The organism is Cohnella panacarvi Gsoil 349, assembly GCF_000515335.1.
GTDB lineage: Bacteria > Bacillota > Bacilli > Paenibacillales > Paenibacillaceae > Cohnella > Cohnella panacarvi.
In genome coordinates this window covers 578,348-635,057 of record NZ_KI911563.1, presented here as the reverse complement: position 1 = coordinate 635,057, position 56,710 = coordinate 578,348, and the positions used below count along the sequence as shown (strand labels likewise).

Here is a 56,710-nt window from a genome sequence, read left to right as displayed (position 1 = left end):
AGAGCTTGCGGGCGGAGCGCTTCTGGACTTGGGCGTATATCCGATTTCATTCGTGCAGTATTTGCTAGGCAACGCGACGAGAATACTCGCTGCCGCCTCCGCATCGCCAACAGGGGTAGACTCCAACGGTGCCGCCATTTTCGAATACGGCAATGGTACGGGCGCGCTCGCGTTGTTGTCTTTCGGCTCGCTGGCGTCGTCTCCCGTCACCGCCGCCATCTGCGGAACCAAAGGAAGAATCGAAATCAGAAGGCCGTTCTACAGACCGTCGGACTTCACGGTTTACTATAATGACGGTTCAACGTTCGAGTACGTCTCAAAGACGCATGAGCGTTATGACGATGGGCGCGACGGGCTCTTCGGCTTGCATTACGAAGCCGCCGAGGTGCAAAGGTGTCTATTGGAAGGAAAGGTCCAATCTTCGGTTATGTCTTGGGAAGACACCTTATCCGTGATGAGCATGATGGATGAGATTAGACGGCAACTTGATTTTAAGTACGACGGGGAAACAGGATAGGAGGATTGTCGAATGAGTAAAGGTTTGGATAAACAATTGGTCGTTGTCACCGGCGCGGCGGACGGGATCGGCAGAGCGATCGCGGAACGGTTCATCAGCGAAGGCGCCGACGTGATCGTGGCCGGTCGCGATATTGAAACCTTAAAGAAACGATTCGAAGGAAACAGTCAGGTCGTTGATATTCTAAAAGTCGATGCCACCAACGTGAATGAATTGGAAAAAATAGCGGAAGCCGTCAAAAAAACGGGGCGTAAATTAAAGGCCGTTCTGCCGATCGTGGGTAACGGACTGCAAAGCCCGATTCCGGAAGTCACGCCCGAGCAGTTTCATTTGACGATGAACCTTAACGTTTTTTCGGCTTTTTTCACGGTGCAGAAGCTGCTTCCCTATATGTCCGATAAATCTTCCATTGTTCTGATCTCGTCGATTGCAGGTTTCCAAGGCGGGAAAAACGCCATTGTCTATAACGCGGCGAAAGCCGCGGTCAGGTCCATGGCGCGTTCGTTCACGGGAGAGCTTGCGGAAAAGGGGATTCGAGCGAATGCGATAAGCCCTGGACCAACGGATACGAAGGCGTTCACGGAATTCGTAAGCGGCGATGACGAGCTGCGCAACAATATCATCTCGCAAATCCCCGTAGGACATATCGGAAAGCCTAGCGAGATCGCGGCGGTAGCCTTGTTCTTGGCGTCCGACGAATCTTCGTACGTGTCGGGCGCGGAAATTATCGCCGACGGCGGATTCACCAATAGATAAATAGATCAGATCACCATAAGGGAGAGAACAATATGACGCTATCATCTACGAAAGTCATTAAGGTTATCGTCGTTACGGACGATTTAGACAAAACGGTTTCCGCCTATAAATCTTTGTTAGGCACCGGGAAAGAGCCAACTGAGCATCATACGGAGCATACTCAGGTAAGAAAGCCTTATATGAAGTATAAAGGCGCCGACATCACGGATACCCCAATGAAGGTAGAGAGCGTATTCAGCGAGAATTTCTGGTTTGAGATTATCCAGCCTTTAGGCAACAATGACCCATGGGCGGCATGGTTGCAAGAACACGGCACGTCCATTTGCTCTATTTGTTTGTTGTCGGACGGACCTCTGGAAAATGACGAACAGACGATGAAGAACGCAGGGTTTGATTCGCTTTTCAAACACGAAAAGGGCTATGAGGCGTATGAATATTTCGACACATCGAATGCGCTTGGCGTATTAGTCGAGGTGAAAGAGAAATATAAATAAGGGAAAGAGCGGCGAATACGTCGCCGGACGGCGCTTGGGATATCCAAGCGTCTTTTCGTTTCCGTATGCGAAATGCTCCTTCATCAGACGATCTTTCGAATGGTATGCTAGAAGCAAGAAGCGAGGTGATGCGGGTGAAAATCGTCGTCATTTCCGATACGCATATGCCCAGGATGAACAAGAAACTTCCCGATCGGCTAATCGCGGAGCTTGCGGACGCGGACGCGATTCTTCATGCGGGCGATTGGACAAGTGCGGAAGTCTACCTGATGTTGTCCGCTTATGCGCCGACATACGGCGTCTCCGGTAACAACGATGGGCTCGAGCTGCGCAAGAAGTTCGGTTTGAAGAAGCTGCTTAAGCTCGGAGGGTGCATGATCGGCCTTATTCACGGTCACGGTACGAACAAGTCGATCGCGACCGAGACGAGGGCGGTGGAAGCTTTCCGGGGACAGCGGCTCGACATGATCGTCTACGGGCATTCCCATACGCCGGTGTTGAAGCGAATCGGCAAGACGCTCGTTCTTAACCCCGGGTCTCCGACGGACAAACGAAGACAGCCGCAGTACTCTTTTGCGATCGTGCGAATCGATGGCGGGAAGCTCGATGCGCGGCTGGTCGCCTACGATGACAAGTCTTAACAGCCGGCGCCGCGATTCCTAATCCGAACCAGGCTTGGTATAATGGGAATATCGCAACTCACGCAAGTCCGATAGGAGCATATGCCTTGAAAAGATTCAAAAAATTTTACGTCGAAATTACGAGCGTCTGCAATCTCTCTTGCACGTTCTGTCCTCCGACGGAGCGTAAAGCTACTTTTATACAAGTAGACAAGTTCACGCATATCGTAGACGAGGTTAAGCCTTATACCGACCATATTTATTTTCATGTCAAAGGCGAGCCGCTGCTGCATCCGAGAATCGACGAGCTGCTCGACATCAGTCATGACCGAGGTCTCAAGGTGAACCTGACGACGAACGGAACGCTGCTGCATAAAGCGAGCCATAAGATTCTGGGCAAACCCGCGCTGCGGCAAATCAACTTCTCGCTCCATAGCTGGGATGGACATCCGGGCTCCCAAGACAAGGAAGGATACGTCTTAAGCGTGCTTCGGTTCGCCAAGGAAGCGGTCGCGCAGTCGAACGTTCTTATTTCGTTGCGTTTATGGAACCTAGCGTCCGACAACGAGACGAATTTGGCGCGCGACCGGAACCGCGAAGTACTGGCTATCATCGAGCGCGAGTTCGGGCTTGATTATAAGATCGAAGACGATTTCAAACGCGGCAGCGGCATCCGGATCGCGGATCGGATCTACGTCAATCACGAGACGGAGTTCGTATGGCCTGCGCTGACGGAGGAAGAAGACTTGAACAGAGGCTTCTGCCACGGACTTCGCAATCAAGCGGGCATCCTGTCGAACGGGACGGTCATTCCGTGCTGTCTGGACGGAGAAGGCGTCATTAACCTGGGCAACGTGCACGAGAAGCCGTTCGCCGAAATCATCGAAGGCGATCGGGCGAAACGGATGTACGACGGATTCTCGAGACGCGAAGTCGTCGAGGAGCTTTGCCGCAGATGCGATTATCGCCGAAGATTCGGCACTTGATCGATACGCCTTCGGGCGTATTTTTGCGTTCTTTCAGGCGATGCTGAGCAAGGAGGAGTTCGCGCGATGATTACGTTGGACAAGCTGGATGACCGGTACTGGCCGGGGGCGCTCGGCCTTTATCGGCAAGCGTTCCCCGAAGGTAAACCGGAGTCTATTCTAATCTCGATGTTTCGCAAGCGAATCGCTTATTTACACGTTACATGCGACGAACGGGGCGTAGCTGCGATGGCGATTACCGGCCAGGTCGCGCAAGGCAAGCTGCTGCTCATCGATTATTTGGCCGTACGCGAAGACAGCAGGGGCCAAGGCATCGGGCAGGCGTTGCTCGGCGAGATCAAGAACTGGGCGGCGGGCGAGCTGTCTGCCGACGGCTTGCTGATCGAAGTCGAATACGGCAAGACGCCGGAAGACGTAAGCCGGCTGCGATTCTGGCAACGGTGCGGATTCGTGCTGACGGAATACGTTCACAAGTACATATGGGTGCCGGAGCCTTATCAGGCGATGTACTTTCCTTTGGCGCCCGACCCTGATATTCCGTCCGACGGCCGCAAGCTGTTCAAGTACATTAGCGATTATCACGGCAAATCGTTCCGCGGCGAAAGTTAATCAAGCTCGTCCGCATCATAACGCGAAGGTTTGCGGGAGCGGGCGGAAGATTTCGACTTCTTGGCATCCTGCTTGCTAAGCGCTTTGTTTTCCTTGCTCGCTTGGCGGGCAAGCTCTCGGGCCGTTTTCTTGTAGTTGGCGAGTCTGCCGGCTTCGAGCTCGCCGCTGGCGATCGCTTCGGAAACGGCGCAGCCGGCTTCGGATTCGTGCCGGCAATCGCGGAACCGGCATTTGGCGGCCAGGGCCTCTATGTCCGAGAACGCTTGTTGCCAGCCGTCTTGGGAATCCCACAGCTGCAGCTCGCGAATGCCGGGCGTATCCATGACGAGCGCGCCGCAAGCCAGCGGGAACAGCTCGCGGTGCGTCGTCGTGTGGCGCCCTCGGGCGTCGCTCTCGCGTATGCCGGACGTCGCCATTCGCGATTGTCCGGACAGCCAGTTGAGCAGCGTGGACTTGCCTACGCCGGAGGAACCGGTTACGGCGATCGTCGCTCCCTTGCGCAGGTACGGTTGCAACTGTCCCAATCCTTGATCGTGCAAGGCGCTCACGAAATACACCGGTACGCCGGGCGCCGCTTGTTCGACTTGAGCGAGGTAAGCCTCGGGATTCGGGCACAGATCGGCTTTCGTCAGCATGACGATCGGCGTCGCGCCGCTTTCCCATGCCGCAATCAAGTAGCGTTCGATTTTGCGGATGTTGAAATCTTGATTGAGCGCCGAGGTCATGAACAGGAAGTCGATATTCGCGCCGATCACTTGCTCCGCTTCGACGTTGCCTGCCGCTCGGCGAGTCATCGCGGACCGGCGGGGGAGAAGGGCATGAATGACGGAGCGGGATTCGCCCGGCATCGGTTCGGTCATGACCCAGTCGCCGACGGCCGGAAAGTCGCTGGGCTGAACGGCCGTATACGCGTATTTGCCGGAAACGGCGGCGGTATGCTCGCCGTCCTGCGTCATCACCTGGTACGAATGCGAATGCTGCGCGATGACTCTGGCGGGACGCAAGCCGCGGATTTTATCGTTCGTCTCGGTTAAACATGCATCCCAATGCTCGTTCCAGCCGTATTGTTCTAGAAGTTGATTCGATCGTGGTTTCAAATGGGTTGCTCCTTTTGGGCTTCGATTGGGTTAAAATGCAGAAAAAACCGCAGGAAATATTCCCGCGGCTGGCAAGTCAATAAAAAACCGCATGGAACCGTCACCGGTTCCATGCGGCAGCATCGATCGACGAACGGTCGATCAGAAAGCGATCCGTAGAGGCCGGGAACTATGAAGTTGTGCAGCGGAAGAAACAATCGATACGCGGCTCAACATATGACATCGACCTCCTCAAGTAAGATGTGACTATTATATGGACCGTTACCGCAAAATGTCAACAGGGGGATTCGGAATGCAATCGAACGCACAACCGGAACTGGACAGAACTTACATGATGGATACGCTGCGATGGCTTCTGGAGACGCCGAGTCCGAGCGGTTACTGCATGAAGATCATGTCGCTCGTCAAAGCCGAGGCGGAGAAGCTAGGCTACGAGATGCGCATGACTCCGAAAGGCAACGGCATCGTAACGATCGAGGGCGACGATTCCGATGAAGTCGTCGGCCTGACGGCGCACGTGGACACGCTCGGCGCGATGGTGCGTTCGATCAAGCCCAACGGCATGCTGCGGTTTACGCCGATCGGCGGCTACGCGATGCATACGGTGGAGGGAGAGTACTGCCTGATCCATACGAGGGACGGGAGAGCGTACGAAGGAACGGTGTTGTCCACGAAACCTTCCGTTCACGTGTATTCCGACGCCAGGGACTGGAAACGCGAGGAAGCGAACATGGAAATCCGCATCGACGAGCCGACGTCGACGAAGGAGGAAACCGAACGGCTAGGGATCTCCGTCGGAGATATCGTCTCGTGGGACCCGAGAGCCCGCTTGCTTGACAACGGTTGGGTGAAATCCCGCCATCTCGACGATAAAGCGAGCGTCGCAGCGTTGTTCGGATTGATGGAGTGGCTGGCGAGAGAAAGCGTACGACCGGCCAAAACCGTGAAAATCATATTTTCGACGTACGAAGAAGTCGGTCATGGCTCCTCGCACATTCCAGGCGATATTACGGAGATGATCGCCGTCGATATGGGAGCGATAGGGGACGATCTGTCCGCGACGGAGCGAGACGTATCGATCTGCGCCAAAGATTCCTCCGGTCCGTACGATTACGGGATGACCTCCGGATTGATCGCGCTTGCCAAGGAGTCGGGTATCCCGCACGCCGTCGATATTTACCCGTACTACGGGTCGGACGCGTCCGCCGCGTTAAGGGGAGGCAGCAACGTACGGGCCGCGTTGATCGGCCCGGGCGTGCACGCTTCGCACGGCATGGAACGCACGCACGCGGACGCTATCGCGAACACCGCGGCATTGCTGCTTGCCTATGTCACCGCACAATAACGGGCCGTTCGGCAACGGGGAGGCATTCTCATGAGATCCAAATTCATTGCCGGCACCTCGCTGGCGGTCATGGCCGCAGGGTTCGCCGCGACGCTGTTCATGCCGGACGGCACGGCGCAATTGATCCTGCAAGGCGGCTTCGAAGCCGGATTGGTCGGGGGCGTCGCGGACTGGTTCGCGGTGACGGCGCTATTCCGGCATCCGCTCGGATTGCCGATTCCGCATACGTCGCTGCTGCTCAAGAACAAAGACCGGATCGTGCAATCGCTCGTCTCGTCGATGGAGAACGAGCTGCTGAACAAGACAAGCATTACGAACAAGCTTCGGCAATGGCGGGTGTTGCGCATGGCGGCGATGGGCGCGGCTAAGCTGCTCCGCAGACGCCGCAACCGAGTCGCCTTGCTGGAAGCGGCGACGGAGTTCGTTCGCGGACTGCCTGCCGAGAATGCCGTGCCGGCGGTTCAGAGAGTGCTGGCAGGCTTCGCGCGGGATATGAACGTAAAGCCGGTTGCGGAGTCGGCTTTAGCGTATGCGCTCCAAGAACGGATGGACGAGAAGGCGCTTGATTTCGCGCTCGATAAAGCGGCGGATTGGGTAGAGAAGCCCGAGACCGCTTATCGGCTTGGACAGTTGGCAAGCGAGAAGCTGTCGGCGGTGAACGTGCGGGGATTCATGGGCTTCGCCGTGCAGGCGATATCCGGCTTTATGAGCGAGGAGAAGCTTGGCGCGATTTTGCAGGGGATGCTGACATCCGCGATTCATGATTTGCGGCAGCCGCGCAACGGGAATCGGGAGATGATCGTGCGCGAGCTTCGCGAGCAACTGCACAAGCTAGCGAGCGACGAAGATAAATTAACGAGGTTAAGTAACGGTTTGAGCGGAACGATCGAAGGCGAGAATGGAGGACGAATGATTGCCGCTTTGCTCGATCAAACGCGCGCGGCGATCGTGTCAAGGCTTGAAGAAGAGAAGGAGCGCGGCGGCAAAGCCGTGTTCTCCGCTTATCGTGCGATCGTTCGTGCGGCAGGCGGCAACGCGGAGGCGGTCGCTCGCTGGGAGGACCGCCTCTTGGGATTCATCGTTCATATCGTCGAGTCCAACCATTATCGGATCGGCGCGCTCGTGAAGGAGAACGTCGACAGAATGGACGACAAAGAGCTTGTTGCCATGCTGGAGGAGAAAGTCGGCAAAGACCTGCAATGGATTCGGGTCAACGGCGCGTTATGCGGGTTCGCGATCGGCGTCGTCTTGTCGCTGTTTCAGCTTTGATCTTCGGCCGGCAGCAAGATCGTCAGGCTGACGAACGTCACGAAGATCGTTGCGCCCATATCCGACAGGATGGCGACCCATAACGTCAGCCAGCCTGGAATCGTAAGCAGGAGGGCGAGAAGTTTGAGTCCGATGGATACCGAGATGTTAAATTTCACGATACGATTCACGCGTCTGGCGATGCGAATGGCGGCGGGCAGCTTGCCGAGATGATCCTGCAGCAGCACGATATCCGCCGTCTCGATCGCGCTGTCCGCGCCTTTGCCCATCGCGATGCCGAGCTGGGCGGTCGCGAGCGCCGGCGTATCGTTGATGCCGTCGCCGATCATGCCGACGGTACCGCTCTCCGCCAGCTTCTTCACGAGCTTAACTTTATCTTCGGGCAGCAAACCGCCATGAACTTCTTTGACTCCGACGGTCTCGGCCACTTGTTTCGCGATTTGCGGATGATCGCCCGTTAACATGACCGTCTTGCGAATGCCGCTGCGATGCAGCTCGGCGACGACGTCGCGACTCTCCTCGCGAAGCTCGTCGGCGATGCCGAACAGGCCGAACACGCGCGATTCGTCCGCTACGGCGACGATCGTGAGCGCATCCTCTTTCATTCCGGCAAGGGCGGCGGACGCTTCATCCGTTAGCGATACGTGCCCGATGCCGCGCTCATTGCCCAGCCAATACCGTTGCCCTTCGAACACGGCCGTCATTCCGCGTCCCGCCACGGCCTGTATATCCTCGGCTTCTTTCGCCTCAATGCCTAACGATTCCAGATGCTTCATCACCGCTTTGGCGATCGGGTGCGTTGAGCTCCGCTCGATCGCGCCCGCTGCCGCATAGAACCGTTCCTCGTCGTAGACGACCGTACGCGCGACGCGAGGCTCGCCTTTCGTCAACGTGCCGGTTTTATCGAAGGCGAGGGAATCGAGCTTGCCAAGCGTCTCTAAGTAGGCTCCGCCTTTGACGAGGACGCCGAGTCTCGCGCTGCGCGTAATGCCCGATAGGATGGCGATCGGAGACGACAAGATTAGCGCGCAAGGGCATCCGACGATCAATACGGCGAGCGCCTCGTACAGCGACTTCAACCAATCCGTCCCGAGCGCCAGCGGAGGGAAGAGGAAGACGACCGCGGATATCGCCATGATAAGCGGCGTATACACTTTCGCGAAGCGGTTGATGAACAGCTCCGTCGGCGTACGCTGCTTCTGCGCGTCTTGCACCAGCTTCATGATCGTCGCCAGCGCGGATTGCGCGTAAGCTTTCGTGACGGTAAGCCTAAGCACGCCTTCGTTGTTGATGCTGCCGCCGAGTACCGAATCGCCTGCGGACTTGTCGACGGGAAGCGATTCGCCGGTAATGGCGGCTTCGTTCACCGAGCTGCTGCCGGATAAGACGATCCCGTCCGATGGGATTTTGTCGCCGGGCTTGACCATGACCGTATCGCCGACGCGAAGCTGCGCGATCGGAACGATCGTCTCTACGCCGTCTTCGAGTTTCCATGCTTGCACGGGGGCGATCGCCAGCAGCTTGCCCATTGCGTTGCGGGCTTTGTCCATCCCGATCCCTTCGAGCAGCTCGTTCAACCCGAACAAGATCGCGACGAGGGAAGCTTCTTTCCATTCGCCGATGGAGACGGCGCCGATCAGCGCGATCGTCATGAGCGTATCGATGTTGAAACGAAGCTTCGCGAGGTTGCGCAAGCCGCGGAGGAACGTGCCGTAACCGCTAAGCACGATAGCCGCGATATAAAGGGGGAGTACGATAGCTGAGCTCGACTGGCCGTCTAGGCCCAGCGCCGCGAAATATCCGATAGTGGATGCAATGAGAAGATAAAGCATGCGGTTCCCGCCGCCGTGTTCGTGTTCGTGGTCGTGTCCGTCATGGTTGCGATCGTGCGAATGATCGTGTTCGTGCTCGTGACGATGGTTATGTCGGGCATTTGAATCATTCTTGCTGCAGCAAGAATCGTCCCCTACAGTCGTTTGTTTGGTCATCTTGGTCACCTCGTAAACATATGAATGTTTGCTCATATATTATTCCAAAACCGTTCAGATTGTCAACAACGAATGAACAAATATTCATATGTTAAGACAAAGATAGGGGTGAAGCCTTTTATAGCCGCTCTCGAACGGCTATAATGAAGGGCAAGAGAGCGAGCGTAAGGTGGTATCGAAATGGTAGACAAACAAGCCGTCGAGCTATGCGAAGATAGCTGCGCGGGCACGGATACGGATTTATCGACAGTCAAAAACCGAATGGTAGACGAAGCTTCCGCCGCCGAGCTGGCCGAGATGTTCAAGGCGCTCGGCGATCCGACGAGGGTGAAGCTGATCGGCGCTTTGCTGATTAACGAGCTATGCGTCCACGATCTGTGCGTGCTGCTCGACATGGGGCAGTCGGCCGTGTCGCATCAGTTGCGTTATTTGCGCAACCTTAGAATCGTCAAACGGCGCAAAGCGGGGAAGACGGTCTATTATTCGCTGGACGACGCGCACATCGAACAGATTTTCTCGCTGACGCTGCAGCACCTTAAGCATTCCCATTAAGACGCGAAAACCCGCGAAGCCGCGGGTTTTTGCGCATGTGCCGTATGATGCCGTTACGCCTCGGTCCGTTGCTCCGAGCGCAGGTAGAACAGCAAGCCGGCAATGACGAGCGCTCCGCCCGCCAACTGAAAACCGGTAATCATTTCTCCGAAAATGAACATCCCGAGGATGCTGGCGCCTACCGGCTCCGCAAGCACGGACATGGATACCGTCGTCGTTTTCAAATATTGGAGCAGCCAATTGAAGATCAAATGCCCGAATACGGTAGGTACGATGGCGAGAAGCAGGAATACGAGCCATTCTTCGGGAGGATATTCGGTAAAGGAGATGCCCAAGGCTACGTTATAGATCGCGAATAGGACGGCCGATACCCCGAATACGACGATACTATAGACGAAGGACGGCACCCGGGTCAATATTCTTTTGGCGATCAGCATGTTGAAGACGACCGCAAGCGTACCGAAGAACGATAGCAAGTCGCCGGTGAACGCGGTCTCCGATAGAACGAGGTCGCCGGAGCTGACGAAGCAGGTGCCGACCAAGGCGACGAATAAGCCGAATAAGGCCAGCTTTCGGATGCGGTCTTTGAACAAGAAATACGCGCCGACCATGACGAACACAGGCTCTAACGCGAGGATGATCGTCGAGCTGGCGATGGACGTATAATCGAGCGATGCCATCCATAATAGAAAATGCAAAGCCAAGAATACGCCGGCAAGCGCCAGCAAAGCCCAGTCTTTGCCTGAAATCGAGCTTGCCGACTTCAATTGCTTCCGGCCGAAGGGCAGCATAAACAAGACGGTGAACAGCATGCGGTACATCGCTTGGACGGATACTTCGGCATCCGACAAGCGTACGAGTATCGGCGCGAATGATATGGCGATCATCCCGACGATTAACGGAATTAGCGGAGGGACAGGGGGATTTCTGTGCGGCGTCATCATGATGTAAGTCGTGCAAGCCTCCTGCGATCATATACGAATAGGTGAACAATCTATCGATTATAGCACATACCGCCATTGATAGATCTGTAATTAAATTAGCAAATGTTGCGCGAATTGGCGCGGGAAGGAACAGCATGAGAAACTTCGCCGCTTATTATCGTTTCGTTAAACCTTATTGGAAGTCGATCGCGCTGACGCTTGTCATCGGAATGATCAAGTTCGGCATTCCGCTTACGCTGCCGATCATCATGAAATACATCGTGGACGACGTGCTGCTAGGCGATCTGCCGACCGACGTAAAGGTAGAGCGGCTCGTCTACACGATGCTGGGCGCGTTCGCTCTGTTCGTCGTCGTACGCGCGCCGGTCGAATATTTACGCCAATATTTCGCTCAGCTAACGACTAGCCGCATTTTGTACGATTTGCGCAATTACTTGTACGCCCACGTTCAGAAGCTGTCGCTCGGCTACTACCAGAACCGCAAGACGGGGGAAATCATCTCCCGCATGATCAATGACGCGGAACAGACGAAGAGCATCGTCGAGACGGGCCTCATGAACGTGTGGCTCGACATGTTCACGCTCGTCATCGCCCTTGGCTTCATGTTCTATATGGACTTCGATCTGACGCTGGTCGCGATCGCGGTGCTGCCATTCTACGGGCTCGCCGTGAAGAAGCTGTACAAGCGGCTCAAAGGCCATGCAAAGGCGAGATCGCAGGCGCTGGCGGACATGCAAAGCTACCTCGTCGAGCGGGTGAACGGAATCGCGGTAACGAAGAGCTTCACGCTGGAGAGCGAGGAAGCGGCGAGATTCGCCGATCGAAACCGGAACTTTCTTAGCAAGGCGCTCGCGCTGACGCGGTGGAACGCCAGAACGAACTCCGTCATCAACACGCTGACGGACTTGGCGCCGCTTGCCGTGCTGACTTACGGCGGTTACCAGGTCATTCACGATAACCTCACGATCGGGGCGTTCATGGCGTTCTTCGCTTATCTGGATCGCTTATATACGCCGCTCCGCAGGCTCGTTAACGCTTCGACGGAGCTGACGCAAGCAAGCGCTTCGCTCGAGCGCGTCGTCGAATTCATGCATGAGCCGTACGACATCGTGGACGAGGCGGAAGCGCAGCCGATCGAACATGTCCGGGGAAAGATCGAGTTCGAGGACGTTAGCTTTAAATATAAGGACTCCGGAGGCTGGGTATTGAATCGGATTCGCTTGACGATCGAGCCCGGGCAGACGGTCGCTTTCGTCGGCATGAGCGGAGGCGGCAAATCGTCGCTCATCAGCTTGCTGCCGCGCTTTTACGATATACAGCAGGGTTCGATCCGGCTGGACGGCATACCGATACGCGACATTACGCTTAAGAGCTTGCGGAGCCAAATCGGCATGGTGCTGCAGGACAACATCCTGTTCAGCGGCAGCGTGCGCGACAACATCCTGTTCGGCGACCCGGACGCGGACGACGAGGCGATCGTGCAAGCGGCTATCGCGGCGAACGCGCACGATTTCGTTACTGCGCTTCCGAACGGTTACGACACGGAGATCGGGGAGCGGGGCGTCAAGCTGTCCGGCGGGCAAAAGCAGCGCATCGCGATCGCGCGCGTGTTCTTGAAAAATCCGCGCATTCTCGTGTTGGACGAAGCAACGTCGGCGCTCGATCTCGAATCCGAGCATTCGATCCAAGAGTCGCTCGACAAGCTTGCCAAAGACCGCACGACTTTGATCGTCGCCCACCGTCTGTCCACGATCACGCACGCCGACCAAATCGTGCTGATCGAGGACGGAGAGGTTAAGGAAAAAGGGACCCACGAGCAGTTAATGCGACTCGGCGGAGGGTATGCGAGGCTGTTCAACGTGCAGAACTTGCGGGATTTGCAGTCGACGGGGTTATAGGGTGAAGGCGGGGAGGAAGTTCGCTACGCATCAAGCCTCGATTGACTGCGTGGAATACAGTTATTCGGCGTTTCGGTTAGCAACTAACCAGTCTACAGCATGAAGTGCAGTTGTTTTGGAGAATAGGGAGGATCCCCGTGGATTGACGGTCAATACTTGCATTCGGTGCAGGTATTGAGCTGGAAAATGCAGTTTCCGGTTGATTAACTGTACTTCATACTGTTGAGGAACGGATGTAGTAGAAGGCAGTGTGTCCCCCCGCGACGAAATCGCGGGGGCTATTCATGTTGCGCGGTTTTTGGGTAACACTACGGGGAGATAAGGATGGAAAGCGAGGATAATAATGTCTCAATCGACATTGCTGAAGGAGCCGAAGCAGCGAAAGCTTCTGTTCAGCGCGGGCATCAGCTGGCTGTTCGACGCGATGGATATCGGCATGATCTCGTTCATCGTGGCGGCGCTGGCCGTCGAATGGAAGCTGGCTCCGCATCAGGTCGGGTTAGTCGCGGCTATCAACTCGATCGGGATGGCCGTCGGCGCTTTTGCCGCAGGCGCGCTCGCGGACAAGTTCGGCCGCAAGGCGGTGCTGCTGTGGACGCTTGTCATTTTCTCGATCGCGAGCGGGCTTTCGGCATTAGCGACCAGCTTCGTCGTTCTGTGCTTGCTGCGGTTCGTGGCGGGCTTCGGCTTAGGCGGGGAGCTGCCGGTCGCGTCTACGCTCGTCTCCGAATCGGTTCCGACTGCGGATCGGGGGAGGGCGGTCGTGCTGCTCGAAAGCTTCTGGGCGATCGGATGGATCTTGTCGGCGATCATCGCCTATTTCGTCATTCCGGACTACGGTTGGCGGATTGCGTTCGTCATCGGGGCGATCCCGTGCTTGTACGCGTACGTGCTTAGACGAACGATCGACGATTCGCCGCGGTTTCTAGCGAGACAACGTACGCGGAAGCTTCGGTTCGGCGAACGGATGTCCGCCGTATGGTCCTCTCCCCACCGGCGGTCGACCGTCATGCTGTGGGTCCTATGGTTCTGCGTCGTTTTTTCCTATTACGGCATGTTCCTGTGGTTGCCATCCGTCATGCTGCTTAAAGGCTTCGGGCTCGTCAAAAGCTTCGAGTACGTGCTCATCATTACGCTCGCGCAGCTTCCGGGATACTTCACGGCGGCCTATCTCATCGAAAAGCTGGGCAGGAAGTTCGTGCTAGCCACTTATTTGCTGCTAACGGGAGCTAGCGCGATTTGGTTCGGCGTCGCGACGACGGAAGGGATGCTCATCGCGGCGGGAATCTGCTTGTCGTTCTTCAATCTCGGCGCATGGGGGGCGATGTACGCATACACGCCTGAGCTGTATCCGACCTCGGTGCGTTCGACGGGAGTTGGCCTTGCCGCGTCGATCGGCCGCATCGGCGGCGTGATCGGACCTTATCTGGTCGGGATGCTGATCTCCGGCGGAACGGCCGTAACCGCGGTGTTTATCGTATTCTTCGTCGCGATCGTCATCGGATCGATGGCGGTGATGCTGCTCGGGAAGGAGACGAAAGGTTCGGATCCGGATTATATGGATTACGGTTTAAGACCGGTTTAAGTAGGGAAAACGGGGGGCTATACCGAATACTTCATCCTAACGAAATCCTTCTATACAAGGAGAAGATCCGGTGGATAGATCGCAAGGAAAATTACCGTTCCATCCCGTCCTGTCCGAATGGTTCGCGCGTACGTTCGGGGAGCCTACCGACGTGCAGTCGGAAGCTTGGCAAGCGATTCGGTCGGGCAACCATACGCTGATCGCCGCGCCTACCGGCTCGGGCAAGACGTTAGCTGCGCTGCTGCCGTGCCTGGACCGCCTCGCAAACGCGAGCACGGATGAATCTGCGCCGCGCGGCGTTCGCGTCTTGTACGTAACGCCGCTTAAAGCGCTCAATAACGACATTCACCACCACGTCGTCGGCTTCGTGGAGCAGTTGGATTCGCGAGCGGCGGAACGGCAAGCGGATTGGCCGGGCATCCGGTGCGAAGTGCGCACGGGCGACACGCCGCAGAGCAAGAGAGCCGCAATGCTGCGCCATCCGCCGGAGGTTCTCATCACGACTCCCGAATCGCTCTTTTTGCTGCTGATCTCGGATAAAGGCCGGGCGATGCTGCGAACGGTCGAGCAGGTGATCGTAGATGAAATTCACGATCTCGCCGCCTCGAAGCGCGGAGCCCATCTGTCGTTATCATTAGAGAGGCTTGCGCATCTATGCGGGAGATCGCCGCAACGGATCGGCGTATCCGCCACGCAGCAGCCGATCGAGCGAGTCGCGGCGTTCCTCGGCGGATGGGAAGAAGAGGACCATTCCTCGCCGAAGCCGCGCCCCGTCGCGATCGTCCGCAGCGAAATGCGCAAACGGATGCAGATCGCCGTATCGATGCCCGATACGAGCCGAAGCGCGGCAACCCGGGAGGGAGTATGGCTCCCGCTCCTGGACCGGATCATGCAGGCAATGGAAGGCTGCCGTTCCGTGCTGTTATTCGTGAACAGCAGGCGTCTTTGCGAAAGGCTTTGCCTTCGATTGAACGATCACGTCGGTTACGAGATGGCGCGTTCGCATCATGGAAGCATCTCGAAGGAACGCCGATTGGAAGTCGAACGGATGCTCAAAGCGGGCGAGCTGCGATGCATCGTCGCCACTTCCTCGCTTGAACTCGGCATCGATGTCGGGCATATCGATCTCGTCATTCAGATCGACTCTCCGCAAGAAGCCGCTCGCGGCATTCAGCGCATCGGGCGGGCAGGCCACGGCGTCGGCGAAGCGAGCCGAGGCTTGCTCATTGCCCGGCAGAAGACGGCGCTGCCCGAGATCGCCGTGCTCAGCAAGCTGATTGCCAGCCGCGAGATCGAAGACATCCGCATTCCCGAACAGCCGCTAGACGTCCTATCGCAGCATATCGTCGCGGCTGTCGCCTCAGGCGATTGGCAAGCCGGACAATTGTATCGTCTCATCCGAGGAAGCGATAGCTACCATCGATTCCCTAGGACGGAATTCGAGCGCGCTCTTAGCGTGCTGGCGGGTTTCTATCCGTTCGTAAGGCCGCTAGTCGAATGGAACCGAGATACCGGCGTCATCGGCAAACGAAGCAATACGCTTATGGCGGCGGTGACGGGAGCGGGCACGATTCCGCAAAGCGGCGCGTACCCCGTGCATCATATGGATAGCCGCGTCCATCTGGGCGAATTGGATGAAGAATTCATCCACGAGAGCCGAGTCGGCGACGTCTTCCTGCTCGGGACGAGCGCTTGGATGATCCGCGAAATCGGCAACGATCGCGTGTACGTATCCGAGGCAGGCAATCGGTTCAGCGAAGTGCCGTTCTGGCGCAACGAATCGGGCAGCCGGTCGTACGAGATGGGCGAACGGATCGGCGCGTTCATTCGAGAGACGGCAAGCCGGCTAGGTTTATCGGACGATCCTGCCGAGTACGGCGAGAATTCGAGTCAAGACGAAGCGATCTGCGACTGGTTGGCCGCCGAATACGGCTTGGATAGACTTTCGGCCGAATCTCTCGTCTCCGTCATACGCGCCCAACATCACGCGTGCGGGCTGCCGACGGACCGGACGCTCGTGATCGAGCATTACCGCGATGTCATGAACCAGACGCACATCATCCTGCACAATCATTGCGGACGCAAAGTGAATCGGGCGTGGCTGCTGGCCATCGAACGGCAATTCGAGAAGCTGCTTCCTTATCGCGTCTACGGCAACGCCAAAGATAACGGCATCGAGTTCGTGCTGCCGGAGTGGGACGCGTCTTGGATGCAGGCGCTCTACCTCGTGACGCCGTCGAACGTCGAGGAACTGCTCGCCGAAGCGATTACCGGGTCGCCTCTGCTGGCGATCTCGTTCCGCCGCATCGCCGAGACGTCGCTGCTGTTGTCCCGCGGTTTTACGCGCACGCCGATGTGGCAGAAGCGGCTGCGCGGCGAAGAGCTTCTGCGCAATTCGTTGCCCTACGCAACGGAATTCCCGTACTTGCGAGAAGCGATGGCGGAGTGCCTTCATGACTATTTAGGATTGACGGAGCTCAAGCAGTTGCTGGAATCGCTAACGGAAGGCCGCGTTCAGTGGATCGTGAGGGAGACGCCGTACCCGTCGCCGCTGGCGGCGCAATTTCTTGCGGATTACGTGAACATGCGGCTATATGAAGGCGACGGCGTCGACGAGACGATCAGGCTTCAGCTCTTGAACGCGAGCAAGGAACTGGCCGGGCAATTATTCGGCGCCGAAGCGATGCAGGAAGCGATCGGGCGGGAAGCGCTCGCGGAAGAGTCGCGCCGCATGGGCGAACCGGACCGGAAGCCGAACGATGCCGACGAGCTCGCCGACCTCATGAAGCGGCGCGGCGACTTGACCGCAGGCGAGTTGACGAACCTGGCGGGCGATCGGACGTCGACTTGGCTATCGGAATTGCATCAATCGGGCAAAGCGATTCCGATCGAACCGACGGGCGACGGCGAATATCGCTGGATTCGCTCGGACGAACGAGAAGTATACGCGCGATTCCCGCGCGATCCGTCGTCGCTCACGTTCGTGCTCGGACGTTACGCCCGGCATGTCATCTCCTTTACGGAAAAGGAACTATGCGAACGTTATCCGGACCTGACGCCGGAGGAAGCTAGACGCGCCGTAGACGCGATGCTGGAGCATCGCATGATCGAACGCGCGCCGCATGCCGCGAGCGACGAGGAAAGAATATGGTCCAGCGTCGATGTCGCGTCGCGAATCGTGCGGTTGTCGATCAAGCATGCGCGCGACCGGGCCGAACCCGTCGATCCGGCGCGCTGGTTCGGGCGAATCGCGTTCATGCAGCACGCGCTGCAAGGGGCGCAGAAACAGGGCAGCGAAGGGGTTCGCGCCGTCATCGAGCGGCTGCAAGGGCTGTATTTGCCGCTTAGCCTATGGGAAACCGTCGTTTTCCCGGCTCGAGTTGCCCCCTATCGCAAAGATGACCTTGATCTATTATGCGCTTCGGGCGAAGTGCTGTGGCTCGGACGCAAGGACGCGGAAGAGAAGGAAGGTAAAATCGCGTTTTTCCTGACGGATTCCAAACCGCTGTACTCGCCATTCCTGCGGCAGTCTTCGGAGACGAACACGAATCCGTCCAAACATCCGGAGCTGTTGCGGCGGCTGGAGGAGGGCGGAGCCAGCTTCTTGACGAAGCTAAGCCGCGAGATGGATAAACCTCCGACCGAGCTGCTGCAAGACTTGCTCGAGCTCGTCTGGGAAGGCCGCGTCTCTAACGACCAGTTCGCGCCTTTGCGCCTGCAAGCAAGCACGAAGCACGCGAAGTGGGCGCGAACGGGTTCCGGACTCGGACGCTGGTACGCGACGGGCTCCTTGGCCGAGCCTCGGACGTCCAAGGATACGGCTTCATCGCCGCTGCTTTCTTGGGCGCATCATTTATTGAACGTGTACGGACTGATCAACAAAGAATTGGTTGCCCGAACGGCGCCGTTCGGTTGGGACGAGCTGTACCCCGCGCTCAAGCGGCTGGAGGAGTGGGGCGTACTGACGCGAGGCACGTTCATCGGCGGAATGTCTTCGCTGCAGTTCACGACGAGAGAGATGAGCGAAGCCGTCAGGCTGCCGGTTCCCGAGCTGCAGCAGCAGGGAGCGACGGTGCTGAGCGCCGCCGATCCCGCGAATCCGTACGGCTGGATGATCGATTGGCCGAAGCACGTTAAGCACGCGGCATTTGCCCGCAACGCAGGCAACTATATCCTGCTGCAGGGAGACCGATGGTTGTATTGGATCGAAGGACGAGGCAAAAAAGTGTTCTCTATGGCGACGGAAGAGGGAGTCGAATCCGGCCTTTCGACCGAGAATCAGGCGGTCATGCTGCTGCATGCGTTCCGGACGATCATTCGCAGACAGAAGCTCGTCAAGATGACGATCGAGCGTTGGAACGGGAAACCCGTCATGGAAACCGAACTCGGGCAAGCGCTCGTTCATCAAGGCGCGGAAAGGCAGCAGCAGACGATCGTCGTATGGTCCCAATAACCCGAGCATAGAGCGATTACGCAACAGGAGGCGGGCGGCAGCATGAAAAAGGAGAGAACGTGGCGGAGGATCAAGCTCGTTGCTGCATATGTAGGAATTCTCTTGTTCGGTTTTTCGTTGTCCGGTCAGCCTTTCGTCGCGTCCAGCCATATGGCGATTGAAGATCAGCCGATCTTAACGATCGCGCATCGCGGTGCTTCGGGCTATGCGCCGGAGAACACGCTATCGGCATTTCGCATGGCTGTCCGGATGGAAGCCGACTTCATAGAGATCGATTTGCAACTGACGAAGGACGGAGAAATCGTCATTATGCACGACGGATCGGTCAACCGGACGACGAACGGCAGAGGCGAAATCCGACGTATGACGTTAGCTGACGTGAAAGCGCTCGATGCCGGCTCCTGGTTCAATTCGGAAAACCCGATGTACGCGCGTGAAGAGTACGCGGGCGAGAAGGTACCGACGCTTCGCGAATTGTTCGAGACGTTCGGAAACCGCACGAACTATTTGCTCGAGACGAAGTCGCCCTCGGACAATCCGGGACTGGAGGAGAAAATGTGGGCTCTGGTGGAGCAATACGGACTTGCCGATCGCGTCGCCGTCCAATCGTTCAGCAGGAAAAGCTTGAAAAAGCTGCGCAAGCTTGCACCGGGCGTTACACGCTATCAACTGATTTGGTACAATCATTCGTCGACGATTACGCGGGAGAAGCTTAACGAAATTAAAAAATATGCAAACGGGATCGGCGTCACGTACAATAATATCAACGAAGATTACGTGCGGAAGACGAAGGCGGCAGGCCTGTCCGTTATCCCGTACACGATCAACGATCCAAGCCGCATGGACAGAGCCGTGCGTTGGGAAGTCGACGGGATCCATACCGACTATCCCGACCGTTTGCGGAAACTATTATCGAACGATCGAATAAGGAGAGAACGCCTCGATGAGCAACAAGAAGAAACCGTCCGGCCGACGGACGAACGCGAATACGACTCCATCCACGACTATGGATACGGTCGATAAACCGGCCACCCTGCGCGACCTGTTGGGTGCCGATACGATCGCCAAGCTTAAGCAGCAGGCGGAGTTGCTTAAGCAAGAGGAAGCCGAGAAGCAAGCGGCGAAGCGAGCCGAAGCGGAGGCGGCGCGTCTCGCGGAGCAGAAACGGAGAGAGAACGACTTCGCTTATTTGCTCGAGCACTCGAATGTCAAAGGGACGAAATATATTTAGGGATATGCCGCGCTCGCAGCCTCATGTACAATAGAAGGGAGTTGATCCATTCCTAGGGAGCGATGCGAATAATGCAGGCCGAGAACAAGTTATGGGAAGGCAAGCCGTTCAACTATGGGATTCCTACCTTTACCAAGTATCAGCTAACGGATCGCCGACTGATCGTCGAGAGGGGCATCTTCACGAAGCGCCGCGAGGAAATCCAGCTCTATCGCATTCGGGACATCTCGCTTAAACGGAATCTCCTCGAACGATTGCTTAAGTTCGGCGATATTACGATTTTGTCCACGGACACGAGCACGCCGACCTATACGCTTAGGAACATACGCGACAGCGTCGCCATATCGGACTTGATCAGCCAGACCGCCGAAACTTCACGGTTGAAGAACCGCGCCTTAGAGCTGACCGAAGTGCAATCTTAGTCTCTAATCTTTCTAATCTGCGAAACCGACGACAAAATCGCACAATCATTTTACGTCCAATCCGCGCTCTGCGCGGTTTTTTTATGGCAATATGACAAATTAACAGATGTTCGCCTCAGACCGTTTGACAAGCTTTTCATTCGCTTCTAGGTACAATCTTTGTAACCTTAAAGCGAAGAGGTGGTTGAATTGCATCGTGAACATCGACAATGGCTCGCCTATTTTTTAAGCGGGATCGTGCTTTTATGTCTAGGCTTTTATCTGGTATCCTCTATCTTTAATCACGCAAGCGCCGCTTCAGGGCCTCAACCGAAGGCTTCCGCGATTACCGGCGCTATCGATCGGACAAGCATTCCTAACGCGTATATGAGCTTGCCGAACGTCCATCTCCCGAGCGCGGTCGCGGAATCATCCCCGATTACGATTCCCCCGCAGCCCCCGCAGTCGCCAGCGCCGACGGCATCAACAGCGGTAAGCCAACCGCCAAGCCAACCGGCCATCCGGGAAGATGTCAAAATGCATACATACGAAATAACCGCTTACTATCTTAACGTAAGAGATCAACCTGATCCGAAAGCGAAAATATTGAACGTGTTGGCCCAAGGAACGATTATCGAGGCGTTGCTTCAAACCGACAACAGATGGTTGAAGCTGAAGGACGGCGGGTACGTGCACGGCGGTTATGCGAAACCGCTGAAAGACGATATCGTCAAAATCGCTTCTCTATCGTCCGAGAACAACGCAGTCATCGAGAGCGAAGAGAACGATCTGGAGGAGCGCGTCAGCGAGCCGAGCAAACCTACTTCTTCCGTGAAGTCCGAATCGGGCCTTTCGGAAGACGATATAAGCGAAATTCTGGAAGGAACGGATTTAGCGGATCATGGGTTGGAGGAAGCGATCTTGGACATCGAGGAGGAATACGGGATTAACGCCTATTTCACGATCGCGGTCATGAAGCTGGAGAGCGGCAACGGCGAGAGCAGAATCGCGAAGATCAAGAACAACCTCTTCGGACTTAACGCGATCGCGGGGGATGCGTTCAATAAAGCGCTTAGCTTCGAGACGAAGGCGGATTGCGTCCGAATGTTCGGACAACTTATCGCGGAGAAGTACGTGGATAAAGGGTACACGACAGTGGAGCGAATCAATAAAAAGTATTGCCCTGCCAATTCGAAGTGGTCCAGCCACGTGAAAAACATTATGGCGCGGGATTATCGGTCGCTATGATACAATGATCGCATCACATGAACCTTAAGGGGGACATGCCTTGCGATTGCCGGCCAACTGGCGCGAGGAAACGATCTACACGGCGATGGACGGGAGAACCGTCTCGCGGATTCGAAGCGACGATGGGCGAAGCTATATCCGCAAGCCCGTCTCGCCAAATTCCCGCGAGCTGTGGATTTACGAGAACGTTCTAGGCGAGTTGCCTCTCGTCTATCCGAGGATACTGGTCAATCCACTTTCGGAAGGCGGGATGATTGAAGAGCATTCACGATGGATCTGGTTCGAGGATTTAGGCCCCTTGAAGCATGAATACGACTTGAAGACCGCCCGCGCGCTCGTCCGAACGGTAGCCCGTTGGCACAACGCCGACATGGAGAGTGAGAGCCGCGTTCCGAAGCAAGGGTTAAAACCTTCGTACCGAGAGGCGGCCGTCGAACTTGTCTCGAAGCGCGAGCATTATGCCGCGGTCGCTTCCGAATACGGCATGGATCCTCGGAAGCTAGCCGGGATCTACTCGGAACTCGAACGGTCGCGCCCGTCGGACGAGCTCGTCTTCAGCCATGGCGACTTGCATGTCGGCAATTACGCGTTCGCGAACGGACGGCTGTGCGTCATGGATTGGGAGCATGCGCATCTGAGCTCGCGCCATTGGGATTTGTTCCATCTTATCGATCTTACCCACCCGTTATACCCTCGTAAGATCGAGCTTGAGTGGCGGGACGCTTTGCTGCACGATTATTTTACGGAAACCGATAAACTAGGCATGAGGCTCGATCGGCGAACCTTCCTCGCGGAATATATGCTGTTCGCAGCCGTGTACTCGCTATGGATGTTAAGACTCATCCGCAGCGATCTGGAAAAGCCGGATTGCGTATGGACGCATGCGCAGCTTCGGCGTCAAGCCGACGAGACGGCGCGCATTCTCCATCAGCTTTTACAACGATAGCAAGCAGGCCGATGCAGCGCCTGTTTTTTGTCGTTGATCTATACATAACAGAGAGGACGTTAGGGCATGCGCAGAGTGAAGGTTGGCGTCATCGGAACGGGAATGATCAGCGGGGTATACTTGACCAACTTGACCGGCACGTTCGACGCGATCGTCGAAGTGACCGCCGTTGCGGACATGATGCCGCAATCGGCTCAGCTTAAAGCGGAGCAGTTCCGCATTCCGAACGTGTATACGGTAGAACAGCTGCTTGCCGATCCCGAAATCGAGATCGTCGTGAACTTGACTGCTCCCGCGGTACACGCATCGCTCAATCTTCGCGCGCTTCAAGCCGGCAAGCACGTCTATACCGAGAAGCCGTTCGCGCTGAACCGCGATGAGGCCGACGAGGTGCTTGCGCTCGCGGAAACGAAGGGATTGCTCGTCGGCTGCGCGCCGGATACGTTCCTTGGCGCAGGTATTCAGACATGCGTTAAGCTGATCGACGACGGGTGGATCGGCACGCCTTACGCAGCCAGCGCCAACATTATCATGGGTAATGCCGCCAGCGGCATGCATCCGAACTTCCAGAACTTCCTCAAGCTCGGCGGGGATCCGATCATGGATATGGGGCCGTACTATTTAACGGCATTAATCGCCATGCTCGGTCCGGTTCGCAGAGTATCCGGATCCGCTTCGCAGCTGCATCGGGAGATCGTCGTCACGAATCCTAAATCCCATGCTTACGGACACAAAGTACCGGTGGAAGCGCCGACGAACGTCTCCGCGGTGCTGGATTTCCACTGCGGCGTCGTGGCGACGGTGCAGGCGGCTAAAGAAGCGTTCGGCTATTTTCCTCGTATGGAAGTGTACGGCACGGAGGGTATTCTGTACGTTCCCGACGCTAATTTCTTCGGAAGCCAAGTGTTCATTCATACCGCTCACGGAGAGAAGAAGGAAGTTCCGCTCGCTTATCCTCATGCGGAAGAAGGCAGAGGCACCGGCGTCGCGGACATGGCGTACGCCATTCGGCTAGGCAGGAACAACCGCGCAAGCGGACGGTTGGCGCGGCACGTGCTCGATATATCCCTTGCCATCTTCGAAGCGTCCGAAACCGGACGCCACGCCCTCCTGCAATCGACGATCGAACGTCCGGAGCGGCTGCCGCAAGGTTTGAAATACAATACGCTGGACGCGTAAGGACGGAGGTTAACGATGACGAAACGAATTCCTATCGGCGTTCAGCCTTATACCGTTCGCGAGGCGCTCGCCGAAGACTATGCCGGCACTTTGGAGAAATTGGCGGCAATCGGCTATCAAGGAATCGAATTGGGCCGTCCGCCCGAAGGCATGACGGTGGGCGAACAGAAGGCGATCCTGGGACGGCTCGGCTTGCAAGTGATCGGCACGCATGCCGGTTTTAATACGTTTGATTTCGATCCGGACGGGATCGCCGATTACTTGGAGGAAGTCGGAGGAGAGAGACACGTCGCGATCTCCCTGATGTTCGATTCTTTAACCGACGTTCGCGATAAGGCCGCGAAGCTGAACGAAATCGGGCAACGCTTCAATCGTCGCGGCATTAAGTTTCTGTACCATAACCACGACTGGGAGTTCGAGCGTTACGAAGGCGAATGCGTGATCGATCATCTCATGCGACTGACCGATCCGAATTTCGTCCAGCTAGAGCTTGATACGTACTGGATTCGCCGGGGCGGAGAAGATCCAGCGGCTTATGTCGGGAAATACGCCGGCCGTTGTCCGCTGCTCCATATTAAGGACGTCGGCCATGGCCCCGGCCAACCGTTCGCGGAGATCGGCGAGGGCACGCTCGATTTCAGGGAGATCGCAAGTGCGGCGGCGGCCGCGGGCACGCAATGGCTTGTCGTCGAGCAAGACGAATGCGGGCGCGATCCGTTCGAAAGCTTGGCGATCAGCTATCGTAACTTAACGGGCTTGGGACTGGCCTAAAAGCTTTCCCCAATCGCGAACCTTGGCGTATAATGGGGAGAATGGGTGCGCGGCTGCCCCAAGTCCGATGTTGTTGACGGTAATGCGCCTATTAAGGACGATGGATTACCCGGCGAACTGGAAGCGATCTGCCTTGCTTAATCGGATTGGCTCGCGTTATGCTGGCGTAACCATCACTACTAACGATAAGGAATCGATAGCTATGACGATCGGATTTTTCGACTCCGGACTAGGCGGACTCACGGTCCTTTCCGAAGCGCTGCGCAAGCTGCCGCACGAGGACTATATATACATGGCGGATACGCTGCACGTTCCTTACGGTCCGAAATCCAAGGATGACGTACAGTCGTATATTCTGGAAGCGATCGAGATGCTGATGCAGTATCATATCGACGCTCTCGTCATCGCCTGCAATACGGCGACAAGCATCGCGGTCGCGGAGCTGCGGGACATGTACGCGATTCCGATCATCGGCATGGAGCCGGCGGTGAAGCCGGCCGTGGAGATGAACCGGGCTACCGGCAAGCGAGTGCTTGTACTAGCTACGCAACTTACGTTGCAGCAAGAGAAATATTACGCGCTCGTCTCCCGCGTGGATGAGCAGGGCATCGTCGATTCGTTGCCGTTGCCCGAGCTTGTCCAGTTCTGCGAAGCGCTCCAATTCGATAAACGCATGATTACCGAATATTTCCGTTCGAAGCTGGCGCCGTATAACCTTAACGATTACGGCATCGTCGTGCTAGGCTGCACGCACTACCCTTTCTATGCGGACCTTCTGCGCGAAATGCTGCCGCCGCACATCGGCATCGTCGACGGAAGCGCAGGCACCGTGCGCCGTCTAGCCGCCATGCTGCATCGTTACGGCATCGCGGAAAGCCAAGGCAACGGCTCCGTTAAGCTGCTGTGCACGAGCGGCGACCAGGCATACGTCAACAAAATGCGCACGGCGCTTGATCTGCTGGCCGGCAATACGATCTATACGTAGAGGTGTCCCGTGAGCGATACGCAACAGAGCAGGTGCCGCATCCTTCGAACCGGAGTCGTGAACTCGGTCGATTGTTCGTTCGTTCACGCAGAGGTGGAAGGCAAGCGTATCGCGATTCCTATCGGCAAATGCGAGCCTTCCGTTCGAACAGGCGATACGATCGCCTGGAACGGCAAGCAATGGACCGTTAGCGATTCGGACGTTTCATCGTAGGCAGGAGGAAGGCCATTGAACGCTAGACGATTCACGCCAGACGAAGCGAATGCGCTGCTGCCTGAGCTGCGCGAACAGTTGGCCAAGCTTCGCGAGCTGGTTCAATTCATTCAAACGCAAGAACAAGAGCTTCATGGCATGAAAAGCCACCCGGTCGCCATCGCGAGCGACCCTTTTTTTCTCTTGGAAGGGCGGATCGACTTCATGCGCATGGAAGCCCAGCTCGTCATCGACAACTTTGCCCGCGCAGGCGTGCTGCTGAAGAGAATAGAGCCCGGTCTGCTTGATTTTCCGGCGGTCATCGACGGGGAAGACGTGCTCATCTGCTGGAAGGAAGGCGAAGAGCGGGTCGCGCATTACCATGGCTGGAACGACGGATTTGCCGGGCGAAGACGTCTGCCGGAATGATGGCGCGTAATCTCTCTTGACATTCCGGTCCGGCTCGCGTAATATTTCTTCTGTTGCTTAACGAATCGAATACTTGAATTCGTATAACCTCACAAGATAGGGTGGGGGTTTCTACGGGAAGCCTTAACTTCCTAACTACGATGCCTCGTTCATTTGCGGATGACCGGACATCGCGTTAGGAAGTTTTTTGTCGTCCGGGCAACTTAGAATCAGAGAGAAGGTGACTTAAACCTATGAAATATAGCGTATCCGTACTGCTGGGCGCGATCAGCTACGGGATTCTATCTACGATCGTCGTCAAAGCGTACGATCACGGCTATTCCCTTGGCGAAGTCGTCGGCAGTCAACTGCTGACGGGATGTCTGCTGGCTTGGGCGCTCGTAGGCGCACTGAGGCTGATGAAGCGACGCCGCTCGAATCGGCACGTTCGCGGCGAAACCGCCGTGCCCGCCGAGACGCGCGGCCTGACCTGGAAACAGCGCGTTACGCTGCTTCTGGCAGGCATGCCGACGGCGATAACCGGGCTGCTTTATTACGAGTCGCTCAGAACGATCTCGAATTCGCTAGCGATCTTGCTTCTATTCCAATTCACGTGGATGGGCGTCGTCATTCAAGCGATCCATACCCGCAAGCGGCCAAGCGGCACAACGCTGCTCACTCTCGCCGTCCTATTCGGAGGAACGTTGCTTGCGGCAGGCATCACGGAAGGCGCGGGCCATCTGAACGGTAAAGGCGTTGTGTACGGTTTATTATCCGCGGCTAGCTACACGATATTCATTATCGTTAGCGGCAAAGCGGTCCCGCACGCCAAAGCGACGACCCGCAGCGCTTGGATGATAACGGGAGGATTGCTCCTCGTATTCGTTCTGTTCCCGCCGCACTTCCTGACCGATGGAACGATCGTCGGCCCGCTGCTTCTGTTCGGCGCGCTGCTCGGCTTCTTCGGCGCGTTCCTGCCGCCGCTGCTCTTCACGTACGGCGTTCCGCATATCGGCGGCGGAATGGCCGGCATACTCGGAGCGGCGGAGCTGCCGGTCGCGGTATCGCTGTCGGCGATCGTGCTGGGGGAAGACGTAAGCGCGATAAGATGGCTAGGCATAGCGTTAGTGCTTGCGGGTGTGGCGATTCCCGAAGCAGCGAAGTCGTCGCGCAAGTCAACGCCCCGATATGATCCGCGGTCGGTATCCGCTTCATAACCGATCGTGCCGGCCCGCTCGCGAGAGCGGGTTTTTCGTTTGCGGCTTCTGCGTGGCCTGACGATTAAATTTCTCTTGACTTGACATCCGTGCCATATGGTAGGGTATAGGGAAATTCAAACCGAGAAGAAGACGTGGAGAAGAGGGATGGAAGTGTCGGAACCCGTACTGCAACAAGCGGTCGACCGCCGTCGGCCGACGGTTCAAGATTACGTCGACAATCCGGAGTTGCTGCGCAAGCTGAGACGCCGTACGTTAATGATTGTCGTGCTGTCGCAAATATTCGGAGGCGCGGGTCTTGCCGCCGGAATTACGGTAGGCGCCTTGCTCGCGCAAGATATGCTCGGGACGGACAGTTATGCCGGCGTGCCTACGGCCTTGTTCACGATAGGGTCTGCCGCAGCCGCGTTGCTGGTCGGCAGGCTATCGCAGCGGTTAGGCAGAAGGGTCGGGCTCGCCGCCGGCTTCTTGTCCGGCTGCTTCGGCGCGTTAGGCATCGTTCTTGCCGCCGTCATCGACAGCGTTCCGTTGCTGTTCGTCTCGCTTCTCGTCTATGGCGCGGGAACCGCGACCAACTTGCTCGCCCGGTATGCGGGAGCGGACTTGGCGAAGCCGACCGAACGAGCAAGAGACATCAGCGTCATCATGGTATCCACGACGTTCGGAGCGGTAGCCGGTCCGAATCTCGTCGATACGATGGGACGATTCGCCGAATCGATCGACGTTCCCGCGCTTGCCGGACCGTTCTTATTAGCCGCTGCTGCGTTCGCGCTTGCCGGACTCGTACTGTTTATATGGCTTCGTCCCGATCCGATCAAGGTCGCGTTCGCGATCGCGGAAGCGCAAAGAAAGAGCGCAACGTCGACGCGGGAAGAAAGCTCCGTCTCCGCGGCGGACAAACGCGGGGTCATCGTCGGAACGACGGTCATGGTACTGACGCAAATCGTGATGGTCGCCATCATGACGATGACGCCCGTACATATGAAGCATCACGGTCATTCGATCGGGGATGTCGGACTCGTGATCAGCATTCACGTGTGCGCGATGTTTCTTCCGTCTCTTGTAACGGGGTTGCTCGTCGATAAATTCGGCCGCAAGGCGATGACTTACGCAGCCGGCGTGACGCTGTTGTCCGCCGGCATCGTCGCCGCCTCGGTTCCCGCGGATTCGATGCCGCTGCTCATCGTGGCGCTCGGGCTGCTGGGGCTTGGATGGAACTTCGGCTTAATAAGCGGGACCGCGCAGATCGTGGATGCGACGACCGTCGCCACGCGAGCCAAGTTGCAAGGGGCGATTGACGTATTGATCGCGATATCCGGAGCTTCCGGAGGCATGATGTCCGGCGTAATCGTCGATCATGCGAGTTATGCAGCGCTTTCCTTAGGCGGCGGCTTGCTGTCGCTGCTGTTGATTCCCGTCGTGCTGTGGACGCGAAACCGACTACAGTAATGCCGACCGCCCAAGTATGTTAAAATCATTCTATTACGCATCCAGCTAGCATTCGATGATCGCGATAAGGAGGATTCGCATGAAGCCAATCGACAAGACCGACATTCAGATCAGGATCGATCGTCTAAGCGGTCGGGAATTGTACATTCATCTCGAGATGACGACCGGGGCGTACGCATCCCATTGGGATAGCTCCAAGCATCCGGCGGCTACGTTCATCAAGAACGCGATCGTCCGTTACGCGCACGGATCGATATCGGGAGAAGGGCCGTACCGCGTGGGCTTGAAGCTCCCGCACGGCTGGGTATACTCGGAGGGACTCACCCATTACGAGGAGACGGAGAGCGAAAGGCTGATCCTTGCCGGACACGATAACCACGGGAAGCTAGTCGTCGCGTTGCAGCTAAGTCCCGAGCCATTCTAAACGAACCCGTCATCGTACCGGGGTCAAAGGAGAAGTGAGAGATGGAACGACACATTCTGGTCGTATTGCCGCATCCGGACGACGAAGCATTCGGACTCGCCGGCACGCTTGCCAAGCATATCGAACAAGGGTCGCAAGTGACATACGCCTGCTTAACGCTCGGGGAAATGGGACGCAATATGGGGTACCCGCCATTCGCCAGCCGCGTGACGCTGCCCGGCATCCGCAAAGCGGAGCTCGAAGCGTCTTGCAAGGCGATCGGCATTCAAGATTTAAGAATGTTCGGGTTGCACGATAAGACGGTCGAATTCGAAGACCAAGACGCGCTCGACGGACGGATCGATGCGCTTATCAAGGAGATCGACCCTTCTCTGGTCGTTACGTTCTATCCGGGGTATGCGGTGCATCCCGATCATGACGCAACCGGCGCCGCCGTCATCCGCGCGATCGGAAGGCTGCCGAAGGAACAACGCCCGACCGTGCATGGCATCGCGTTCTCGAACGGGCACGAAGAAAAGATCGGCAAACCCGACATCGTTAATGACATTAATAAATATATGCCGCAGAAACTGGCTTCCCTTCGCGCGCATAAGTCCCAGTTCCAAGGGATGGAGAGCGGCGAAAGCATGCCCGAACAGCAGATCCTTGATCGGCTGGCAACCGAAAGATTCTGGACGTATCGGTTCGAGGCATGATTCTGGACGTCGGCGTACGTGACGAATGGTTGGCCGCGCTGCCGGAAGAGCAGCGGCACTTTCTATCCGAGAGACTGACGCGTTCGAGACGGACGGCGTTCGCTAATGCGATGGCCGCGGATAAAGGGTTCTATGTACCCGAGCATGCGGAGCCCGAAGAGATCGAACGGCTGCTGTCCGATTGGATCTATGCCGGTTATACGGACGCAGGATGCGTGTCGACCGAGCTGCGGTGCGAATGCGGCCGCGCGCTGCGCTATCAGCATCGGGTGGAACATCAGACGACGAAAGAGACGAAACGTTTCGGCATCGAGCACCTTAAGGAGCACTTAGGGATCGGTGCCGTCGTCGTTTCCGCGATTAAGAAAGGCTTCGACGCCATCGATTACGAGCTGGACGAAATGCTTCTGAAAATCCATAATGGCTGGGAGCCGAATCCCGATTGGGCGAAGCTTCCGAATCTCCCTGACGACATCGCCGCGCATTTGCAGCAAGGATTGCCTTTGTTGGAGCGGCAAATTCAGCGGCTTAACGCTTTGCTTGCTCCGAAGCCGCGCAACGCCTATCCCCATCCGTCGGCTACGAAATCCGCAGCACGGATTTCGGAACAAGAGCCGATCGATCTATTTACGTGGAACGAGCCGGTTGCCGTCTTCGATCCGATGGAAGACGCCGGGCCAGAACTCCCTCATTCGCTGCAATCGCCGGTCGACGCGTACATTCAAGCAGACGTTCGAAGCGCCAGGGTGATCTGCGAGCTGCTCATTAAAGATCATGGCGCGTCTAGCGCCCGATTCCTTACGAATAAACCGCACATCTATTACGCGGTATGCCGGTACATCGAAAGCCGATTTCCGGAGCTGTCGGTTCAACCGGACCGATCCGAGGATCGAATGTATGCGAAATGGGGCAATCTACAACGGATTTAGATTCACGGGGGAGCTGGCGCATCGTATGCGATTGACATTTCTCGGGACGGGGGCCGGAAGACCGTCCAAAGCGCGCAACGTGACCGCGATCGCACTGTCGGTCGCGGAACCGACGAACGGCTTCTGGCTGTTCGACGTCGGGGAAGCGACGCAGCATCGATTGATGGCAAGCACACTGAAGCTGAACAAGCTCGATAAGATTTTCATCACGCATATGCATGGAGACCATCTGTACGGCTTGCCGGGCTTGCTTAGCAGCCGTACTTACTTCGAAGGCGCCGGCAAGCTGCAACTCTATGGACCGCCGGGTATCCAAGCATTCGTCGAATGCGTGTTCGGGTATAGCGGCGCGCACTTGAACTACGAGCTCGAGATTATAGAGATCGGCGAAGGCGTTCTATTCGAGAATTCCAAATACCGCGTGACGTGCGCAGAGCTTACGCATCGGGTTCCGTGCTTCGGCTATCGGATCGTCGAGCAGCCGCAGCCCGGCGCGCTGGATCTCCAGAAGCTCATTCAGTTAGGCGTACCGCTAGGTCCGTTGTATGGCAAGCTGAAGCGGGGGGAGGACATTACGTTGCCGAGCGGGCAGTCGATCCGTTCGATCGACGTCGTCGGTCCGTCGGCCGTCGGCAGGGTCGTGACGATTCTTGGCGATACTTCTCCCAGCGAGAAATCGGTTGCGCTTGCGGAGGATGCGGACGTCCTCGTTCACGAGGCGACTTTTGCAACTGGAATGGAGGATAAAGCGGCTGCGTACGGACATTCGACGTTCGCGCAAGCCGCGCAAATCGCGGTTAAGGCCAAAGCGAAGCGCCTTGTGCTTACGCATTTCAGCTCGCGTTACGACGCGGAGGATGTAGCGAGCATGGTAGAAGAAGTCAAATCCGCCTTCGGGAACACAGAGGCGGCGCACGACGATTGGACGATCGACATTCCGAGACCGTAATCGGGTATATACAGCTTTCCCGACATATAACGAGCAAAGACCCGTAACGAACGCCTCTTGCAGGCATCGTTGCGGGTCTTCCGTTATAAGCGTTATTGCATCGAGCGATACGTCGAATTCGTGTTGTTGATGCCGGAGCCGCTCATACCGGAACCGCTCATACCGGAGCTGCCGATGCCGGAGTTGTTATAACCGGAGCTGCCGATGCCGGATGAACCGAAGCTGCTTTGCCCATAGGATTGGGATTGGGAATAGACCGGATTGTATCCCGTTTGGCTTTGGTTCGATTGTGAGATGATCGAATTGGATTGGATTTGAACGGCATGTTCGATCTGTCTGCAGAGATTGGATACTTGGTGAAGCTGTTGGATCGCCGTTTGGTGGCCTTGCAGGGCCGTTTGGATGATTTGGGCTGCGCGCTGTTCGCGCTGCGCCAGTTCTTCGAGACGCTGCGCGTTCTGCTGCTCTTGCTGCAGCAGCATTTGATAGTTATGGCTGGCTTGCTGCGTTTGTTGTACGAGCTGTTGAATGATTTGCTCGCATTGGTGCAGAGACTGGCTGAATTGATTGTTGATCATAGGGTGGATTCCTCCTTTGTGGTCGTCGCAAAAACGACCTCACTTATAATCCCTAAACCTTATCGGTTTATTCGTTATACCTGAATGATGATGGGGAGGATCATCGGTCTTCTTTTCGTTGTGGCGTAGACGAATTTACCGACTCCTTCCTTGATCGCCTGCTTGTATATGCCCCAGTTATTGCTTAACTTCGTCATGTCCTGCTGAAGCTGTTCGACCTCGTTCAACGTGATCCGGTGCAGTTCTTCCATCAGCCCTTCGGACTCTCGGACGAAGACGAATCCCCGCGAGACGATATCGGGACCGGAGATCACTTTGTTATCCGATTTGGCTAGCGTAAGCACGATTATAAGGATGCCGTCCTCGGAAAGCACCTTGCGGTCTCGCAACACGACGTTGCCGACATCTCCTATCCCGAGACCGTCAACGAACGTATTGCCGCTAGGCACTTTACGCTCCTGAATCGCTTCCGACCCGATAATATCGACGACGTCGCCGTTATTCACGATGAAGATGTTGCTGGGCTTCACTCCGATCGCTTCCGCGAGCAAACGGTGAAGATACAGCATGCGGTACTCGCCGTGAATGGGAATGAAGTACTGCGGTTTCATGAGCGTCAGCATAAGCTTAAGTTCTTCTTGGTTGGCATGTCCCGATACGTGCATGCCGGTCTGCACGCCCGATCCGTATATGACTTTCGCTTTGCGGACGAACAGATTATCGACGATGCGGGCCACGTTGCGTTCGTTGCCCGGTATCGGGGAAGAGGCGAAGATGACCGTGTCGCCCGGATGCACCTCGACCTGCCGATGGTTGCCGCTCGCGATTCGCCCTAAAGCCGCCATCGGCTCGCCTTGGCTGCCCGTGCACATAATGACGAGTTCATGGCGCTTGTATTGGTTAATTTCACCGATATCAAGCAGCAAATTCGGCGGAATATTAAGATAGCCGAGGGAGGAGGCGACTTCGATGACGTTGACCATGCTTCTGCCTAGCGCGACGATTTTGCGTTTCGTGTGAATCGTTGCGTCGACGATCTGTTGCAGCCGATGCACGTTGGAAGCGAAAGTCGTAATGAAGATTTTCCCGTCCGCGTTCGTAAACGCCTCCTGGATATGCTCGCCGACCAGCCGTTCGGAAGGCGTGAAGCCCGGACGCTCCGCGTTCGTGCTCTCGGACAGCAGGGCAAGCACGCCGTTCTTTCCGATCTCGGCCATCTTGTGAATGTCCGCGAACTGCTCATTGACGGGAGTCAAGTCGAATTTGAAGTCGCCGGTATGGACGACCGCTCCTTGCGGGGTATGGAATACGATGCCGAGGCAGTCAGGAATGCTATGGTTCGTACTGAAGAACGACAGCGGTATAGAACCGAGCGCAAGCTTGGATTCCGCGTCGATCTGATGCAGTTCCGTCGTGCCGAGCAGGCCGTGTTCCTTGAGCTTTAGCTTGATTAAACCTAGCGTCAGCCTCGTGGCGTAAATCGGCATATTCAGCTGTTTGATCACGTAAGGGATTCCGCCGATATGATCCTCATGTCCGTGGGTAACGACGAGCCCCCGAACTCGGTCCTTGTTCTCGAGCAGGTAGGTAATATCGGGGATGATCACGTCGATGCCGAGCAAGCTTTCGTCGGGAAATTTCGAACCGCAATCGATGACGACGATATCGTCGTCGTATTGAACGACGTACATGTTTTTGCCGATTTCGTTCACGCCGCCCAGGGCTATGATGGATAGTTTGTTTCTGACCGTCTTCATGCTGGTGCTCCCGTCCGGCGCTGGATAATGATGCCGTTTTTGATAACAGTTTTGCCCGTTACCGCCGATGATTATTCTGCTCGCGAACGACGAATGTGGTTATGCTATTCCTAGTTATATGATCAGGAATCAGGAGATGGAGAACCGTTGGAGAGGACCAAAAAGAAGGATTTAGCCTCGATCGCTACGATCCCGCTTACGATGACGTTGGCGAATTCCATGCTCATTCCCGTGCTTCCGGCGATTCAGAAGGCGCTTGGGATTAACGCGTTCAAGGCCAGTCTTCTCATCACCTCATATGCGATGATCGCGATTCTTTTCATTCCGATATCCGGATATTTGTCCGATCGTATCGGAAGAAAGAAGGTCATCTTGCCCGGACTATTGCTGGTCGCCGTCTCCGGCGGCGTTGCCGGCTGGGCTTCCATCTTCATGGACAAACCGTACGCGGCTCTTATGATCAGCAGGCTGGTACAAGGATTAGGCGCTTCCGCTTGTTTTCCGGTCGTGTTGCCGCTCGTCGGAGACTTGTTCAAGCGGGAGGAGGACGTCAGCACCGGCCTCGGCATCGTAGAGACGGCCAATACGTTCGGCAAAGTGCTTAGCCCGATTCTAGGATCGGCGCTTGCCCTCTGGGCGTGGCACATTCCTTTCTGGTTTATTCCCGTCATCAGCTTGCTGTCGTTTTTCCTCGTCATCGCATGGGTCAAAGCTCCGAAGGAGGACAAGCCGCCGCAGAGCTTCGGCCAGTTCGTCCAATCCGTCGTGAATATTTTTCGGACGGAGGGACGGTGGCTGTGGGGCGTGTACGCATCCGGAGGCCTCAACATGTTCGTGTTGTTCGGATCGCTATTCTACCTGTCGGAGATCCTGGAGGATAAAGGCATCGACGGAATCGCCAAAGGGGGTCTTGTCGCCATTCCGCTCGCGGCCTTATGCACGACCTCGTGGGCTGTCGGCAAATGGATCGGCAATCGCAAAAATGCAATGAAATGGATCAGCGTATTCGGATTCGCGCTCTCCACCGGATGCATGTGCGCGCTTGCGCTGGCGAATAAAGACTCGTCGGCGCTGACGATTAGCGTCCTGTTCGCGGCTTCTGCCGGTTTAGGCGCCTCGTTGCCATGCTTGGATTCCTTGCTTACCGAGGGGATCGAGAAGGAGCAGAGAGGCACCGTTACTTCGATCTATAGCAGCATTCGTTTTCTTGGCGTCGCCATCGGGCCGCCGATCGCCGCGATAGTCATGGACAAGTCGGACGCGGCTTGGTTCTGGCTGCTGTTCGCCTCTTGCGGCGCAGCCGTGATTGTGATGCTGCTGACCGTGAAACCGAATAAAGTCTAATTCCGCCGCGCTCCACATACCTTGCGAGAGAAGCATCGATTTCGCAAGGAGGGTTCGTGTATGGATGAACAAGCGCTTTATGAACATCGATTCTGGCTGCAAATTTTGGGGGACCATTCGAGATTTATTCTGAGTACGTTGTCGCCGTTGGAAGCTCAAGACGTGAAAACCGCCGAAACGTTCTTAACGTCGTTCGATCGTTTGCTGGAGCAAGCGAGGAGGGCAACGACCGCGAATGAAGCCGCGTCGATTAATCAGCCTGCCTACGAATGGACGACTTCCTTCCGCAAGTTCAAGCTCGGCTTGCTCGAACGGGCGATCTTCGGCAAGATCGCCATCATGCTGACACCTACTTTCATCAATCATATGGTCAACGAGCTAGAGGAATATTGGCGAATTCTAACGGAGCTGGTCGCCGGAAAACCCGTCCCGAAGTTCGATGCGCTTCACCACGATTTTCTATGGTTGCCGGACGCCGTCGGGCATGCCGCAGCCATCTCGGCGGACCTGGATATGGTCGAGAAAAAGCTGATTCACCGCAGCCAGACATTCGAAGTCCATTTTCAGCAACTGTATATGAAGAGCATCGAGATGGCCGGGTATATGAGAACGCAGCTTAAAGATTTTCCCGCGTTCCGAAGGCTGCATAAGGAAGTCGATCTGGAGATGAAGCTGTTCGTCGGTTTTCTGAACGAGCTCGAAGAGATGGAGCTGTCGGCCGAAGCGCTGGACCGGATCCATCCGCTGATTCCGGACCATATGATGAGGGAAGAATGCTATTACTTGACGAAGCTGGCCCAACTCGGACTGGTTCCGAATCCGAATTGCCGGGCGGATAAGCCGAGAGTCGAAGCTTAAACAATCCGATAGGCAGATTTGGCGATTTCAGGTACAATGATGCACGAATCTTATAGCGGACAGGAGAGTATATTCGTGCATATAACCGTCGGAACCGTTAACGAAATCAACCGCTATCCCGTAAAGTCTTTCGCGGGCGAACGATTGGAAAGCTGTATCATTGAACCGTACGGCATTTCGGGAGACCGCGTCGCCGCATTTTACGACGAAGCGCGAACGGGCTGGGACCGCTTCGTTACCGCGAGGGATATTCCGCGGATGCTGACATACGGATCGCGCTTCGTTGACGGGGAAATCCAAGTGACCGCAGCCGATGGCCGAACCTTCGGCTGGGACGACGGGCTTCTCGCGGAAATTCAGCAATATACGGACGCGCCGATCTCGTTGTCCCGCGTAAAGGAGCCGCATCCGGAAGATTCGCGGCTGCTATCGGTCGACTGCGAGAGCATCCTGATCGTAACGGACGCCACTATGCGCAAGGTCGAAGCGGCGTGGGGCCGGCGGCTGGACAACCGGAGATTTCGCGGCAACTTCGTCGTTACGGTCGAGGACGGCGCGATGTTCGAAGCCGATTGGATCGGACGCAAGCTTGCTGTCGGAGACGTTCAATTGAAGGCGGAGCGCGCTTGCGTCCGATGCGTCATGATTACGATCGACCCGGAGACGAACAAGAAGGACATGTCGCTGCTCAAGCAGGTTACGCAGGACTTCAATTCGGAATTCGGCGTATACTGCTCCGTCGTTCGGACGGGTCAAGTCCGGCTCGGAGACAAGGTGCGGCTAATAGAATAGCTCGATTCGGAGCACAATGTTACCGCTCGAAGGTGAAGCAGCGAGGGGTATTCGAAGATGAACGGCGTTGCGATAACGCTCCGGGAGGTTCGCGATTATGGAGAAACCGATCGACGTCGCCATTATCGGAGGCGGGCCTGCCGGCTTGAACGCCGCTCTTGTCCTAGGAAGGGCGAGAAGGACGGTCGTCGTCATCGACGACGGCCGTCCGCGCAATAAGGTCACTCGCGAAGTACATAACTTTCTGACGAGAGACGGCATCCCGCCAAGCGAGTTCAGGCGGATCGCGCGGGAACAGATGGAGCGGTATCCGCACGTCGGGTTTGTTCAAGATACGGCGGTGAACGTTACTGGGGCGGATGGGGATTTTCGCGTAACGACGGAGCAAGGGACGTTCGTACGCAGCAAGAAGCTTCTGTTCGCGCTAGGCATGAAAGACGTTCCGCTTCCCATTGAAGGATTGGCGGAAGTATACGGTATCAGCGCCTTCGTATGCCCCTATTGCGACGGTTGGGAGCATCGCGACAAGCCGGTCGCGTTGATCGCTAACGGTGAAGGCGCGATGCATGCCGCGAAGACGATCGCGGGGTGGACGAGTACGTACGTGATCTGCGCGAACGGACCAGCCGGGTTGAACGAGGCGCAGAGACGGGAGCTCATGCGGCGCCGCATTCACGTATTCGAAAGCCGGATCGCGCGCATCGAGTCGATCGAAGGGCAAGTTCAGCGCCTCGTTCTGGCCGACGGCACGGTCGTAGCGTGCAAAGCGATCTTGTTCTCGCCGATGCTCGTCGCCGGTTCGCGGTTGCCGCAAGCGCTCGGTTGCCAAGTCCTGGAGTCGGGAGCCGTCTTGATCGACGATATCGGCAGAACGAACGTGCCCGGCGTATACAGCGCAGGCGATGTCGCGACGAAGCTGTATCAAGCGGTTACGGCGGCCTCGATGGGCTCGATCGCGGCAATCGGCATCAACAGCGATCTGTTAGACGAAGCTTGGGTTTCCGATTCGTAACGACCAGTCAGGCGACCGGATGAGAAATTACAACCATTTGCAGTTATTCAAGATCGAATCGAATGCCCAAGTTTTAATAACACGTATACTCATTTATTTAGTGCCTCGATCTGGGATAGGACCGCGTTTCATCACAATATCTGCCTATCGTTGGTATTCGTCGCACATCGCCGTCATATGCCTCGAGTAACTGCGAATAATTGTTATTTTCCTATCGTTACGCCATGCGTCGCAGCCGGATTTTTCCGGTCGCGGCGTTTTTTTTGTCGTTAATTGTGGCAATAAAGTGGCAACCGGTCGGATTGGTGTCCATTGTGATATAGCTCACTACCCCCGCCAAGCGGATGTGATTAACTGATCCCATAGCAGCATGTAAAGGAGAAGTGGACTATGGGAAGCGCATTCGCCTCCAAATTCGCCAAATCGGTCTTCATAACCGTATGCGGCCTGCTCGTTCTGATGTTCATCGGATCGAGATTTTTCACGCATGTGGATCTGGCGCTGTACGGTTACATGGTAGGAACGGTCGTGTTCATTTGCGGCTTTTTCTATCGGTTCATCGCTTGGGGGGAACGCCCGCCTACTAAAATCATCTTGAAAAAAGGCATCAAACTTCTGTTTCGCAAAAGCACGCCAAAAACGACGACCGAGCATCTCGTTACGTACAAGTTCATCTGGAAACGCGGCTGGTACCGTTGGACGCAGCACGTCTTGCTCGGATGGGGTTGCATCCTTTCCGCGTTCGTTACGTTTCCGCTGGTCTTCGGCTGGATGTACTTCACGATGGCGGACAACGGCTATTACACCGTCGTCGGCTTCGGCATCGATCTGATGAAGATCGACGCGGAAGGCATACTCGCGTTTCTGTTCTTCAATGCGCTGAACATTACCGCCTTCATGGTCATCGCCGGGGTCGGAATGGCGTTGTATCGCAGGATCGGCAATATGCAGGCGCGGGCGGAGCAAACGTTCGTCTACGACCTTCTGCCGCTATATTTGCTTCTGTTCATCAGCATAACCGGGTTGATGCTTACGTTCTCCAACATCTTCCTCGGGGGATGGGGCCATCCGGTCATTTCGCTCGTCCACCAGTGGTCCGTCATTCTAACGCTCATCTACTTGCCGTTCGGCAAGCTCGCGCATATCCCGTTCCGTCCGATGAGCGTATTCGCCCGCAACTATCGCGAGCATTACGGCCAAGAGCAGATGAAGCCGTGCAAAGTATGCGGAACGCCGTTCGTATCCGCGGAGCAATCGGCCGACGTCATCGAGGTACTGAAGATGAACGACATCAAGTTTCGGATGGAGGAAGGCTTTCATCTGGCAGAGCTTTGCCTGCCTTGCCGCCGCAAATACCGGATGTCCAAGTTTGCCGGCGTGCCAACCCATCTGATTCCCGTCAAGGAGGCCAACCAGAATGCCAAAGGATAAGTTTTTCAAAGTCATCGCCAATAAGAAGCACCCGAACGAAACGCTTGTCCCGACGCATTGTTCCTATTGCGGCATGCAATGCGGGATGAATCTAAGGGTAGATACCCATACGAATAAAATCATCGGAGTAGAGCCTCGCTACGACTGGCCGGTAACGCTCGGCAAAATGTGCCCGAAAGGCGTAACGGCGTATCAGCAGACGAATCACGATGATCGGCTGTTGCGGCCGTTGATTCGCGATAACCCGGCTTTCAAAGGAACGAAAGACGGGTTCCGCGAGGCGAGCTGGGAGGAAGCGTACGATCTGATCGTCCGCAAGTTCGCGGAGCTGCGGAAGTTTCACGGCAAAGATTCGCTGTCCGTATTCAGCGGCGTCTCGATGACGAACGAGAAGTGCTACTTAACCGGAAAATTCGCCAGAGTAGGCTTGCAGACGAGATATATCGACTATAACGGACGGTTCTGCATGTCCAGTGCGGCAGCAGGGTTCTTGAGATCGTTCGGCGTCGACCGCGGTTCCACGCTGCCGTGGACCGACGTGCATGAGACGGATTGCTTGTTCATCGCGGGAAGCAACACGGCGGAATGCCATCCGACTTCGATGTTCCGCGTATGGGAAGTCCAGAACAGAGGCGGTTATCTGATCGTGGTGGACCCGCGCGAGACGCCGATTGCCCGCAGAGCGGACGTACACCTCGATCTGCGTCCCGGAACCGACTTGGCACTGGCCAATTGCATGGTCAACTTGCTGATTCAGAACGGTTATGCGGATAAGGCATTCGTTGACGCGCATACGAACGGTTTCGAAGAACTCGCCGAAGTCGTGAAGGCATTCACGCCGGAATATACGAGCGAAATAACGGGAGTCGCACCCGAGAAGCTGGTTAGAGCCGCGGAAATATACGGCAAGGCGCCGAACGCGATCGTCATGTTCGCGCGCGGCATCGAGCAGCAGACGAGAGGCTCGGACAACGTATCGGCTTACACGAACATGTGCCTCGTCACCGGCAAGATCGGCCGCCCGAAAGCCGGCGTCGCGACGTTCACCGGACAGGGTAACGGCCAAGGCGGACGGGAGCACGGACAGAAAGCCGACGCGCTCCCCGGCTATCGCAAGATCACGAATCCGAAGCACGTCGAAGACGTGTGCAAGGTGTGGGGCATTCAGCCGGAGGAAATGCCGGAGCCCGGCGTATCCGCTTACGAGATGTTCGAGCTGATGCAGAACAAGACGATTCGCGGACTGTACTTGCTTTGTTCCAATCCCGCCGTCTCCGCGCCGAACCAGAACTTCGTGCGCGCGGCGTTCAAGCAGCTCGACTTCATGGTCTGCTCCGATCTGTACTTGTCCGAGTCCGCGGAATTCGCCGACGTCGTGCTGCCGACCACTTCGTGGTCGGAGGACGAAGGCACCGTGACGAACCTGGAAGGCCGGATTATTAAAATCAACAAAGCGCAGGAGCCGGTAGGAGAGTCGAAACCGGACTGGCAAATCCAAGTCGAATTGACCGAACGCATGGGCCGCGGCGAATATTTCCGTCATTTGAAGACGGCCAAGGACGTGGCCGAAGAATTCCGGCTGGCGAGCAAAGGCGGTTATGCGGACTACTACGGCGCGACGTGGGACAAAATCGAGCGGCAGAACGGAGTGTTCTGGCCGTGCCGCAGCGCGGACGATCCAGGAACGCCTCATATGTTCTTGGACAAGAAGTTCTTCCACGCCGACGGCAAAGCGAAGCTGTGCGCGCTCCCGTACCGTCCGCCGGCGGAAGAGCCTTGCGAGCAGTATCCGCTGCGATTAACGACGGGCCGCGTCGTCTATCACTACTTGTCGGGCAACCAGACGAGACGGATTCCGTTCCTCCGCGATATGTGCCCCGAACCGTACGTCGAAGTGCATCCGGACACGGCGATACAGTACGGCATCGAACATGACGAGCGCGTACGGTTATATACTCGCCGAGGCGAAGCCGTCTACAAAGTGAAAATCATCGAGGCGATCCGCAAGGATACCGTCTTCGTTCCTTATCATTTCGGGCATGATCAATCCATTAATCTATTGACGATCGCAGCACTCGATCCGATGTCCAAAATGCCGGAGTTCAAAGCGTGCGCTGCCCAAATTACGAAGCTGGAGGCGGCTCAATGAAAAAGCATCTCTATATCGAAATGGACAACTGCATCGGTTGCCGAAGCTGCTTGGCGGCTTGCACCCAATGCGGCGGACACGACGAACGAAACCGCAACTATGTCTATGACGTGAACCCGCTCGTGAACCGCCAGACGATACCTCTCATGTGCTTGCACTGCGTCAATCCGGCGTGCGCGAGAAGCTGTCCGGCGCAGGCGATCCAAGTGACGCCTGAAGGCGCGGTGTTGTCCGCACTCGTCGAGAAGTGCATCGGCTGCCAAAACTGCACGATCGCTTGCCCGTACGGTATTCCGAAGTTCGACGACGAGCAGAATCTGATGTACAAATGCGACTTATGCTATGACCGGACGAAGGAAGACATCCCGCCGATGTGCGCATCGGTATGTCCGACCAACACGCTGCAATGGGTGACCGAAGAGGAGCTGGCGGCGAAGAAATCGCAGCATCAACTGGGTAAGTGGACGGCGAGCCACGGGCTGTATGATCCGCTCGAAGGCGATACGAACGTCAAGATCAGTCTTCCCGGCATTCTGCAAGGCAAGCAGAAGCTGTTCTAACTACGAACGAAGGAGTGAGCCGTATGGATCAGGAGCAGAAGGGCAAGAACGGGCAAATCCCTTTCCCCGAAGACAACTATACGCACAATATCCGCAAGCTGGGCGAACGGAAGCTCGACCGCCGCGGGTTCATGAAGATGATGGTCGGAGCGGCCGGCGTGTTCGCCGTCTCGACGCTGCCTTGGGGCACGATCGCGTTTAACGAGCTGACGGGCATCAAGAAGAAATCGTACGAAGCGAAAAAAATCGCCGATGTTTCCGCTTTGAAAGTCGGCGACGCCATAGAATTCTCGTACCCCGGCGAGCACGACTCCGCGCTGCTTGTCCGGCTTGGCCAGAACGAGTACAAAGCGTACCAGAACGCCTGCACGCACCTGAAATGCCCCGTGTTCTGGAGCAAGGAAGACGGCGAGCTGTTATGTCCGTGCCATCACGGAATGTTCGACGTGCACACGGGTAAGCCGATTGCCGGGCCGCCTAAGCGTCCGCTGCCCGAAGTATTGCTGAAGACGGAGAACGGCGCCGTCTACGCCACGGGAGTGAAGCGTTATGAAACGTAGCTGGAGAGGGGTTATTTTACTTGCCGCCGTCTTGTTCCTGAACATCGTGTGCACGCAACTGGCGGTTAATGCGTTCTTCTACGATAAGTTCCGTCTCGTCCTCATTTACGCGGCTTGCAACGTGCTGCTTTTTCCGATTTCCCTATGGATTTATAAGAAGGAGCGTGATCGGGCATGAACGTTCGAAACAGGCAGCTTCCGCTGCAGACGATCAGCCTCGTTCTTGGATTCGCGGTATGGGTCATCTTGTCTTCGCTCATGCCGTCCATTAAAGAAGATATTCATATGACATCGGGTCAGTTGACGCTGGTTACGGCAATTCCCGTATTGCTCGGCTCCGTCTTGAGAATTCCCATCGGCTACTGGACGAACAGGTTCGGCGCGAGGATAATATTCACCATTAGCTTTATCCTCTGTTTGGCGCCGGTCCTTTGGCTCAGCCAAGCGGATTCGTTCTCGGATTTGATTATCGGCGGCTTCTTCCTCGGCATTGGGGGAGCGGTGTTCTCGGTCGGCGTTACGTCCTTGCCGAAGTACTATCCGACAACCCGTCACGGCTTCGTTAACGGCATTTACGGGATCGGCAACCTAGGCACGGCGGTATCTACGTTCGGCGCGCCGGTGCTGGCGAAACAGATCGGCTGGTCGCACACGATACTCGCTTACAGCATTCTGCTTATCGCGATGGCGTCGCTTAACTTCCTTATGGGAGATAAAGACGAGCCAAAGGTCCAGACTCCGCTCGTCAAGCAGATCAAAGAGGTTTCAAGTAACGGCAAGCTGTGGCTGCTCTGTTTCTTCTACTTCATCACATTCGGCTCGTTCGTTGCGTTTACGGTCTATTTGCCGAACTTCCTGACTTCCCATTTCGAACTAAGCAAAGTAGACGCAGGGATGCGGGTAGGCGGATTTATCGCGCTGGCAACCGCCATGCGGCCGATCGGCGGCTGGCTCGGCGACAAATTCAATCCGTTCAAAATCCTGATGTTCGTTTTCTCCGGATTGACGTTTGCCGCCATCTTGTTGTCTTTCGCTCCGGATATGACGTGGTACACGGTAGGCTGCTTAACCGTTGCCTTCTGCGCGGGCTTAGGGAACGGAACGATATTCAAACTCGTGCCGCTGTACTTTACGAAGCAGGCCGGTATCGCCAACGGATTAATTTCGGCGTTCGGGGGCTTGGGCGGATTTTTCCCGCCTCTTATGCTGACGATTCTGTTCAACGCGACGGGACACTACGCGATCGGCTTCATGGCGTTATCGCAAGTGGCGCTGGCGAGCGTGTGTCTCATTATCTTCTTGTTCTATCAAGAGAAGCTTGGTTTGGCGCAACGCGTCATCGATCATACGGTCGAAGGGATTCTAATCACAGACCTGAGCGGCAAAATATTGTCCGTTAACGCCTCGTTCACGAAACTGACCGGATACGCCGCGGAAGAAGTCGTCGGCCGCAACCCGAGCTTCCTTAAATCCGGAAGACAGGACGCGGAGTTCTACAGAAAGTTGTGGAGCGCGATCAAAGAGCACGGCTTCTGGCAAGGCGAGATCTGGAACCGCAAGAAGAACGGGGAGATCTACGCGGAATGGCTCACGATCAGCGCCGTACGCAACGATTCGGGCGAAATCATCCATTACGCGGGCATGTTCAGCGATATTACGATGCAACGTCAGCAATGGATCGGAAGTGAGCACAGTGCCTAGCGAATACGAGTTGAATTTAGTCTTCATCCGCGATAGCGGCGAGTGCGAGCGGCTGCTGGACGATATTAACCGGGAGATGGCGCGAATGTTGGACGGCGGGGCCAAGTGGAACGCTTATGGAAGAACGGAAGAAGCGCTTCATATCGTCGTCGTCGAAGCGAATGGATTAACGCCATTAACAACCGAGGAGGAAGTGATTGGCCGCCTCGAAAGCCGAATGGAGTCGGAATGCTGGGAGTGGCTAACGGGGTACCAACTCACGGTGACGCCCAAGGAAGACGCGGGCAGCTGTCGCTTGAAAAAGAAGAAGGTGACGGCCTGACATGGATTGGGAACGCAGACTGGCAGGATGGGTCGGCAAGCTCGTGGACATCCGGATCGAGGACCAGCTCGGTCTCGATCCGCTTGCTCCGCCGAAACTTATCACCCTTCATCGGGTACAATTAATAGACAACGACCGCGTCCTTGCCCTGTATATTAACGAATTCCAGTTTCTATCCGTACCGTTGTTCATGGAGACGCACACGAAGCTTAGCGGCAACACGTTCGAATCCGTAGACGAGCAAGCCAAACTGATCTACAAAGCGATCTTATTGTAAAGGGGTTAATGGCGATGGACAAGAAATCGTTGGAAGACGTACGCGAGTTTTCGCCGGAGCGGTTTACGAAGCGAATGCTGTTCCAGAAAGGGGAGAGCGCGGCGTTCGTGCTGAACTTCGTGCAGGGCCAAGCGCTTCCTCCGCACAAGCATCCGGGAACCGACTTGTACTTGGTCGTACTGGAAGGCTCCGGCACGATCACGGTCGACGGCGTTAATACCGAGGTTGCCGCTCAAGATACCGTATGGTGCGGGGGAGACGAATTGTTCTCGTTCAGCAACACCGGAACGACGCCGGCCAGGCTGTACGTGGTGTTGAGCAAGGTGCCGGATAATCGGTACGTGCAGGATGTTTAGTCTCCATTGCGCAAAGACGGTGTCAAGGTGAATCCTTGCACCGTCTTTATTTATTTATGTACCGCAATAACGTTGTGCGGCAACGCTAATCCGACCCAGTCTCGTAGGTGCACGCAATAACGTTGTGCGGCAACGCTAATCCGACCCAGTCTCGTAGGTGCACGCAATAACGTTGTGCGGCAACGCTAATCCGACTCAATCCCGTAGGTGCGGCGCAATAACGTTGTGCGGCAACGCTAATCCGACTCAGTCCCGAAGGTGCGGCGCAATAACGTTGTGCGGCAACGCTAATCCGACTCAGTCCCGAAGGTGCACGCAATAACGTTGTGCGGCAACGCTAATCCGACTCAGTCCCGTAGGTGCGGCGCAATAACGTTGTGCGGCAACGCTAATCCGACTCAGTCCCGTAGGTGCGGCGCAATAACGTTGTGCGGCAACGCTAATCCGACTCAATCCCGTAGGTGCGGCGCAATAACGTTGTGCGGCAACGCTAATCCGACCCAGTCTCGTAGGTGCACGCAATAACGTTGTGCGGCAACGCAAAGAGCCACGAACGATATCGACCTAACTCTCGAGTATCGTTCGTGGCTCATCCGCAATGCAGGCTTATTTTTCATACAAAGCCCAAAGTCTCCTTAGCTTCTTCGCTCATCATGCTTGGAGACCATTTCGGCTCCCACACGAGGTCGACTTCTACTTCGGCCTTATCCGTGTTTTCGGTTAGCGTCCATTTGACAGCTCCGACGATCGTATCGTGCATCGGGCAGCCTGGCGTCGTTAACGTCATCCGTACATAGATTCGGTCGGGGTGTTCGACCAGCTCGTACACAAGGCCGAGATCCACTATATTCACGCCGAGTTCCGGGTCGTAAACCTCTTTCAGAAGCTCGCGAAGATGTTCCGTGTTAGCCATTCGAGTCCACTCCGTTCTCTATATTATCTAGCAAATACGAAGCTTATTAGCGCAATATAAGCTGCCGACGACGCCGCTAAAGCGGCTCCTGCGATCGTAATGAACGCCTCGGACCCCATCGCCAATGCCGCGACCAGCAGGAGAGAGGAGGCGGCGATTGCCGTTAAACCTACATTGACTTTCTTATCGCTGAGCAAATCGGCCATGACCGGCGTGCCGGGCTTGCCCGCCCGTTTGCCGTATTTGTGCGTCCACCACAGGAAAGGGACGATCTTCGAAGCGTAGCTCAGAATCGTGAACGACACCCAGCCGCCCAAGTACAGCCATCCGGCCATCAGAACGGAATCGGAGCTTAACAGCCGATCAGGGAACACGCCGGTGTAGATGAGTGCGCCGATTAACGCGAATGCGAATGCTTGACTGCAGTAGAGAGACCATTGAATGCCCGACCCGGGCGTGCGTTTATGTCTCTTTTTCTTCACTTGCAGCAGATGAACGTTGTACACGACAACGGCGGCCGCAAGCAATAACAGCGCGAACCAGGTGAACCAACCGTCGCCGCCGGCGAGAAACGATAGAGCGCCGACTACTGCCGCGGAGTTCCATAAAAGCAAGACGACGCTTTGCGGCTTTGTCGGATAATCGTGGGCCAAGTAGAACATCGGAAGCATTTTGTAGCTGAATCCGGTAATCAGCAGCCCGAACCAACCGACCGTCCCCATCCAAATATGCGCGCCGAACAAGTTTTCATGATAATCGTTGAACCAGCCCGTCGCGAAGTTGATGCCCATCGCCATGCCGGATACGCCCGTCAGGACGAGATACGACACGGAACAGGCGGCGCTTAGCGTGACGGCGTTCCAACGCGAAGCCCTGAACAGCGTGACGGCCATATTCCAAGCGAACAATAAGATCCCGATAAAAGCGAGCGACGCGAAAACGGCGATGAGGCGAATGTCGCTGCTCATAAACCCGTACAGCAGTCCGGCTAAGCCGACGGTGAAAACCGAATAGTGGACATATCCGAGGCGCTCGCTGTAAATCGGGGTTTGCAGGATGACGTGAATTAACTGATAGACCGCCCCCATGGCAAGCATCGTCGCCCACCCGAGCACGAACAGATGGACGTGAAACCAACCCGACGGACCGCGTATGCCATCGCCGAGAAATCCGAACAACGACGCGAGCGACGCGACTTGATACGCCGCGAAACCGATAATCCCGGTTACGATGAAAAGAAAAGGGAGACGGGACATCGTTCTCGCCTCCTTAATAGAATTGGATTTTCGTCGGGCTCGAATGAACTCGCCCTAAGTTTTGCGGATAGTTACTTTGGCCGAGCCGTCCGGCTGTTCCTCGACCGTGAACGGATAACCCAAGGTTTGCAGTTCTTCGATAAGGAACATCGGAACGCGGTCGTTATGGATGGCGACTTCGCCGCCCGAACGGATGCGTTCCAGCGCGGACAACGTGCGGATCATCGGCTGCGGCGGCTCCAAGCCGCGATTGTCGAGCGTAATGATCTCCGGACCGTTCGCCGCCGAGCCGTCCTCGGCATCCGCAACCGTGTCCAGCTCGGCGACATCCGCTTCTTCGTTCAACCAACGTTTGTTCTTCCTATTCACGAACGTAGAAATCCAGTGATCTTTACCGATCTGTTCGGCTTTGCCGGCGAAGCCTTTGATCTTGAGCACGCCGAAGAGCGGGGTCGGCTTGAAAGTCGCGTGCAGCACGAATATGTCGTCCTTCTCCAGCTTGCCGACTGTCTCCATGATGATCTGGAACGGCTCCAGCTTATTGCGGAGGTGGGGTCTTACGTCCAGTTCGACGACATGGGCATCTTTGCGGTCCATCGGACTTCAACTCCTTCGGGAATCGTTCTCGCTTGCGATCCGTTTGGCCGATGCGTATAATCCGGCCATTCCGCCGTACAGCGAATAGAAGAAAGCGTCCGGAGCGTCGAGCGAGAACGAGGTGTATGCCTTGGGATCGACGCCGAGCATGCATTCGAATAGCCTCGCGCTGTCATAGGCGTAGAAACAGAAATACGTATAGTGGAATTCCGGCATTTTCTCGTAGATCGTCACGACTTCCGAGGCGTATTCATCAAGCTGCCGGGAAGCTTCCTGCACCATGGAGATCGCGTCCTCCAAGGTTACTTGGATTGCGATCGTCCTGTCGTCGACGATATCGACTTTCGCCATGTTAGGCCACTCTCCATCATCTCGTTAAATTTTGCCGATCCGGACTCGGAAAGTGACGGGTCCTTGCTCAACGTACTCCCACGTGTATTGACCCGAATGCATCGATTCGAACTGAAAGCGGAGAGGCACAGGGTCATGGTCGTTAACGAGAAGCATAGCCTCTCCCGGCGCCAATTGTTCGAACGTCTGGAAAATAACCTTGTGTTTCAGATGCGGCGGATATTCCGTGGCGTTGACGGTTGCAGCGATTGTACTCATGGTTCATTCCTCCCGAAAGGTAAGTGTCATTACGTCTTCGATTATAGAGCAGGCATCGACGGTTCTTTGTGAGCCCTGTCACAGTAAGGGAGCGCAATTTGATCCTATACTTAGGCATGCGGTATACGTATAAGGAGGCTTCCGATGGCAACGATCGAGATTCGAACTTTCGTGATGGGCAACGATGTCGTATTCCTTGTCGCCGGAGGGACGGCTCATATCGGGGCGATGGCAACGGCATGGATATCGTCGGAGGCTCCGTTCGTCCAATCGTACTCGCTGGCATTGCCGGGTCACAGGGAAGGGGAATTGGCCGTCGAGCTTGCTGAGCTGGCCTCCCGCACGTTGAATCGTACCGTCGCCGTATTGGCCGGCATACATCTTGAACGCCCATCGAAGCAAGCGATCGAAGCCATCGTGGAAAAGGCGAGGAACGGGATGAGGGAGACGCTCGAGCAGTGGAATATCGAGGCAAGGGAGTGAAGCGGAATGAACAAGCAATTGATCGACCGCTACGGCCGGATTCACGATTATTTGCGCATATCGGTGACGGATCGCTGTAATTTGCGCTGCGTCTACTGCATGCCGAAGGAAGGCATGTCCTTCGAGCCGGATCATCGCATTCTGTCTTACGAGGAGATAACGGAAATCGTAAAGGTGTTGGCGAAGTTAGGCGTCAGAAAAATACGGCTTACCGGCGGGGAGCCGTTAGTCCGCAAGCAGTTGGACCGCCTTGTCGCCATGCTTGCCGCCATACCCGGTATCGAAGATATCGCTCTAACGACCAACGGCATCTATCTGGCGTCGTTCGCCGACGCACTGAAGTCGGCCGGATTAACCAGAGTCAATATCAGCTTGGATTCGCTGAAACCCGACCGATTCGCCATGATTACTAGAGGCGGCGACTTGAAGCGGGTACTCGCGGGCATCGAGGCGAGCCGTAAAGCCGGTCTCGCGCCGATTAAGCTTAACGTTGTGCTGATGAAGGGAATTAACGACGACGAAGTAGAGTCGTTCCTGCGCATGACCGTCGATGAACCGCTTCATGTCCGATTCATCGAGTACATGCCGATCGGGAAACAGGGGCAGGGGTGGAAGGGAGAGTACTTGCCGCTCGCGCACGTATGGGATACGTGCAAACGTACAGGCTTGCGCTATGATGCATGCCGGGAAGCGTTCGGCAACGGACCCGCTCAGTATTATCGGCTGGAAGGCGCCGCAGGAACGTTCGGACTCATTCATCCGGTCAGCGATCATTTCTGCGAGACGTGCAATCGGTTGCGGCTGACGGCCGACGGCAACATTAAGCCGTGCCTGTTCTGGTCGGACGAATTCAACGTACGCAGGCATATCGGGGACGCGGCGGCGATCGAATCGCTGTTCTTCCGGGCGCTCGACTTAAAGCCCGAATCCCATGAGATGGCGCTTGCGCTTTCCGGGGAACGGATGAGCCGCGTTCCGACCGCGCGAACGATGTCTCAGATCGGCGGTTAGCGCGGCAAGGCTATTTCAAGTCTCGTTGAAGTTTCAATGCCTCTAGGTCTACGATGACGATACGGCTGCGGTCGACTTCGAGCAAATCTTCCTTGCTGAATTGATTCAGCAGACGATTGATCGTCTCCCGAGTCGTGCCGATCGAGTTGGCGAACTCTTGGTGAGTCATCGGCAGGTTGATGGTAACCGTGCTTCCGTTCCATTCGCCGAGTTGATCGGCTAGCTGGAGGAGAAAAGACAGAACCCGATGCTTGACGTCCTGACCGGACAGCACCTGCAGCTTCTCCTGCAGCTCTCTGATCTTGTCGCCCATCACCCGCATCATCTTGACCGCAATCGAAGGCGTGCTCAGCATCAGGTTTTCGAATAGGCGAACCGGAATCGCGAGCAGCTTCGAATCGACGATCGCTTCGGCAGTGGCCGGATAGGGGTTCGGATTGAAAAAGCCGGTATGGGGAAACATGTCGCCGCTTTTGAGGAAAGAGACGATCTGCTCGTTGCCGTTCTCGTCCGTTTTGTACGTTTTGATCAGACCGTCTTTGATGAAATATACCGCTTCCTTCTCGCTGCCTTCGGTAAAGACGGTCGATTTTCTCGGAAAGAAACGGGAGATCGTAATCTCCTCCACGCGCTCGAGCTCCTGCGGGTGTAGGTCATGGAAGAGGGGAACTTGCTTCAGGAAGGTCGAGATTTGTTCTTTATTCATACCGATTACCTCCATTATGGATATTCATGATTACCAAGGGGGCCTACATCCATGAAACAACGAAAAATCGTCATCCCGCACGAACACGGCGGCTGGGCGATGATCAGCGTACCGTTCCTGCTAGGCATGTTCGCGGCGGAGGCGCAAGGGATGCATCTCGCGATGTTCGCGGCATGGCTGCTGCTCTATCTCTCATCGTACCCTTTCTTGCAGTCGATCAAAAGATCCGCCAACAAAAGTTATTGGATCAAATGGGGGAGCCTGTACGGCGCCGCGGCGCTCGTATGTTTGATCCCGCCGTTAATCGATACTCCCTTACTATTCTATTTCGGCATTCCGCTATGTTTATTGTTGCTTGTGAACGTGTGGCATACGAAGCACAAAGCGGAGCGGGCGCTCGTCAACGATATGTGCGCCATCCTCATCTTCTCCTTTGGCGGAGCGGCTGCCTACTTGTTAGGCGGAGGAGGATGGGACCGCACGATGGCGGCGATCGTTCTTCTAAGCTTTCTGTACTTCATGGGCAGCGCGTTCTTCGTCAAATCCGTGTTCCGCGAACGCATGAATAAGCGTTGGACGACTTATGCGCGAGCGTATCACTTGATTGTGCTTGCCGTGCCTTGGGCGATCGGGCTTCCTTGGCTGACGCTGCCGTTCGTATTCTCGGCGGTCCGCGCTTTCGTCTACGGGGGAAAGGCGATGCGGCCCATGAAAGTGGGTATCATCGAGATCGTCGGTTCGGTTCAGTTTCTGGCGCTGTCGGCTTTGCTGATCGAATAGCGATAAAAAGCGGTAATCCCGTAAGCCGACGCGGGATTACCGCTTTTCCTTTAATGGCTGCTTCCGCAACTGCCGCCGCAACCGCATCCGCCGGCTTTTAGTTCGCCGGGCAGAGGCAATCGGTTAAGCTCGAGCGTCTTCGCGAAATACAGGTTGATCAGGTTTTGCAAGCGGCTGAATTCCCGTTCCGCGTATAGGAATTTGCGAATCGCTTCATTGTCGTATAACGCACGCTCCTCTTGCTCGAACGACTCGACCTCGGCCGGCAACAACGCGATGTTCCGCTCCTGCTTCGATTGCAGAGCGTTGCTATGCTCCAAGAACCGCTCGTACTGGTTCATAGCCGCTTCATCCGTCACGAAAGTCGATATCGATTGCCGAAGCGCCTTGTAAGAGCTTTGTTCCAGCAGCTCCGAGCAAAGCGATTCCATTCTATCCAGGATGAAATCCGCATCCAGTTTAACGATCATACCGTCGTCCTCCTTATGTTCGATCTCCATCCACCTTACACCGAATCGTCACTTTCGACTGTGACAGCCCTCACAGTGCGAACCGGGAAACTCCGTTACGCTTGGATCAGCTAGCGGATTAGGAGGGACGTCATGCCGATCTTGAAGCAAGAACGAGACTATAACGTAAACCCGTTCATCGTCATCTGGGAAGTGACCCGCGCTTGCGCTTTGAAATGCTTGCATTGCCGGGCCGAAGCGCAATATCGGGCGGATCCGAGGCAATTGTCGTTCGAGGAAGGGAAGAAGTTGATCGATAACATCGCGGAGATGGACAACCCGCTCTTCGTCTTTACCGGCGGGGATCCGTTAATGCGTCCGGATTTGTTCGACCTTGCACGCTACGCGATCGAGGAGAAGAAGCTGCCGGTGTCCATGACGCCGAGCGCTACGCCTAAAGTGACGCGCGACGCGGTACGTAAGGCGAAGGACGTCGGGTTGTCCCGTTGGGCTTTCAGCTTGGACGGTTCACGCGCGGAAATACACGACCATTTTCGGGGAACGAAAGGCTCTTACGATTTGACGATGCGCGGGATCGAATATTTGAAAGAGCTGCGTATTCCGATCCAAGTGAACACGACCGTGTCGCAATATAACTTGCGAGACCTGGAAGCGATCGCGGAGAAGGTTAAGGATATGGGCGCGGTGCTGTGGAGCTTGTTCTTCCTCGTGCCGACGGGGCGCGGAATGGAGAAGGACATGATTTCGCCGCAGCAGCACGAGGAAGTGATGAAGTGGCTGTGCCAGGTCCAGCGGCGGATGCCGTACGGCGTCAAAGCGACGGAAGCGCCGCATTACCGCCGAGTGTTCTTGCAGGAGAGCGGACGCACGGCAATCCAGCCGGGGATGGAGAGCGCGAAGAGAGCCGACATGCTCGGACGGGCGCACAAAGGCGTCAACGACGGAGACGGCTTCGTGTTCGTCAGCCATATCGGGGACGTCTATCCCAGCGGATTTCTGCCCGTTAAGTGCGGCAACGTAAGAGAGCAACCGTTGACGGACATTTATCGGAATTCGCCGATTATGAAAGAGCTTCGCGACAAATCGTTGCTTAAGGGGAAGTGCGGGGCATGCGAATTCAAGACGATATGCGGCGGCTCGAGAGCACGCGCCTACGCAGTGACCGGCGACTACTTGGAGAGCGATCCTTATTGCGCGTACGTGCCAAGCGGAGTGAACGGATGACGGCGGACAAGCGGATACGGATCGTTATCGCAGGCGGGGGGATTACCGGGCTTAGCGCCGCATTTTACTTAACGAAGCAATGCGCGAATTCGCGGATTCCGGTCGACATTACGATCGTGGAGAAAAGCGAACGGCTTGGCGGCAAAATTCGAACGCTGCACCGGGACGGATTCGTGATCGAGAAGGGGCCGGATTCGTTCCTTGCGCGTAAACTGCCGATTATTAATCTGGTTAAAGATCTTGGGCTAGAAGATCAATTAACCGGGACGAATCCGAACGCGAAGACGAACTATATCCTTCACCGGGGCAAGCTGCACGCGATGCCTCTTGGGCTCGTGCTGGGTATCCCTACGGCGGTAACCCCGTTCATGAAGACGGGGTTGATCTCTCCGCTGGGCAAGCTTCGCGCGGCCATGGATCTGCTGTTGCCTAGGAGGGGCGCCGACGAAGACGAATCATTAGGCGGCTTTATTCGGCGCAGGCTCGGGCAAGAAGTGCTGGAGCATATTACGGAGCCGCTTCTGGCGGGCATATACGCGGGCGACACCCAATCGCTTAGCCTCGCCGCGACGTTCCCGCAATTTAAGCAGATCGAGCGGAAGCATCGCAGCCTCATCTTGGGCATGCTGGCCGCCAAGAAGGATACGCCTAAGCTCGACGGATTGCCGGAGATCGCGCGCAGGAGCCTGTTTCTTACGTTCAAGCAAGGGTTATCGACGCTGGTCGATAAGTTGGAACAATCGCTCCCCGGGGTTCGGATCGTTACCGGCCAAGGCATCGAACGGCTGACGAACGACGGCGGGGGGTATGTACTGAAGCTGACCGACGGAACCGATCTTGAAGCGGACGGCCTTATTATGGCGTTGCCATCCTACGAGGCTGCTCGTTTGTTGACCGACGTGCCGGGAGCGGAGGCGCTGGAACAAGTCTCGTACGCTTCCGTCGCCAACATCGCTTTGGCTTATAACCAAGAGGAAATCGGTCGCTCGCACGCCGGTTCGGGTTTCGTCGTGCCGCGCAAAGAAGGTCGGTTCATTACCGCCTGCACGTGGACTTCCTCGAAGTGGCTGCACGCGGCGCCGAAGGGAAAAGTACTGTTGCGCACTTATGTCGGCCGGTCGAACGACCAGGATTGGCTGCGGTTATCCGAGAAGCAGCTGATCGAAGGCGTGCGCGCGGATTTAAAGGAAACGATGGGGATCACGGCCGAGCCGGAGTTCGTCGAGATTTCGCGTTGTCTACGCTCGATGCCGCAGTATCCGGTCGGACACCGGGAACGATTGGCGAGGCTGAATGAACGATTGAAGCTGCTAAAGCCGGGGATATGGCTATGCGGGGCAGGGTACGAAGGAGTCGGTATCCCCGATTGCGTCCAGCAAGGGAAAACCGCGGCCGAGCGGTTGATTCATTATTTCGTGGAATGAGCATTGAGTATGGTTGATTAGTACGGCGATGGATAGTTTGGTTAGTACGTTATGGATTGTTGGGTTAGTATGCGAAGGTATGCGAAGGATCGGATGGCTAATCGATGGTAATGGGGGACGCATAGATCGATTTGATCATTGTTTAACTGCACCGACTACTGTTATTAAAAATATCAGCGACCCAAATCACTGAATAGATGTACGGAGTACATCCCGGACGGGTCTAAAGGGGGTTTTCAGCTACAAACCAGATGTATACATGTACTTCGTGCAGGTAGCTCGGCTAATCGGATTGATCCGTATAGATAACTGTATTCCGTACAATCCATCGCCAACGAACAGTCGCTCACCGACGAACAATGCCTGACCCAGTTCAGCCTTTGTTTTCATTTTGTTCACAACTATTGTGATTTTATTCACATTATTGAACGGCGGAGCTTGGTACACTGAAGTCAAGAAAAGCGAAGGAGGACACGCAAGATGAACCACACGTTATCCGACAACATGATCCCGCCGCCCGAAATGCGCCAGTTGATGGCGGAGACGGGAGCTTCCAGAGTGATTTACGAGAACGATCTGTTAAGACAAAGACTTCAGCGCCTTTACAGTCTAGCCTGCGACGTTCGCCACGAGAGCGAAGATGCGATCCTGAACGATAAAATACGGCAATTGTACGATGAGATACAGTCGCTCAAATCCGAGTGGAACGAACACGATCGTTGGGAGAAACTCGAGCTGTTCCCATACGCTTCCTGGTATCTTGGCCTCGAGCCCGACTTGCATCGCTCCATCGAGCAAGAATACGGTTTGGCCGGCAAATATCTGCATCTGTTCGTCGTACAGGCAGATCGTCTCCAGCAGCCGTATCCCCGCAGTGAAGCGACGCGGCTGGCCTCTTACGTGCTCTACGCTTACGCCGCTCTGGTCAACCGGTTGGAGGAAGAGGATCAGATCATTCGATCCTTGGAAGACCGCTCGAACCGATACGATTTTTAGCGCGGCCTATTAAGTGAATTAAATCACAAAGTTAGACGACATATACCAAAAACAAAATCCATAAGGAGATGGCCCACATGCTTATGAGATGGTTCAGAGAAAACATTGGTGTTGCCGCAGCGATTACGTTGCTCAGAATTTACGTCGGTTGGCAATGGCTCGACGCAGGATGGCATAAGATGACCGGCGGATTCGACGCCACGGGCTTCCTGAAAGGCGCGGTCGGCAAACCGATCGCCGATCATGCGACGCAAGAGGTGATCTACCCGAACTACACGTATTTCATCGAACATTTCGCCTTGCCGAACGTGAAGCTGATCAACTTCCTGATTCCGGTCGGCGAATTCCTGATCGGCGTCGGACTCATCGTCGGCGGACTCACGATTACGGCCGCCTTCTTCGGAATG

At 56.0% G+C, this 56,710-nt stretch carries 60 protein-coding genes and 1 riboswitch (2 of these 61 cut by a window edge); of the genes, 48 read left to right on the top strand and 12 right to left on the bottom strand.

Annotated elements, in window-relative coordinates; translation table 11 throughout:
• The 6 genes from COHPA_RS0102925 to COHPA_RS0102900 form a co-directional block, all read left to right on the top strand.
• A protein-coding gene (locus COHPA_RS0102925; RefSeq protein ID WP_027084701.1) for a Gfo/Idh/MocA family protein crosses the window boundary here: on the top strand, positions 1-517 show its 3' end. Its footprint begins 569 nt before the window's first position; the window shows 517 of its 1,086 coding nt (coding positions 570-1,086); the start codon falls outside the window, past its left edge; its stop codon occupies positions 515-517.
• Positions 518-529: 12 nt separating this feature from the next.
• Entirely contained in the window at positions 530-1,273 is a 744-nt protein-coding gene (locus COHPA_RS0102920) for an SDR family NAD(P)-dependent oxidoreductase (protein ID WP_027084700.1), read from the top strand.
• A 32-nt stretch (positions 1,274-1,305) separates the two neighbouring features.
• Entirely contained in the window at positions 1,306-1,767 is a 462-nt protein-coding gene (locus COHPA_RS0102915; protein ID WP_027084699.1) for a VOC family protein, read from the top strand.
• 134 nt (positions 1,768-1,901) lie between these two features.
• Entirely contained in the window at positions 1,902-2,408 is a 507-nt protein-coding gene (locus COHPA_RS0102910) for a metallophosphoesterase family protein (RefSeq protein WP_035119947.1), read from the top strand.
• A gap of 86 nt (positions 2,409-2,494) precedes the next feature.
• Positions 2,495-3,373, top strand: coding sequence for a radical SAM/SPASM domain-containing protein (locus COHPA_RS0102905; RefSeq protein ID WP_027084697.1), 879 nt, complete (start codon positions 2,495-2,497; stop codon positions 3,371-3,373).
• Positions 3,374-3,439: 66 nt separating this feature from the next.
• Positions 3,440-3,982 (top strand): GNAT family N-acetyltransferase, encoded by a 543-nt coding sequence (locus tag COHPA_RS0102900; RefSeq protein ID WP_027084696.1) that lies wholly within the window; start codon positions 3,440-3,442, stop codon positions 3,980-3,982.
• On the opposite strand, the gene rsgA is transcribed toward COHPA_RS0102900, so the two are convergent.
• Positions 3,979-5,079, bottom strand: a complete 1,101-nt coding sequence (rsgA, locus tag COHPA_RS0102895; protein ID WP_027084695.1) for a ribosome small subunit-dependent GTPase A — start codon at positions 5,077-5,079, stop codon at positions 3,979-3,981. The two genes, COHPA_RS0102900 and rsgA, sit on opposite strands and share 4 nt — an antisense overlap.
• Before the next feature lie 292 nt (positions 5,080-5,371).
• Between rsgA and COHPA_RS0102890 the strand changes: the two genes are divergently transcribed.
• Both COHPA_RS0102890 and COHPA_RS0102885 read left to right on the top strand, forming a co-directional pair.
• A complete protein-coding gene (locus tag COHPA_RS0102890) occupies positions 5,372-6,424 on the top strand; it encodes a M42 family metallopeptidase (RefSeq protein WP_027084694.1) in 1,053 nt (350 codons plus the stop codon).
• Between the two features lie 30 nt (positions 6,425-6,454).
• A complete protein-coding gene (locus COHPA_RS0102885; RefSeq protein WP_027084693.1) occupies positions 6,455-7,693 on the top strand; it encodes a DUF445 domain-containing protein in 1,239 nt (412 codons plus the stop codon).
• On the opposite strand, the gene COHPA_RS0102880 is transcribed toward COHPA_RS0102885, so the two are convergent.
• Positions 7,684-9,525, bottom strand: a complete 1,842-nt coding sequence (locus COHPA_RS0102880) for a heavy metal translocating P-type ATPase (RefSeq protein WP_027084692.1) — start codon at positions 9,523-9,525, stop codon at positions 7,684-7,686. The two genes, COHPA_RS0102885 and COHPA_RS0102880, sit on opposite strands and share 10 nt — an antisense overlap.
• A 336-nt stretch (positions 9,526-9,861) precedes the next feature.
• Here COHPA_RS0102880 and COHPA_RS0102870 point away from each other — a divergent pair, with 336 nt between their 5' ends.
• Positions 9,862-10,233, top strand: a complete 372-nt coding sequence (locus COHPA_RS0102870; RefSeq protein ID WP_027084691.1) for an ArsR/SmtB family transcription factor — start codon at positions 9,862-9,864, stop codon at positions 10,231-10,233.
• A gap of 53 nt (positions 10,234-10,286) precedes the next feature.
• Here the strand turns inward: COHPA_RS0102870 and COHPA_RS0102865 are convergent, their stop codons facing one another.
• Positions 10,287-11,174: a DMT family transporter gene (locus COHPA_RS0102865; protein ID WP_035119944.1), complete on the bottom strand. Its 888-nt coding sequence runs from the start codon at positions 11,172-11,174 to the stop codon at positions 10,287-10,289.
• A 137-nt stretch (positions 11,175-11,311) separates the two neighbouring features.
• Between COHPA_RS0102865 and COHPA_RS0102860 the strand changes: the two genes are divergently transcribed.
• From COHPA_RS0102860 to rnz, 19 genes are all read left to right on the top strand, one after another.
• Complete coding sequence (locus tag COHPA_RS0102860) at positions 11,312-13,075, top strand: ABC transporter ATP-binding protein (RefSeq protein ID WP_027084689.1); 1,764 nt, start codon at positions 11,312-11,314, stop codon at positions 13,073-13,075.
• 343 nt (positions 13,076-13,418) lie between these two features.
• On the top strand, positions 13,419-14,660 hold the full coding sequence (locus tag COHPA_RS0102855; protein ID WP_027084688.1) for an MFS transporter: 1,242 nt from the start codon (positions 13,419-13,421) through the stop codon (positions 14,658-14,660).
• A gap of 70 nt (positions 14,661-14,730) precedes the next feature.
• A complete protein-coding gene (locus COHPA_RS0102850; protein ID WP_027084687.1) occupies positions 14,731-19,113 on the top strand; it encodes a DEAD/DEAH box helicase in 4,383 nt (1,460 codons plus the stop codon).
• Between the two features lie 42 nt (positions 19,114-19,155).
• Positions 19,156-20,136 carry a glycerophosphodiester phosphodiesterase gene (locus COHPA_RS0102845; RefSeq protein ID WP_027084686.1) on the top strand — a complete coding sequence of 327 codons (981 nt, stop codon included), beginning with the start codon at positions 19,156-19,158 and terminating at the stop codon, positions 20,134-20,136.
• Positions 20,057-20,344 carry a DUF3886 domain-containing protein gene (locus COHPA_RS22870; protein WP_035119349.1) on the top strand — a complete coding sequence of 96 codons (288 nt, stop codon included), beginning with the start codon at positions 20,057-20,059 and terminating at the stop codon, positions 20,342-20,344. Before COHPA_RS0102845 ends, COHPA_RS22870 begins: the two co-directional genes overlap by 80 nt.
• A gap of 71 nt (positions 20,345-20,415) precedes the next feature.
• Positions 20,416-20,766 (top strand): PH domain-containing protein, encoded by a 351-nt coding sequence (locus tag COHPA_RS0102835; RefSeq protein WP_027084684.1) that lies wholly within the window; start codon positions 20,416-20,418, stop codon positions 20,764-20,766.
• A 189-nt stretch (positions 20,767-20,955) separates the two neighbouring features.
• Positions 20,956-21,993: a glucosaminidase domain-containing protein gene (locus COHPA_RS0102825; protein ID WP_084760302.1), complete on the top strand. Its 1,038-nt coding sequence runs from the start codon at positions 20,956-20,958 to the stop codon at positions 21,991-21,993.
• Positions 21,994-22,033: 40 nt separating this feature from the next.
• The gene (locus COHPA_RS0102820; protein ID WP_027084681.1) at positions 22,034-22,939 is read left to right on the top strand and encodes a phosphotransferase; all 906 of its coding nucleotides are present in this window, start codon (positions 22,034-22,036) and stop codon (positions 22,937-22,939) included.
• A gap of 66 nt (positions 22,940-23,005) precedes the next feature.
• Positions 23,006-24,118, top strand: a complete 1,113-nt coding sequence (locus COHPA_RS0102815; protein ID WP_027084680.1) for a Gfo/Idh/MocA family protein — start codon at positions 23,006-23,008, stop codon at positions 24,116-24,118.
• A 15-nt stretch (positions 24,119-24,133) separates the two neighbouring features.
• Positions 24,134-24,889: a sugar phosphate isomerase/epimerase family protein gene (locus tag COHPA_RS0102810; protein WP_027084679.1), complete on the top strand. Its 756-nt coding sequence runs from the start codon at positions 24,134-24,136 to the stop codon at positions 24,887-24,889.
• Between the two features lie 202 nt (positions 24,890-25,091).
• Positions 25,092-25,874, top strand: a complete 783-nt coding sequence (gene murI, locus COHPA_RS0102805) for a glutamate racemase (RefSeq protein WP_035119937.1) — start codon at positions 25,092-25,094, stop codon at positions 25,872-25,874.
• A 9-nt stretch (positions 25,875-25,883) separates the two neighbouring features.
• Positions 25,884-26,087 (top strand): hypothetical protein, encoded by a 204-nt coding sequence (locus tag COHPA_RS0102800; RefSeq protein ID WP_027084677.1) that lies wholly within the window; start codon positions 25,884-25,886, stop codon positions 26,085-26,087.
• Positions 26,088-26,102: 15 nt separating this feature from the next.
• Complete coding sequence (locus COHPA_RS0102795) at positions 26,103-26,495, top strand: DUF2203 domain-containing protein (RefSeq protein ID WP_027084676.1); 393 nt, start codon at positions 26,103-26,105, stop codon at positions 26,493-26,495.
• A 59-nt stretch (positions 26,496-26,554) separates the two neighbouring features.
• Positions 26,555-26,653: riboswitch (purine riboswitch) on the top strand.
• A 75-nt stretch (positions 26,654-26,728) separates the two neighbouring features.
• Positions 26,729-27,691 carry an EamA family transporter gene (locus tag COHPA_RS0102790; RefSeq protein ID WP_027084675.1) on the top strand — a complete coding sequence of 321 codons (963 nt, stop codon included), beginning with the start codon at positions 26,729-26,731 and terminating at the stop codon, positions 27,689-27,691.
• A gap of 147 nt (positions 27,692-27,838) precedes the next feature.
• Positions 27,839-29,140 (top strand): MFS transporter, encoded by a 1,302-nt coding sequence (locus COHPA_RS0102785; protein WP_027084674.1) that lies wholly within the window; start codon positions 27,839-27,841, stop codon positions 29,138-29,140.
• Positions 29,141-29,219: 79 nt separating this feature from the next.
• On the top strand, positions 29,220-29,564 hold the full coding sequence (locus tag COHPA_RS0102780) for a YojF family protein (protein ID WP_027084673.1): 345 nt from the start codon (positions 29,220-29,222) through the stop codon (positions 29,562-29,564).
• Between the two features lie 41 nt (positions 29,565-29,605).
• Positions 29,606-30,259, top strand: a complete 654-nt coding sequence (bshB2, locus tag COHPA_RS0102775; RefSeq protein WP_027084672.1) for a bacillithiol biosynthesis deacetylase BshB2 — start codon at positions 29,606-29,608, stop codon at positions 30,257-30,259.
• The gene (locus COHPA_RS0102770; RefSeq protein WP_027084671.1) at positions 30,256-31,188 is read left to right on the top strand and encodes a DUF3895 domain-containing protein; all 933 of its coding nucleotides are present in this window, start codon (positions 30,256-30,258) and stop codon (positions 31,186-31,188) included. Before bshB2 ends, COHPA_RS0102770 begins: the two co-directional genes overlap by 4 nt.
• 25 nt (positions 31,189-31,213) lie before the next feature.
• On the top strand, positions 31,214-32,137 hold the full coding sequence (rnz, locus tag COHPA_RS0102765) for a ribonuclease Z (RefSeq protein WP_027084670.1): 924 nt from the start codon (positions 31,214-31,216) through the stop codon (positions 32,135-32,137).
• Between the two features lie 92 nt (positions 32,138-32,229).
• Here rnz and COHPA_RS0102760 read toward each other — a convergent pair whose 3' ends face one another.
• Both COHPA_RS0102760 and COHPA_RS0102755 read right to left on the bottom strand, forming a co-directional pair.
• The gene (locus tag COHPA_RS0102760; RefSeq protein WP_027084669.1) at positions 32,230-32,715 is read right to left on the bottom strand and encodes a hypothetical protein; all 486 of its coding nucleotides are present in this window, start codon (positions 32,713-32,715) and stop codon (positions 32,230-32,232) included.
• 74 nt (positions 32,716-32,789) lie between these two features.
• Positions 32,790-34,472, bottom strand: coding sequence for a ribonuclease J (locus COHPA_RS0102755; RefSeq protein ID WP_027084668.1), 1,683 nt, complete (start codon positions 34,470-34,472; stop codon positions 32,790-32,792).
• A 147-nt stretch (positions 34,473-34,619) separates the two neighbouring features.
• Between COHPA_RS0102755 and COHPA_RS0102750 the strand changes: the two genes are divergently transcribed.
• The 13 genes from COHPA_RS0102750 (at position 34,620) to COHPA_RS0102690 (ending at position 45,834) form a co-directional block, all read left to right on the top strand.
• Complete coding sequence (locus COHPA_RS0102750; protein ID WP_027084667.1) at positions 34,620-35,816, top strand: MFS transporter; 1,197 nt, start codon at positions 34,620-34,622, stop codon at positions 35,814-35,816.
• A gap of 60 nt (positions 35,817-35,876) precedes the next feature.
• The gene (locus COHPA_RS0102745; protein WP_027084666.1) at positions 35,877-36,674 is read left to right on the top strand and encodes a DUF2935 domain-containing protein; all 798 of its coding nucleotides are present in this window, start codon (positions 35,877-35,879) and stop codon (positions 36,672-36,674) included.
• Positions 36,675-36,749: 75 nt separating this feature from the next.
• Entirely contained in the window at positions 36,750-37,466 is a 717-nt protein-coding gene (locus tag COHPA_RS0102740) for an MOSC domain-containing protein (protein ID WP_027084665.1), read from the top strand.
• Positions 37,467-37,563: 97 nt separating this feature from the next.
• A complete protein-coding gene (locus COHPA_RS0102735; RefSeq protein ID WP_027084664.1) occupies positions 37,564-38,478 on the top strand; it encodes an NAD(P)/FAD-dependent oxidoreductase in 915 nt (304 codons plus the stop codon).
• 390 nt (positions 38,479-38,868) lie between these two features.
• A complete protein-coding gene (locus COHPA_RS0102730; RefSeq protein WP_027084663.1) occupies positions 38,869-39,909 on the top strand; it encodes a hypothetical protein in 1,041 nt (346 codons plus the stop codon).
• Positions 39,896-42,058: a molybdopterin oxidoreductase family protein gene (locus COHPA_RS0102725; RefSeq protein ID WP_027084662.1), complete on the top strand. Its 2,163-nt coding sequence runs from the start codon at positions 39,896-39,898 to the stop codon at positions 42,056-42,058. Before COHPA_RS0102730 ends, COHPA_RS0102725 begins: the two co-directional genes overlap by 14 nt.
• Positions 42,055-42,618 (top strand): 4Fe-4S dicluster domain-containing protein, encoded by a 564-nt coding sequence (locus COHPA_RS0102720; protein WP_027084661.1) that lies wholly within the window; start codon positions 42,055-42,057, stop codon positions 42,616-42,618. The genes COHPA_RS0102725 and COHPA_RS0102720 overlap by 4 nt, the downstream gene beginning before the upstream one ends.
• Positions 42,619-42,641: 23 nt before the next feature.
• Positions 42,642-43,178 (top strand): Rieske 2Fe-2S domain-containing protein, encoded by a 537-nt coding sequence (locus COHPA_RS0102715; protein ID WP_027084660.1) that lies wholly within the window; start codon positions 42,642-42,644, stop codon positions 43,176-43,178.
• Entirely contained in the window at positions 43,168-43,356 is a 189-nt protein-coding gene (locus tag COHPA_RS0102710) for a hypothetical protein (RefSeq protein WP_027084659.1), read from the top strand. The genes COHPA_RS0102715 and COHPA_RS0102710 overlap by 11 nt, the downstream gene beginning before the upstream one ends.
• On the top strand, positions 43,353-44,879 hold the full coding sequence (locus COHPA_RS0102705) for an MFS transporter (protein ID WP_027084658.1): 1,527 nt from the start codon (positions 43,353-43,355) through the stop codon (positions 44,877-44,879). Before COHPA_RS0102710 ends, COHPA_RS0102705 begins: the two co-directional genes overlap by 4 nt.
• Positions 44,872-45,201, top strand: a complete 330-nt coding sequence (locus tag COHPA_RS0102700) for a hypothetical protein (RefSeq protein WP_027084657.1) — start codon at positions 44,872-44,874, stop codon at positions 45,199-45,201. Before COHPA_RS0102705 ends, COHPA_RS0102700 begins: the two co-directional genes overlap by 8 nt.
• 1 nt (position 45,202) lies before the next feature.
• Positions 45,203-45,478: a hypothetical protein gene (locus tag COHPA_RS0102695; RefSeq protein WP_027084656.1), complete on the top strand. Its 276-nt coding sequence runs from the start codon at positions 45,203-45,205 to the stop codon at positions 45,476-45,478.
• A 14-nt stretch (positions 45,479-45,492) separates the two neighbouring features.
• Complete coding sequence (locus COHPA_RS0102690; RefSeq protein WP_027084655.1) at positions 45,493-45,834, top strand: cupin domain-containing protein; 342 nt, start codon at positions 45,493-45,495, stop codon at positions 45,832-45,834.
• 613 nt (positions 45,835-46,447) lie between these two features.
• Here COHPA_RS0102690 and COHPA_RS0102685 read toward each other — a convergent pair.
• The 5 genes from COHPA_RS0102685 to COHPA_RS0102665 are packed head-to-tail and all read right to left on the bottom strand — an operon-like array spanning position 46,448 to position 49,209.
• The gene (locus tag COHPA_RS0102685; RefSeq protein WP_027084654.1) at positions 46,448-46,747 is read right to left on the bottom strand and encodes a metal-sulfur cluster assembly factor; all 300 of its coding nucleotides are present in this window, start codon (positions 46,745-46,747) and stop codon (positions 46,448-46,450) included.
• Positions 46,748-46,770: 23 nt separating this feature from the next.
• The gene (locus COHPA_RS0102680; RefSeq protein WP_027084653.1) at positions 46,771-48,003 is read right to left on the bottom strand and encodes a heme-copper oxidase family protein; all 1,233 of its coding nucleotides are present in this window, start codon (positions 48,001-48,003) and stop codon (positions 46,771-46,773) included.
• Positions 48,004-48,057: 54 nt separating this feature from the next.
• Positions 48,058-48,600, bottom strand: coding sequence for a DUF2249 domain-containing protein (locus COHPA_RS0102675; protein WP_027084652.1), 543 nt, complete (start codon positions 48,598-48,600; stop codon positions 48,058-48,060).
• 6 nt (positions 48,601-48,606) lie between these two features.
• Positions 48,607-48,951 (bottom strand): hypothetical protein, encoded by a 345-nt coding sequence (locus COHPA_RS0102670; protein WP_027084651.1) that lies wholly within the window; start codon positions 48,949-48,951, stop codon positions 48,607-48,609.
• A 24-nt stretch (positions 48,952-48,975) separates the two neighbouring features.
• Complete coding sequence (locus COHPA_RS0102665; RefSeq protein ID WP_027084650.1) at positions 48,976-49,209, bottom strand: DUF2249 domain-containing protein; 234 nt, start codon at positions 49,207-49,209, stop codon at positions 48,976-48,978.
• Positions 49,210-49,353: 144 nt separating this feature from the next.
• Here COHPA_RS0102665 and lpdD point away from each other — a divergent pair, with 144 nt between their 5' ends.
• Both lpdD and moaA read left to right on the top strand, forming a co-directional pair.
• Positions 49,354-49,692, top strand: a complete 339-nt coding sequence (lpdD, locus tag COHPA_RS0102660; protein ID WP_027084649.1) for a prenylated flavin chaperone LpdD — start codon at positions 49,354-49,356, stop codon at positions 49,690-49,692.
• A gap of 6 nt (positions 49,693-49,698) precedes the next feature.
• Positions 49,699-50,703 (top strand): GTP 3',8-cyclase MoaA, encoded by a 1,005-nt coding sequence (gene moaA, locus COHPA_RS0102655; RefSeq protein ID WP_027084648.1) that lies wholly within the window; start codon positions 49,699-49,701, stop codon positions 50,701-50,703.
• A gap of 10 nt (positions 50,704-50,713) precedes the next feature.
• On the opposite strand, the gene COHPA_RS0102650 is transcribed toward moaA, so the two are convergent.
• Positions 50,714-51,409 carry a Crp/Fnr family transcriptional regulator gene (locus tag COHPA_RS0102650; RefSeq protein WP_027084647.1) on the bottom strand — a complete coding sequence of 232 codons (696 nt, stop codon included), beginning with the start codon at positions 51,407-51,409 and terminating at the stop codon, positions 50,714-50,716.
• 51 nt (positions 51,410-51,460) lie between these two features.
• Here COHPA_RS0102650 and COHPA_RS0102645 point away from each other — a divergent pair, with 51 nt between their 5' ends.
• Positions 51,461-52,189, top strand: coding sequence for a YwiC-like family protein (locus COHPA_RS0102645; protein ID WP_027084646.1), 729 nt, complete (start codon positions 51,461-51,463; stop codon positions 52,187-52,189).
• 50 nt (positions 52,190-52,239) lie between these two features.
• Here COHPA_RS0102645 and COHPA_RS0102640 read toward each other — a convergent pair whose 3' ends face one another.
• Complete coding sequence (locus COHPA_RS0102640; RefSeq protein WP_027084645.1) at positions 52,240-52,659, bottom strand: YlbF/YmcA family competence regulator; 420 nt, start codon at positions 52,657-52,659, stop codon at positions 52,240-52,242.
• 132 nt (positions 52,660-52,791) lie between these two features.
• Here COHPA_RS0102640 and COHPA_RS0102635 point away from each other — a divergent pair, with 132 nt between their 5' ends.
• The 4 genes from COHPA_RS0102635 to COHPA_RS0102620 form a co-directional block, all read left to right on the top strand.
• Positions 52,792-53,883 (top strand): TIGR04053 family radical SAM/SPASM domain-containing protein, encoded by a 1,092-nt coding sequence (locus COHPA_RS0102635; protein ID WP_027084644.1) that lies wholly within the window; start codon positions 52,792-52,794, stop codon positions 53,881-53,883.
• Entirely contained in the window at positions 53,880-55,307 is a 1,428-nt protein-coding gene (gene hemY / locus COHPA_RS0102630; RefSeq protein ID WP_027084643.1) for a protoporphyrinogen oxidase, read from the top strand. The genes COHPA_RS0102635 and hemY overlap by 4 nt, the downstream gene beginning before the upstream one ends.
• A 480-nt stretch (positions 55,308-55,787) precedes the next feature.
• Positions 55,788-56,303, top strand: a complete 516-nt coding sequence (locus COHPA_RS0102625; protein ID WP_027084642.1) for a hypothetical protein — start codon at positions 55,788-55,790, stop codon at positions 56,301-56,303.
• Positions 56,304-56,380: 77 nt separating this feature from the next.
• Positions 56,381-56,710 carry the 5' portion of a DoxX family membrane protein gene (locus COHPA_RS0102620; protein ID WP_027084641.1) on the top strand. Its footprint extends 228 nt past the window's final position, so 330 of the gene's 558 nt are visible here — the first part of the coding sequence; its start codon is at positions 56,381-56,383; the stop codon falls past the right edge of the window.

Excerpts from the sequence above, each read along its gene's own strand:
- COHPA_RS0102920 (WP_027084700.1), top strand. The coding sequence starts at position 530 with ATGAGTAAAGGTTTGGATAAACAATTGGTCGTTGTCACCGGCGCGGCG.
- COHPA_RS0102915 (WP_027084699.1), top strand. The coding sequence starts at position 1,306 with ATGACGCTATCATCTACGAAAGTCATTAAGGTTATCGTCGTTACGGAC.
- COHPA_RS0102900 (WP_027084696.1), top strand. The coding sequence starts at position 3,440 with ATGATTACGTTGGACAAGCTGGATGACCGGTACTGGCCGGGGGCGCTC.
- COHPA_RS0102890 (WP_027084694.1), top strand. The coding sequence starts at position 5,372 with ATGCAATCGAACGCACAACCGGAACTGGACAGAACTTACATGATGGAT.
- COHPA_RS0102885 (WP_027084693.1), top strand. The coding sequence starts at position 6,455 with ATGAGATCCAAATTCATTGCCGGCACCTCGCTGGCGGTCATGGCCGCA.
- COHPA_RS0102880 (WP_027084692.1), bottom strand. The coding sequence starts at position 9,525 with ATGCTTTATCTTCTCATTGCATCCACTATCGGATATTTCGCGGCGCTG.
- COHPA_RS0102870 (WP_027084691.1), top strand. The coding sequence starts at position 9,862 with ATGGTAGACAAACAAGCCGTCGAGCTATGCGAAGATAGCTGCGCGGGC.
- COHPA_RS0102865 (WP_035119944.1), bottom strand. The coding sequence starts at position 11,174 with ATGACGCCGCACAGAAATCCCCCTGTCCCTCCGCTAATTCCGTTAATC.
- COHPA_RS0102860 (WP_027084689.1), top strand. The coding sequence starts at position 11,312 with ATGAGAAACTTCGCCGCTTATTATCGTTTCGTTAAACCTTATTGGAAG.
- COHPA_RS0102855 (WP_027084688.1), top strand. The coding sequence starts at position 13,419 with ATGTCTCAATCGACATTGCTGAAGGAGCCGAAGCAGCGAAAGCTTCTG.
- COHPA_RS0102845 (WP_027084686.1), top strand. The coding sequence starts at position 19,156 with ATGAAAAAGGAGAGAACGTGGCGGAGGATCAAGCTCGTTGCTGCATAT.
- COHPA_RS22870 (WP_035119349.1), top strand. The coding sequence starts at position 20,057 with ATGAGCAACAAGAAGAAACCGTCCGGCCGACGGACGAACGCGAATACG.
- COHPA_RS0102835 (WP_027084684.1), top strand. The coding sequence starts at position 20,416 with ATGCAGGCCGAGAACAAGTTATGGGAAGGCAAGCCGTTCAACTATGGG.
- COHPA_RS0102815 (WP_027084680.1), top strand. The coding sequence starts at position 23,006 with ATGCGCAGAGTGAAGGTTGGCGTCATCGGAACGGGAATGATCAGCGGG.
- COHPA_RS0102810 (WP_027084679.1), top strand. The coding sequence starts at position 24,134 with ATGACGAAACGAATTCCTATCGGCGTTCAGCCTTATACCGTTCGCGAG.
- murI (WP_035119937.1), top strand. The coding sequence starts at position 25,092 with ATGACGATCGGATTTTTCGACTCCGGACTAGGCGGACTCACGGTCCTT.
- COHPA_RS0102790 (WP_027084675.1), top strand. The coding sequence starts at position 26,729 with ATGAAATATAGCGTATCCGTACTGCTGGGCGCGATCAGCTACGGGATT.
- COHPA_RS0102785 (WP_027084674.1), top strand. The coding sequence starts at position 27,839 with ATGGAAGTGTCGGAACCCGTACTGCAACAAGCGGTCGACCGCCGTCGG.
- COHPA_RS0102780 (WP_027084673.1), top strand. The coding sequence starts at position 29,220 with ATGAAGCCAATCGACAAGACCGACATTCAGATCAGGATCGATCGTCTA.
- bshB2 (WP_027084672.1), top strand. The coding sequence starts at position 29,606 with ATGGAACGACACATTCTGGTCGTATTGCCGCATCCGGACGACGAAGCA.
- COHPA_RS0102770 (WP_027084671.1), top strand. The coding sequence starts at position 30,256 with ATGATTCTGGACGTCGGCGTACGTGACGAATGGTTGGCCGCGCTGCCG.
- rnz (WP_027084670.1), top strand. The coding sequence starts at position 31,214 with ATGCGATTGACATTTCTCGGGACGGGGGCCGGAAGACCGTCCAAAGCG.
- COHPA_RS0102760 (WP_027084669.1), bottom strand. The coding sequence starts at position 32,715 with ATGATCAACAATCAATTCAGCCAGTCTCTGCACCAATGCGAGCAAATC.
- COHPA_RS0102755 (WP_027084668.1), bottom strand. The coding sequence starts at position 34,472 with ATGAAGACGGTCAGAAACAAACTATCCATCATAGCCCTGGGCGGCGTG.
- COHPA_RS0102745 (WP_027084666.1), top strand. The coding sequence starts at position 35,877 with ATGGATGAACAAGCGCTTTATGAACATCGATTCTGGCTGCAAATTTTG.
- COHPA_RS0102735 (WP_027084664.1), top strand. The coding sequence starts at position 37,564 with ATGGAGAAACCGATCGACGTCGCCATTATCGGAGGCGGGCCTGCCGGC.
- COHPA_RS0102730 (WP_027084663.1), top strand. The coding sequence starts at position 38,869 with ATGGGAAGCGCATTCGCCTCCAAATTCGCCAAATCGGTCTTCATAACC.
- COHPA_RS0102725 (WP_027084662.1), top strand. The coding sequence starts at position 39,896 with ATGCCAAAGGATAAGTTTTTCAAAGTCATCGCCAATAAGAAGCACCCG.
- COHPA_RS0102720 (WP_027084661.1), top strand. The coding sequence starts at position 42,055 with ATGAAAAAGCATCTCTATATCGAAATGGACAACTGCATCGGTTGCCGA.
- COHPA_RS0102715 (WP_027084660.1), top strand. The coding sequence starts at position 42,642 with ATGGATCAGGAGCAGAAGGGCAAGAACGGGCAAATCCCTTTCCCCGAA.
- COHPA_RS0102710 (WP_027084659.1), top strand. The coding sequence starts at position 43,168 with ATGAAACGTAGCTGGAGAGGGGTTATTTTACTTGCCGCCGTCTTGTTC.
- COHPA_RS0102705 (WP_027084658.1), top strand. The coding sequence starts at position 43,353 with ATGAACGTTCGAAACAGGCAGCTTCCGCTGCAGACGATCAGCCTCGTT.
- COHPA_RS0102695 (WP_027084656.1), top strand. The coding sequence starts at position 45,203 with ATGGATTGGGAACGCAGACTGGCAGGATGGGTCGGCAAGCTCGTGGAC.
- COHPA_RS0102690 (WP_027084655.1), top strand. The coding sequence starts at position 45,493 with ATGGACAAGAAATCGTTGGAAGACGTACGCGAGTTTTCGCCGGAGCGG.
- COHPA_RS0102685 (WP_027084654.1), bottom strand. The coding sequence starts at position 46,747 with ATGGCTAACACGGAACATCTTCGCGAGCTTCTGAAAGAGGTTTACGAC.
- COHPA_RS0102680 (WP_027084653.1), bottom strand. The coding sequence starts at position 48,003 with ATGTCCCGTCTCCCTTTTCTTTTCATCGTAACCGGGATTATCGGTTTC.
- COHPA_RS0102675 (WP_027084652.1), bottom strand. The coding sequence starts at position 48,600 with ATGGACCGCAAAGATGCCCATGTCGTCGAACTGGACGTAAGACCCCAC.
- COHPA_RS0102670 (WP_027084651.1), bottom strand. The coding sequence starts at position 48,951 with ATGGCGAAAGTCGATATCGTCGACGACAGGACGATCGCAATCCAAGTA.
- COHPA_RS0102665 (WP_027084650.1), bottom strand. The coding sequence starts at position 49,209 with ATGAGTACAATCGCTGCAACCGTCAACGCCACGGAATATCCGCCGCAT.
- lpdD (WP_027084649.1), top strand. The coding sequence starts at position 49,354 with ATGGCAACGATCGAGATTCGAACTTTCGTGATGGGCAACGATGTCGTA.
- moaA (WP_027084648.1), top strand. The coding sequence starts at position 49,699 with ATGAACAAGCAATTGATCGACCGCTACGGCCGGATTCACGATTATTTG.
- COHPA_RS0102650 (WP_027084647.1), bottom strand. The coding sequence starts at position 51,409 with ATGAATAAAGAACAAATCTCGACCTTCCTGAAGCAAGTTCCCCTCTTC.
- COHPA_RS0102645 (WP_027084646.1), top strand. The coding sequence starts at position 51,461 with ATGAAACAACGAAAAATCGTCATCCCGCACGAACACGGCGGCTGGGCG.
- COHPA_RS0102640 (WP_027084645.1), bottom strand. The coding sequence starts at position 52,659 with ATGATCGTTAAACTGGATGCGGATTTCATCCTGGATAGAATGGAATCG.
- COHPA_RS0102635 (WP_027084644.1), top strand. The coding sequence starts at position 52,792 with ATGCCGATCTTGAAGCAAGAACGAGACTATAACGTAAACCCGTTCATC.
- hemY (WP_027084643.1), top strand. The coding sequence starts at position 53,880 with ATGACGGCGGACAAGCGGATACGGATCGTTATCGCAGGCGGGGGGATT.
- COHPA_RS0102625 (WP_027084642.1), top strand. The coding sequence starts at position 55,788 with ATGAACCACACGTTATCCGACAACATGATCCCGCCGCCCGAAATGCGC.